Source organism: Actinokineospora terrae (assembly GCF_900111175.1).
Taxonomy (GTDB): Bacteria; Actinomycetota; Actinomycetes; order Mycobacteriales; family Pseudonocardiaceae; genus Actinokineospora; species Actinokineospora terrae.
This window is the reverse complement of the sequence record NZ_FOGI01000006.1, coordinates 314,980-371,341: the sequence shown is the minus strand read 5'-3', so window position 1 is coordinate 371,341 and position 56,362 is coordinate 314,980. Positions and strand designations below refer to the sequence as shown.

General features: G+C 72.6%; 55 protein-coding genes and 2 pseudogenes (1 of these 57 cut by a window edge). 15 read left to right on the top strand and 42 right to left on the bottom strand.

The genetic code is table 11. The annotated features are described in order from the left end of the window. From ftsZ to mraZ, 15 genes are all read right to left on the bottom strand, one after another. Positions 1-47 carry the 5' end (the start) of a cell division protein FtsZ gene (ftsZ, locus tag BMY07_RS15735; protein WP_092778841.1) on the bottom strand. Its footprint begins 1,357 nt before the window's first position, so 47 of the gene's 1,404 nt are visible here — the first part of the coding sequence; it begins with the start codon at positions 45-47; its stop codon lies off the left edge, out of view. A gap of 190 nt (positions 48-237) precedes the next feature. Next, a complete protein-coding gene (locus tag BMY07_RS15730) occupies positions 238-747 on the bottom strand; it encodes a DinB family protein (RefSeq protein ID WP_092778840.1) in 510 nt (169 codons plus the stop codon). A gap of 61 nt (positions 748-808) precedes the next feature. Then, positions 809-1,540 carry a cell division protein FtsQ/DivIB gene (locus tag BMY07_RS15725; RefSeq protein ID WP_092778839.1) on the bottom strand — a complete coding sequence of 244 codons (732 nt, stop codon included), beginning with the start codon at positions 1,538-1,540 and terminating at the stop codon, positions 809-811. After that, positions 1,537-2,886: a UDP-N-acetylmuramate--L-alanine ligase gene (gene murC / locus BMY07_RS15720; protein ID WP_245782432.1), complete on the bottom strand. Its 1,350-nt coding sequence runs from the start codon at positions 2,884-2,886 to the stop codon at positions 1,537-1,539. Before murC ends, BMY07_RS15725 begins: the two co-directional genes overlap by 4 nt. Positions 2,887-2,933: 47 nt before the next feature. Continuing rightward, on the bottom strand, positions 2,934-4,064 hold the full coding sequence (murG, locus tag BMY07_RS15715) for an undecaprenyldiphospho-muramoylpentapeptide beta-N-acetylglucosaminyltransferase (protein WP_092778837.1): 1,131 nt from the start codon (positions 4,062-4,064) through the stop codon (positions 2,934-2,936). Further along, positions 4,061-5,533 (bottom strand): putative lipid II flippase FtsW, encoded by a 1,473-nt coding sequence (gene ftsW / locus BMY07_RS15710; RefSeq protein ID WP_092778836.1) that lies wholly within the window; start codon positions 5,531-5,533, stop codon positions 4,061-4,063. The genes murG and ftsW overlap by 4 nt, the downstream gene beginning before the upstream one ends. Beyond that, a complete protein-coding gene (gene murD, locus BMY07_RS15705; RefSeq protein WP_092778835.1) occupies positions 5,533-6,969 on the bottom strand; it encodes a UDP-N-acetylmuramoyl-L-alanine--D-glutamate ligase in 1,437 nt (478 codons plus the stop codon). The genes ftsW and murD overlap by 1 nt, the downstream gene beginning before the upstream one ends. Further along, positions 6,966-8,051 carry a phospho-N-acetylmuramoyl-pentapeptide-transferase gene (gene mraY, locus BMY07_RS15700; RefSeq protein ID WP_092778830.1) on the bottom strand — a complete coding sequence of 362 codons (1,086 nt, stop codon included), beginning with the start codon at positions 8,049-8,051 and terminating at the stop codon, positions 6,966-6,968. Before mraY ends, murD begins: the two co-directional genes overlap by 4 nt. After that, positions 8,048-9,511, bottom strand: a complete 1,464-nt coding sequence (locus BMY07_RS15695) for a UDP-N-acetylmuramoyl-tripeptide--D-alanyl-D-alanine ligase (RefSeq protein WP_092778829.1) — start codon at positions 9,509-9,511, stop codon at positions 8,048-8,050. The genes mraY and BMY07_RS15695 overlap by 4 nt, the downstream gene beginning before the upstream one ends. Further along, positions 9,508-11,076, bottom strand: a complete 1,569-nt coding sequence (locus BMY07_RS15690) for a UDP-N-acetylmuramoyl-L-alanyl-D-glutamate--2,6-diaminopimelate ligase (RefSeq protein ID WP_483860462.1) — start codon at positions 11,074-11,076, stop codon at positions 9,508-9,510. Before BMY07_RS15690 ends, BMY07_RS15695 begins: the two co-directional genes overlap by 4 nt. A 295-nt stretch (positions 11,077-11,371) precedes the next feature. Further along, positions 11,372-13,228: a peptidoglycan D,D-transpeptidase FtsI family protein gene (locus tag BMY07_RS15685; protein WP_245782409.1), complete on the bottom strand. Its 1,857-nt coding sequence runs from the start codon at positions 13,226-13,228 to the stop codon at positions 11,372-11,374. Positions 13,229-13,503: 275 nt separating this feature from the next. Then, entirely contained in the window at positions 13,504-13,650 is a 147-nt protein-coding gene (locus BMY07_RS34355) for a hypothetical protein (protein ID WP_177215596.1), read from the bottom strand. 1,073 nt (positions 13,651-14,723) lie between these two features. Then, positions 14,724-15,311: a cell division protein FtsL gene (ftsL, locus tag BMY07_RS15670; protein WP_092778823.1), complete on the bottom strand. Its 588-nt coding sequence runs from the start codon at positions 15,309-15,311 to the stop codon at positions 14,724-14,726. 779 nt (positions 15,312-16,090) lie between these two features. Then, positions 16,091-17,047, bottom strand: coding sequence for a 16S rRNA (cytosine(1402)-N(4))-methyltransferase RsmH (gene rsmH / locus BMY07_RS15665; RefSeq protein WP_092779148.1), 957 nt, complete (start codon positions 17,045-17,047; stop codon positions 16,091-16,093). Between the two features lie 247 nt (positions 17,048-17,294). Further along, positions 17,295-17,726 carry a division/cell wall cluster transcriptional repressor MraZ gene (gene mraZ, locus BMY07_RS15660; protein ID WP_092778820.1) on the bottom strand — a complete coding sequence of 144 codons (432 nt, stop codon included), beginning with the start codon at positions 17,724-17,726 and terminating at the stop codon, positions 17,295-17,297. Positions 17,727-18,486: 760 nt separating this feature from the next. Between mraZ and BMY07_RS15655 the strand changes: the two genes are divergently transcribed. The 4 genes from BMY07_RS15655 (at position 18,487) to BMY07_RS15640 (ending at position 23,884) form a co-directional block, all read left to right on the top strand. Beyond that, positions 18,487-19,623, top strand: coding sequence for an AAA family ATPase (locus BMY07_RS15655; RefSeq protein ID WP_177215595.1), 1,137 nt, complete (start codon positions 18,487-18,489; stop codon positions 19,621-19,623). 9 nt (positions 19,624-19,632) lie between these two features. Beyond that, on the top strand, positions 19,633-20,898 hold the full coding sequence (locus tag BMY07_RS15650; protein WP_092778817.1) for a DUF58 domain-containing protein: 1,266 nt from the start codon (positions 19,633-19,635) through the stop codon (positions 20,896-20,898). Next, the gene (locus BMY07_RS15645) at positions 20,895-23,288 is read left to right on the top strand and encodes a transglutaminase TgpA family protein (RefSeq protein ID WP_245782408.1); all 2,394 of its coding nucleotides are present in this window, start codon (positions 20,895-20,897) and stop codon (positions 23,286-23,288) included. The genes BMY07_RS15650 and BMY07_RS15645 overlap by 4 nt, the downstream gene beginning before the upstream one ends. Before the next feature lie 101 nt (positions 23,289-23,389). Further along, on the top strand, positions 23,390-23,884 hold the full coding sequence (locus BMY07_RS15640; protein ID WP_245782407.1) for an AAA family ATPase: 495 nt from the start codon (positions 23,390-23,392) through the stop codon (positions 23,882-23,884). Here BMY07_RS15640 and BMY07_RS15635 read toward each other — a convergent pair. Both BMY07_RS15635 and BMY07_RS15630 read right to left on the bottom strand, forming a co-directional pair. Further along, positions 23,859-24,293, bottom strand: coding sequence for a MarR family winged helix-turn-helix transcriptional regulator (locus tag BMY07_RS15635; protein ID WP_092778816.1), 435 nt, complete (start codon positions 24,291-24,293; stop codon positions 23,859-23,861). The genes BMY07_RS15640 and BMY07_RS15635 overlap by 26 nt on opposite strands. A 54-nt stretch (positions 24,294-24,347) precedes the next feature. After that, a complete protein-coding gene (locus BMY07_RS15630) occupies positions 24,348-25,358 on the bottom strand; it encodes a PHP domain-containing protein (protein WP_092778815.1) in 1,011 nt (336 codons plus the stop codon). A gap of 97 nt (positions 25,359-25,455) precedes the next feature. On the opposite strand from BMY07_RS15630, the gene BMY07_RS15625 reads away from it, so the two are divergent. Together BMY07_RS15625 and BMY07_RS15620 are read left to right on the top strand one after the other, a co-directional pair. Beyond that, positions 25,456-27,450, top strand: a complete 1,995-nt coding sequence (locus BMY07_RS15625; protein WP_092778814.1) for an acyl-CoA dehydrogenase family protein — start codon at positions 25,456-25,458, stop codon at positions 27,448-27,450. 133 nt (positions 27,451-27,583) lie between these two features. Then, on the top strand, positions 27,584-27,994 hold the full coding sequence (locus tag BMY07_RS15620) for a DUF3040 domain-containing protein (RefSeq protein ID WP_092778809.1): 411 nt from the start codon (positions 27,584-27,586) through the stop codon (positions 27,992-27,994). Between the two features lie 96 nt (positions 27,995-28,090). Here BMY07_RS15620 and BMY07_RS15615 read toward each other — a convergent pair whose 3' ends face one another. The 5 genes from BMY07_RS15615 to BMY07_RS34985 form a co-directional block, all read right to left on the bottom strand. Then, a complete protein-coding gene (locus BMY07_RS15615) occupies positions 28,091-28,441 on the bottom strand; it encodes an STAS domain-containing protein (protein WP_092778807.1) in 351 nt (116 codons plus the stop codon). Continuing rightward, positions 28,438-29,487, bottom strand: coding sequence for a cobalamin B12-binding domain-containing protein (locus BMY07_RS15610; RefSeq protein ID WP_092778806.1), 1,050 nt, complete (start codon positions 29,485-29,487; stop codon positions 28,438-28,440). Before BMY07_RS15610 ends, BMY07_RS15615 begins: the two co-directional genes overlap by 4 nt. 7 nt (positions 29,488-29,494) lie before the next feature. Further along, on the bottom strand, positions 29,495-30,841 hold the full coding sequence (locus tag BMY07_RS15605; RefSeq protein WP_092778805.1) for a PP2C family protein-serine/threonine phosphatase: 1,347 nt from the start codon (positions 30,839-30,841) through the stop codon (positions 29,495-29,497). A 46-nt stretch (positions 30,842-30,887) separates the two neighbouring features. Further along, positions 30,888-31,361, bottom strand: a complete 474-nt coding sequence (locus BMY07_RS15600; protein WP_245782406.1) for an ATP-binding protein — start codon at positions 31,359-31,361, stop codon at positions 30,888-30,890. A gap of 195 nt (positions 31,362-31,556) precedes the next feature. Then, a complete protein-coding gene (locus BMY07_RS34985) occupies positions 31,557-31,883 on the bottom strand; it encodes an STAS domain-containing protein (RefSeq protein WP_218150673.1) in 327 nt (108 codons plus the stop codon). A gap of 217 nt (positions 31,884-32,100) precedes the next feature. On the opposite strand from BMY07_RS34985, the gene BMY07_RS15590 reads away from it, so the two are divergent. Further along, on the top strand, positions 32,101-32,397 hold the full coding sequence (locus BMY07_RS15590; protein ID WP_092778800.1) for a WhiB family transcriptional regulator: 297 nt from the start codon (positions 32,101-32,103) through the stop codon (positions 32,395-32,397). A gap of 148 nt (positions 32,398-32,545) precedes the next feature. On the opposite strand, the gene BMY07_RS15585 is transcribed toward BMY07_RS15590, so the two are convergent. From BMY07_RS15585 to BMY07_RS15565, 5 genes are all read right to left on the bottom strand, one after another. After that, complete coding sequence (locus BMY07_RS15585; RefSeq protein WP_245782405.1) at positions 32,546-33,361, bottom strand: SigB/SigF/SigG family RNA polymerase sigma factor; 816 nt, start codon at positions 33,359-33,361, stop codon at positions 32,546-32,548. Further along, on the bottom strand, positions 33,358-33,795 hold the full coding sequence (locus tag BMY07_RS15580; RefSeq protein ID WP_092778798.1) for an ATP-binding protein: 438 nt from the start codon (positions 33,793-33,795) through the stop codon (positions 33,358-33,360). Before BMY07_RS15580 ends, BMY07_RS15585 begins: the two co-directional genes overlap by 4 nt. Before the next feature lie 182 nt (positions 33,796-33,977). Continuing rightward, entirely contained in the window at positions 33,978-34,943 is a 966-nt protein-coding gene (locus BMY07_RS15575; protein ID WP_092778797.1) for a hypothetical protein, read from the bottom strand. Between the two features lie 169 nt (positions 34,944-35,112). Then, positions 35,113-36,387: a DNA polymerase IV gene (locus BMY07_RS15570; protein ID WP_092778795.1), complete on the bottom strand. Its 1,275-nt coding sequence runs from the start codon at positions 36,385-36,387 to the stop codon at positions 35,113-35,115. A 120-nt stretch (positions 36,388-36,507) separates the two neighbouring features. Further along, positions 36,508-37,233, bottom strand: a complete 726-nt coding sequence (locus BMY07_RS15565; protein WP_092778794.1) for a class I SAM-dependent methyltransferase — start codon at positions 37,231-37,233, stop codon at positions 36,508-36,510. Positions 37,234-37,267: 34 nt separating this feature from the next. Here BMY07_RS15565 and BMY07_RS15560 point away from each other — a divergent pair, with 34 nt between their 5' ends. From BMY07_RS15560 to BMY07_RS33730, 3 genes are read left to right on the top strand one after another with little or no spacing between them, the layout of a single operon-like run. Beyond that, complete coding sequence (locus BMY07_RS15560) at positions 37,268-38,107, top strand: ParA family protein (protein ID WP_092778793.1); 840 nt, start codon at positions 37,268-37,270, stop codon at positions 38,105-38,107. Positions 38,108-38,111: 4 nt separating this feature from the next. Then, a complete protein-coding gene (locus BMY07_RS15555) occupies positions 38,112-38,909 on the top strand; it encodes a DNA-formamidopyrimidine glycosylase family protein (RefSeq protein WP_143073506.1) in 798 nt (265 codons plus the stop codon). A gap of 33 nt (positions 38,910-38,942) precedes the next feature. Beyond that, the gene (locus BMY07_RS33730; protein WP_143073505.1) at positions 38,943-39,257 is read left to right on the top strand and encodes a hypothetical protein; all 315 of its coding nucleotides are present in this window, start codon (positions 38,943-38,945) and stop codon (positions 39,255-39,257) included. Positions 39,258-39,702: 445 nt separating this feature from the next. Here the strand turns inward: BMY07_RS33730 and BMY07_RS15550 are convergent, their stop codons facing one another. After that, entirely contained in the window at positions 39,703-40,482 is a 780-nt protein-coding gene (locus BMY07_RS15550; protein ID WP_092778792.1) for a hypothetical protein, read from the bottom strand. A 98-nt stretch (positions 40,483-40,580) separates the two neighbouring features. Here BMY07_RS15550 and BMY07_RS15545 point away from each other — a divergent pair, with 98 nt between their 5' ends. Further along, positions 40,581-41,624: a quinone-dependent dihydroorotate dehydrogenase gene (locus BMY07_RS15545; RefSeq protein ID WP_092778791.1), complete on the top strand. Its 1,044-nt coding sequence runs from the start codon at positions 40,581-40,583 to the stop codon at positions 41,622-41,624. On the opposite strand, the gene BMY07_RS15540 is transcribed toward BMY07_RS15545, so the two are convergent. From BMY07_RS15540 to rimO, 8 genes are all read right to left on the bottom strand, one after another. Further along, positions 41,599-42,930: a uracil-xanthine permease family protein gene (locus BMY07_RS15540; RefSeq protein WP_177215594.1), complete on the bottom strand. Its 1,332-nt coding sequence runs from the start codon at positions 42,928-42,930 to the stop codon at positions 41,599-41,601. The two genes, BMY07_RS15545 and BMY07_RS15540, sit on opposite strands and share 26 nt — an antisense overlap. Positions 42,931-43,038: 108 nt before the next feature. Further along, positions 43,039-43,248, bottom strand: a complete 210-nt coding sequence (locus BMY07_RS15535; RefSeq protein WP_092778780.1) for a hypothetical protein — start codon at positions 43,246-43,248, stop codon at positions 43,039-43,041. A gap of 193 nt (positions 43,249-43,441) precedes the next feature. Continuing rightward, positions 43,442-44,218 (bottom strand): phage shock envelope stress response protein PspM, encoded by a 777-nt coding sequence (gene pspM, locus BMY07_RS34350; RefSeq protein WP_092778779.1) that lies wholly within the window; start codon positions 44,216-44,218, stop codon positions 43,442-43,444. Positions 44,219-44,231: 13 nt separating this feature from the next. After that, a complete protein-coding gene (locus BMY07_RS15525; protein ID WP_092778778.1) occupies positions 44,232-45,074 on the bottom strand; it encodes a PspA/IM30 family protein in 843 nt (280 codons plus the stop codon). A 317-nt stretch (positions 45,075-45,391) separates the two neighbouring features. Then, positions 45,392-45,862, bottom strand: a complete 471-nt coding sequence (locus BMY07_RS15520) for a helix-turn-helix domain-containing protein (RefSeq protein ID WP_092778777.1) — start codon at positions 45,860-45,862, stop codon at positions 45,392-45,394. 233 nt (positions 45,863-46,095) lie between these two features. After that, positions 46,096-46,569 carry a CinA family protein gene (locus tag BMY07_RS15515; protein ID WP_092778776.1) on the bottom strand — a complete coding sequence of 158 codons (474 nt, stop codon included), beginning with the start codon at positions 46,567-46,569 and terminating at the stop codon, positions 46,096-46,098. Next, on the bottom strand, positions 46,566-47,222 hold the full coding sequence (gene pgsA / locus BMY07_RS15510) for a CDP-diacylglycerol--glycerol-3-phosphate 3-phosphatidyltransferase (protein ID WP_092779138.1): 657 nt from the start codon (positions 47,220-47,222) through the stop codon (positions 46,566-46,568). Before pgsA ends, BMY07_RS15515 begins: the two co-directional genes overlap by 4 nt. Positions 47,223-47,275: 53 nt before the next feature. Continuing rightward, positions 47,276-48,679: a 30S ribosomal protein S12 methylthiotransferase RimO gene (gene rimO / locus BMY07_RS15505; RefSeq protein ID WP_177215606.1), complete on the bottom strand. Its 1,404-nt coding sequence runs from the start codon at positions 48,677-48,679 to the stop codon at positions 47,276-47,278. A gap of 94 nt (positions 48,680-48,773) precedes the next feature. Here rimO and BMY07_RS15500 point away from each other — a divergent pair, with 94 nt between their 5' ends. Continuing rightward, positions 48,774-49,115, top strand: a complete 342-nt coding sequence (locus tag BMY07_RS15500; protein ID WP_092778773.1) for an MmcQ/YjbR family DNA-binding protein — start codon at positions 48,774-48,776, stop codon at positions 49,113-49,115. 39 nt (positions 49,116-49,154) lie between these two features. On the opposite strand, the gene BMY07_RS15495 is transcribed toward BMY07_RS15500, so the two are convergent. Further along, entirely contained in the window at positions 49,155-50,339 is a 1,185-nt protein-coding gene (locus tag BMY07_RS15495) for an acetyl-CoA C-acetyltransferase (RefSeq protein WP_092778765.1), read from the bottom strand. A 91-nt stretch (positions 50,340-50,430) separates the two neighbouring features. Between BMY07_RS15495 and BMY07_RS15490 the strand changes: the two genes are divergently transcribed. The 3 genes from BMY07_RS15490 (at position 50,431) to BMY07_RS15480 (ending at position 52,525) form a co-directional block, all read left to right on the top strand. After that, positions 50,431-50,925 (top strand): amino-acid N-acetyltransferase, encoded by a 495-nt coding sequence (locus BMY07_RS15490; RefSeq protein WP_092778764.1) that lies wholly within the window; start codon positions 50,431-50,433, stop codon positions 50,923-50,925. Between the two features lie 64 nt (positions 50,926-50,989). Beyond that, positions 50,990-51,874: a MerR family transcriptional regulator gene (locus BMY07_RS15485; RefSeq protein WP_092778763.1), complete on the top strand. Its 885-nt coding sequence runs from the start codon at positions 50,990-50,992 to the stop codon at positions 51,872-51,874. A gap of 192 nt (positions 51,875-52,066) precedes the next feature. After that, a complete protein-coding gene (locus BMY07_RS15480) occupies positions 52,067-52,525 on the top strand; it encodes a phospholipase (protein WP_245782404.1) in 459 nt (152 codons plus the stop codon). A gap of 32 nt (positions 52,526-52,557) precedes the next feature. Here the strand turns inward: BMY07_RS15480 and BMY07_RS15475 are convergent, their stop codons facing one another. The 5 genes and pseudogenes from BMY07_RS15475 to BMY07_RS36210 form a co-directional block, all read right to left on the bottom strand. After that, positions 52,558-52,992, bottom strand: coding sequence for a hypothetical protein (locus BMY07_RS15475; RefSeq protein WP_092778762.1), 435 nt, complete (start codon positions 52,990-52,992; stop codon positions 52,558-52,560). A 65-nt stretch (positions 52,993-53,057) separates the two neighbouring features. Beyond that, positions 53,058-53,669 carry a DUF5684 domain-containing protein gene (locus tag BMY07_RS34980; protein ID WP_218150672.1) on the bottom strand — a complete coding sequence of 204 codons (612 nt, stop codon included), beginning with the start codon at positions 53,667-53,669 and terminating at the stop codon, positions 53,058-53,060. A gap of 139 nt (positions 53,670-53,808) precedes the next feature. Then, positions 53,809-54,234 (bottom strand): DNA translocase FtsK, encoded by a 426-nt coding sequence (locus BMY07_RS36220; protein ID WP_425426306.1) that lies wholly within the window; start codon positions 54,232-54,234, stop codon positions 53,809-53,811. 153 nt (positions 54,235-54,387) lie between these two features. After that, a pseudogene (locus BMY07_RS36215) lies at positions 54,388-55,236 on the bottom strand (DNA translocase FtsK); the annotation flags it as partial. Between the two features lie 375 nt (positions 55,237-55,611). Beyond that, a pseudogene (locus tag BMY07_RS36210) lies at positions 55,612-56,247 on the bottom strand (DNA translocase FtsK 4TM domain-containing protein); the annotation flags it as partial. Positions 56,248-56,362: the final 115 nt, after the last annotated feature.

Here is a 56,362-nt window from a genome sequence, read left to right as displayed (position 1 = left end):
ATGCCGACGACCTTTATCACGGCGAGGTAGTTGTGCGGGGGCGTCATCGAAGCCGCCTTCCTTGTCGTCATCAGTGGTGCGGGTACCCGATCCGGGGAACCCTCGACCTCAACCAGAGAGTGAGGGTGATGTCAACCCCGGACCTGGCAAGGAAGGTATGCACAGGACTGGTCTCGATCCAGCCGCCACGCCGTGCGCGGCCCCGGTTGTTGGTCACCGACCGTGCGGGCGCCCCGTTCACTCCCCCGTGGTGCCGTCGAGCAGCTCGCGGATCACGTCGAGGTGCCCGGCGTGCCGCCCGGTCTCCTCGATCATGTGCATGAGCACCCAGCGCGGGGTCAGCAGCTTGTCGCCGCGGAAGGTGACGATGTCGTCGAGGCCCATCGCCGCGATGACCTCGCGGCTGTGCGCGCACTGCTCGGCGTAGTCGGCGAGCAACCGCTCGAGTGACAGGTCGGCGGCGATCTCGAACTCGCCGTCGGGGCGTTCGGCGCTGTAAGGGGCGCGGTTGGGCTGACCGCGCAGCGCGACGTCGAACCAGTAGGCCTCTACCCAGCGCAAGTGGGACAAGAGCCCGGCGACGGTCATCAGCGGCGAGGGCAGGACGGAGCGGTGGGCGTCCGCTTCGGACAGGCCCGCGGACTTGTGCGCGATGGTGCCGCGCAGGAAGTCGAGGAACGCGGCGAGCAGCAGGCGCTCGTCACCCTGGTACGGCGGCTCGACCCTGGGGTCGTGGATCTCGGTCATGGGGGAAGTGTGTCCGAGAGCGGCGCGGACGCGCAGCGGATTTCCGTCCCCTGTGGACAACTCAGGAGATCGTGGGGAAGTCCGGCGCGGCCACGTCGAACGTCTTGCCCTCCTGGGTGAGCAGGGCACCGAGCACGGCGGCCTTGCGGGTCACGTTCTTCGCGTCGCCCCACTTGACCACCCGCTGGTCGGCGAGGCCCAGCCGGATGTCGGTCGGGGTGCGCGCGGTCACCGAGACGACCACCTTGGCCAGCTGCGGCGGGATGCCCGCGAGGACGGCGGTGGCCGCCCTGGTGGCGTTGTCGCCGCTGGCGTCGAGCACGGGCAGGCCGGGCGGTGCTGCCTTGATGGTCCCGTAGTCGACGCCCGCCGCGTCCAGCAGGTGCGCGCCGTCGTCGCGTACCGCGACCGCGACCGGGGTGCGCTCGGTGACCGCCAGCTCCACCGTCGCCGGGAAGGACCGGCTCACGTCGACCGACCCCACCCGGGGCAGCTGACGGATCCTGGCGGCGATCTCGTCGGTGTCCAGCGTGGCCAACGGCGTACCCGGTTCGATGGCGGCGGCCGCGCGGACCTCGTCCGCGGTGAGGTCCTTGATGCCGGTGACCTCGACGGTGTTGGCACCGAGGACCGGGGTGAAGAACACGAGCACGACCAGGCCGGTCACGGCCAGGAGCGAGCCGAGCACCGTCCACCGGCGGACGAGGTAGCGGCGTGCCGTGCGCCTGCGCGCGGGCCGCTGTGCGCCACGCGGCCTGCGCCGGGTACGCCTACCGGGGACGGTGCTGGTCACGCCTCGCGCTCCAACTCGGCGAGCACCTCGGGGCCGAGCATGGTCACGTCACCAGCGCCCATGGTCAGCACCAGGTCGCCGTTCTGGACCAGACCCGCGACCAACGCGGGTACGCGCTCGAACGAGGGCTCGTAGTGCACGCGCTCGGCCGGGAGGGGCACCGCGTCGGCGACAAGAGCGCCGCTGACACCGGGCTTGGGTTCCTCGCGCGCGCCGAACACGTCGAGGACCACGACCTCGTCGGCCAAGCCCAACGCGGTGCCGAACTCGGTCGCGAAGGTCTCGGTGCGGGAGTACATGTGCGGCTGGAACACCACTACGACACGGCCACCCTGCGCGGCGGGACGTACAGCGCGCAGCTGGGCGTCGACCTCGGTGGGGTGGTGGGCGTAGTCGTCGTACACGCGAACGCCTGCGGCGGTGCCCTTGTACTCGAAACGCCTTCGCACACCACCGAAGGCGGCGATGCCCTCGCCGAGTTCGGCCAGTGGCGCACCGAGTTCGATGCCCGCCAAGAGGGCCGCGACAGCGTTGCCTGCCATGTGCTCGCCAGGTACCGCTACCCCGAGCTCGATCTCCTGGCCGCCCAGGGTGAGCCGGGCCAGGCCGCCCCCGTCCGCGGGGTGGTAGTCGAGGATGGTGGCGTCATCCGGTCCCGTGGTCAGGCGGCCGTACCTGCGCACGCGGATGCCCTTGCCCTGGGCGCGCTCGGCGAGCGCGGCCGAACCGGGGTCGTCCACGCAGGCGATGAGCACGCCACCGGGGGTGATGCGGTCGAGGAACGCGTCGAACACCGCGACGTAGGCCTCCACGGTGCCGTGGTGGTCCAGGTGGTCGGCCTCGACGTTGGTGACCACGGCGACCGACGGCGAGAACACGAGGAACGAGCCGTCGCTCTCGTCGGCCTCGGCGACGAACGCGCCCCCGGTGCCGTGGTGGGCGTTGGCACCGGACTCGTTGAGGTCACCGCCGATGGCGAACGACGGGTCGAGCCTGCAGTGCTGGAGCGCCACGGTGAGCATCGAGGTCGTCGAGGTCTTGCCGTGCGTGCCCGCGACGCAGGCGACCTGGTGGCCGACCATCAGCTCGGCCAGCGCCTGCGAGCGGTGCAGGACCGTCAGCCCGCGCCGCCGCGCCTCGACCAGCTCCGGGTTGGTGTCCTTGATCGCGGTGGACACGACGACCGCGGTAGGGCCACCGGGGAGCAGGTCCAGGTTCTCGGCGACCTGCCCGACCGCGATGCGCGCGCCCTGGGCCCGCAGGGTCAGGAACGTGCGAGTCTCCTTGGCGTCGGACCCCGACACCGCCGCGCCCCTGGCCAGCAGGATGCGGGCGATGCCGCTCATCCCCGCGCCGCCGATGCCGACCAGGTGCGCGCGCTCCAGCGGGCCGTTCACGACACGCCCTTGGCCGCGGCGTCGAGGACCATGCGGGCGAGCACGTCGGCGGCCTCGCGGTGACCGGTGCCCTGCGCCGCCGCGCTCATCGCCGACAGGCGACCGTGGTTGGTCAGCATCGGGACGACCAGTTCGGCGACCTTGGCCGGGGTCAGGTCAGCGTCATCGACGAGGACAGCGCCACCGCCGTTGACCACCGGCTGGGCGTTGAGCGCCTGCTCGCCGTTGCCGTGCGGGAGCGGCACATACACCGCGGGCAGGCCTACCGCCGAGACCTCGGCGACGGTCATCGCGCCACAACGGCACAGCGCGGCGTCCGCGGCCGCGTAGGCGAGGTCCATGCGCTCCAGGTAGGGCACGGCGACGTAAGACGGCGCCCCTGGGACTGCCTGGACCGCGAGCGTGTTCTTGGGGCCGTGCGCGTGCAGGACCCCGATACCCGCCTCGGCGAGTTCACGTGCCGCGCCGGACACCGCGGTGTTGATGGACCGGGCACCCTGGGAACCGCCGAACACCAGCAGGGTCGGAGCGTGCGGGTCGAGGCCGAAGAACGCGCGGGCCTCGGCGCGCAGCGCGGCCCGATCGAGGTTGATGATCGACTCGCGCAGCGGGATGCCGATGACCTCCGCGCCGGGCAGGCCGGAGTCGGCCACGGCCACCGCGACCCGCTCGGCAAACCGGGCACCGACCTTGTTGGCCAGACCGACCTTGGCGTTGGAGTCGTGGACCACGATCGGCACGCGGCCGCGGGCAGCCAGGTAGGCGGGGAGGGCGACGTAGCCGCCGAAGCCGACCACCACGTCAGCGCCGACGCGTTCGAGGACCTCGCGGGTGGTCTTGACCGCGGAGCGCACCTTCAGCGGCAGCTTCAACAAGTCCACATTGGGCTTACGGGGCATGGGGACGGGTGGGATCATCTCCAGCGGGTAGCCCCGCGCGGGGACGATGGTCTTCTCCAACCCGCGCTCGGTCCCCAGGGCGACGACACGGGCGTCCGGGCGCAGCCTCATGACCGCGTCGGCCAGCGCTAGCGCGGGCTCGATGTGCCCGGCAGTGCCACCCCCCGCGATCACCACGCACGGACCCGTGCGGGTGGGCTGACTGGCACCGGTGGGACCAACGGTCAACGACGTCCTCCTTTGGAGTTCCGCGGCGTACCGCGGCTTGTCTTCTGCCGGGCGAGGGCCGCACCGCCCGCCCGTGGGTAACCCTGACGCTCCGGGGCGCGCTTGCGCGGCTCGGCCTGCGGCGTGCTCCTGCGCTGCGCGGTGCCCCTCGGCGGCGTCGTCGGCCGCGCGGGCTTGCGCTTCTTCGGCGGCTTGTACGGCTGGGGCGCGGTCAGCTTCATGATCTTGCCGAACCGGCCGGGGCCCTGCGACCGCAGCGCCGACACCGCCTCGGGCTCGTTCCTGGCGCAGTTGGCGAGGATGCCGAACACCAGCATGGTGACCACGACCGAGGTGCCGCCGGAGGAGATCAGCGGCAGCGTGATGCCGGTGACCGGCAGCATCCCGACCACGTACCCGATGTTGATCGCGGCCTGCGCGACCAGCCACACGGTCAGCGTGGCGGCGACCATCCGGATCCACGGGTCGATGTTGCGCGTGGCGATGCGCATGCCCACCACGGCCAGCATCGCGAACAGGCCGAGCACCAGGACGCAGCCGAGGAAGCCGAGTTCGTCGCCGATGAGGGCGAAGATGAAGTCGTTGTGCACGTTGGGCAGGTAGCCGGACTTCGACGGCCCCTGACCCAGCCCCCGGCCGAACAACCCGCCGTCGGCCAGGGCGAGCTTGGCTTGCAGCGCCTGGTAGCTGCTGCCCGCGAGGTCTTCCTCGGGGCTCAGGAAGCTCAGCACCCGGGCCAGCCGGTAGTCGGTACCGACCGCGAGCAGCGCGACACCCGCGAGACCGCCCAGGGCGAGCGCGCCGAACAGGCGCAGCGGGGCCCCGGCGAACCACAGCAGCGCGATGAGCACCACGCCGAGGGTGATGGTGCCACCCAGGTCCGGCTGCAACATGACCAGGGCGAACATGAGCAACGCCATCGGCACGACTGGCACGAGCAGGTGGCGGTACCGGTGCAGGACAGCCCGTTTCAACACGAGCACGTGCGCGCCCCACAGCGCCAACGCGAGCTTGCAGACCTCGACCGGTTGGAACGAGAACGGTCCGAGCCGGAACCAGCTCTGCGTGCCGTTCAGCGTCGTGCCGAGCGGGGTGAGCACGGCCATGAGCAGCAGGACGCTGATCGCGAGCGCGGCCGGGCTCAACGCCCGGATGCGCTCAAGCGGGACGCGAAGACCCAACCAGAACAGGACAGCCCCGATGAGCACATAGAGGAGCTGCTTCTTGAAGACGGTGTAGAGACCCGCGCCCGTCTTGAGCGAGGCCACCGACGACGCCGACAGCACCATCACCAGACCGAGCGCGGTGAGCAAGGCGAACACGGCCAGGACTAGGTGGAACGAGGCAAGAGGTCGACCCAGCCACGCGGTCAACGCCGTGCGGACCGCGAGGAACCGCCCGCCGGTGCTGGCGGCGCGGCGCGGACGGGCAGCGGTACCGACGTTCCCGGCGGTATCGTGCGCGGTCATCACCGGCCTCCGGTGGCGCCGTCGCTCGTTGCCGCGCCGCCGTCGAAGGTCGAGTTCTCCCTGGCGCGGGCGACCGCCTCGGCGAAGGCGTCGCCGCGGTGGGCGTAGTCGCGGAACATGTCCATTGAGGCGGCAGCGGGCGCGAGCAGCACGACGTCACCCGGACGTGCCATGGCGCCTGCCGCGCTGACCGCTGCGATCATGGGTTCATGGTCTCCCGGGGCCTGCCGTCGGACGGGGACATCCGGGGCGTGTCGCGCCAGCGAGGCGGCGAACGCGTCGGCGTCCGCACCCAGCAGCACGACACCGCGCAGCCGCCCGGCGACCGCCTCGACCAGCGGATCCACCGTCGCGCCCTTGAGCAGACCACCCGCGATCCACACCACGGACCCGAACGACAGCAAGGATCCTGCCGCCGCGTGCGGGTTGGTGGCCTTGGAGTCGTTGACGTAAGAGACCCCGTCCACCTCGCCGAGCGGGACAGCCCTGTGCGCGCCCGGCTCGAACGCGCGCAGCCCCTCGCGAACCGCATCGGGTGACACTCCGAAGGATCGCGCAAGCGCGGCCGCGGCCAGGGCGTTGGCGACGTTGTGCGAGCCGACGACGTTGAGGTCGGCCAGGCAGGCCAGCTCCTCGGCCTGCTCGCGCGGGTCGGCCACGAACGCCCGGTCCACCAAGAGGTCCTCGACCAGGCCCAGCTCGCCGGGCCGCGGTACGCCGAGACCGAACCCGACCTGCACGCCGTCGTGCTCGGCGGCGAGACGACCGGACCACTCGTCGGCGGTGTTGCGGACGACGACCCCGGCGCCCGCGTAGGCGCGCCCCTTCGCCTTGGCGTACTCCTCTATGGAGCCGTGCCAGTCGAGGTGGTCCTCTGCGAGATTGAGGACAACGGCGGTGTGCGCGCGCAGCGACCGCTGCCAGTGCAACTGGAAGCTGGACAGCTCCACCGCGAGCACGTCATGTCCGGCGCGGATGGCGTCGATCACGGTCAGGCCCACGTTGCCGCAAGCGATGGCGTTGCGACCGTCCGCGCGCAGGATCTCAGCGAGCATGCCAACGGTGGTGGTCTTGCCGTTGGTGCCGGTGACCACGAGCCACGTGGGCGGTTGGGGCAACCTCTCCGACATCAGCCAGGCCAACTCGACCTCGCCGATGACGTCGATGCCCGCGGCCACCGCTGACGCCAAGAGCGGGCTGCTCGGCCGCCAGCCCGGGCTGGTGACAACGAGCGAGGTGCCCGCCGGGGGCTCGCTGAGGCCAGGCACCAGCGTGGCGCCGGTGTCGGCCAGTTCCGCCAACCGCTCGGCGTTCCCATCGGTGACCGTGACCTCGGCGCCCATCTCCAGCAGCGCCACGGCCACCGACCGACCGGTCACCCCGGCACCGGCCACCAGCACCTTGCCGGTGACCAGGCCCGTGAAGGGCCCGGTCACACGCCGCCGCCCAGCGCGAGCCAGTCGGCGTAGAACAAGCCGAGGCCGAACATCGCGCAGACGCCCGCGAGCAGCCAGAACCGGATGATGACCGTGGTCTCCGCCCAGCCTGCCAGCTCGAAGTGGTGGTGGAACGGGGCCATCCGGAACAGCCGCCGCCGGGTGGTGCGGAAGATCGCGATCTGCAGCACCACGGACACCATCTCGACCACGAACAGGCCGCTGATCACGATCATCAGCAGCTCGGTGCGGGTGGTCATGGACAGGCCTGCGACCAGGCCGCCGAGCGCCAGCGAGCCGGTGTCGCCCATGAAGATCTTGGCGGGTGCCGCGTTCCACCACAGGAAGCCGATGCAGGCGCCCATCGCCGCCGCGGCCACGATCGCCAGGTCCAGCGGGTCGCGCACGTCGAAGCAGGCTGGCTCGGCCACCCGCGAGCAGTCGTGGCTGAACTGCCAGAACGAGATCACCACGTAGGTGCCCATGACCATCGCCGACGAGCCGCCCGCGAGGCCGTCGAGGCCGTCGGTGAAGTTCACCGCGTTCGACCACGCGGACACCGCCAGGTAGCAGAAGACGATGAAGCCGATGCCACCGAAGGAGATGATGGTGATGTCACGGACGAAGGACAGGTTGTCCGAGGCGGGGGTCAGCTGACGCTCGTCGGGGAAACGCAGCGCCAGGACCGCGAACACGATCGCCACGACGAGCTGGCCGACCATCTTCGCGGTCTTGTTCAGGCCCAGGTTGCGCTGCTTGCGGATCTTGATGAAGTCGTCGAGGAAGCCGACCAGGCCCAGTCCGGTGGCCAGCATCAGCACCAGCAGGCCGGAGGCGGTCGGCGAGTCGCCCCGCCCGGACCAGGCGTTGACGATGTGCGAGGTGCCGTATCCGGCCCACATGGCGATGATGATCGCCACGCCACCCATGGTGGGGGTGCCGCGCTTGCTCTTGTGGCCCTCGGGGCCCTCTTCGCGGATCTCCTGCCCGAAGCCCTGCCGGGAGAAGACCCGGATCAGGTACGGGGTGAGCAGGATCGAGATGACCATGGCGATCGCGGCGGCGATCAGGATGCTCTTCACCTGGCGTCCCCCGCCACCAGCGCCTCGGCGACCCGCCACAGGCCAGCGGCCTTGGACGCCTTCACGAGCACAACGTCACCTGGCGCCAACTCGGCGCGCAAGAGCGCCACCGCGGCATCGACGTCCGGCACCAGCACCGACTCCTCTCCCCACGAGCCTTCCAGGCTCGCCCCCTGGTGCATCGCGCGAGCGAGCTCGCCGACGACCACCAAGCGGTTGATGTCCAGTCGAACGGCGAGCCTGCCGATGTCGTCGTGCGCGCGCACCGACTCCTCGCCCAGCTCACCCATCACCCCGAGGACGGCCCAGGACCGGCGGCGGTTGCCTGACCGGGCCATCGTGGCCAAGGTCTTGAGCGCCGCGCGCATGGACTCGGGGTTCGCGTTGAACGCGTCGTTGACCACGGTGACGCCGTCGTCGCGGGTCACGACCTCCATCCGACGCGCGGAAACCCGCTGCGCGCCGGTCAGGCTGTCCGCCACCTGTTGCACCGTCGCGCCCAGTTCCAGGGCGATGGCGGCGGCGGTAAGGGCGTTGCCCACGTGGTGGGCTCCGTGCAGGCCGAGGGAGACCGGAGCGTCGCCCTGGGGGGTGCGCAGCAGGAAGCTCGCACGCGCCTGGTCGTCGAGAGTGATGTCGAGGGCGCGCACCTGGGCGGACTCGGCCTCGCCGACGAGCACGACCCTGGCCTTCGTGCGGGACGCCATCGCGGCCACCAACTGGTCGTCGGCGTTGAGGACCGCGATCCCGTCCTCGGGCAGCGACTCGACCAGCTCGCCCTTGGTGCGGGCGATGTCCGCGCGGGTACCGAATTCGCCAAGGTGGGCGGTGCCGACGTTGAGCACGGCACCGATGCGCGGCGGGGCGGTGTCGCACAGGGCGGCGATGTGGCCGGGGCCTCGCGCGGACAGCTCCAGCACGAGGTGCTTGGTCTGCCCGTCCGCTCGCAGCACGGTCCAGGGGTGGCCCAGTTCGTTGTTGAACGACCCGGGCGGCGCGATGGTCGACCCCAGCGGCGCGAGCACCTGTGCGATGAGGTCCTTCGTCGAGGTCTTACCCGAGGAGCCCGTGATACCGACAACGGTCAGGCCGTCAGCGGTGAGCCTGTCTGCGACAAACCGGGCAAGCCGTCCCAGCGCCGCGAGCACCGCCGCGCCTGATCCGTCTTTGTCGCCGGTCAGCGCCACCGAGCGCGTGTGCGCCTCGGACACCGGCGGCACGATGATCGCCGGAGCGTCCACCGCCCGCGCGGCCAGGACCGCGACCGCGCCGGACTCGACGGCCTTCGCGGCGTAGTCGTGTCCGTCGACCTTGTCGCCGGGCAGCGCGACGAAGAGTCCGCCCGCCGTGATCTCCCGGGAGTCGAACTCCACGGTGCCGGTCACCACTGCCGCCGGATCCGCTTGGTGCACCGTGCCGCCGACGATGTCAGCGACCTCTCGCAGGGTAAGGGGGATCATTCGGTCACCGTGCCCAGTCGCTCGCGGATGGCCGCGGCGAGCTCGTCGCGGTCTGAGAAGGGATGCACAACGCCCGCGACCTCTTGGCCTGTCTCGTGGCCCTTACCCGCGATGACGACCACGTCCCCATCGCGGGCGTTCGCGACCGCGGTGACGATAGCCCGCCTGCGGTCGCCGATGTCGACGACCTCGCCGCGCTCCGCGGACGGCACCTCGGTGGCCCCGGCGAGCATGGCGGCCCGGATCGCGGCCGGGTCCTCGCTGCGCGGGTTGTCGTCGGTGACCACGAGCAGGTCGCTGCGCCTGGCCGCGGCCGCGCCCATCAGCGGGCGCTTGGCGGAGTCGCGGTCGCCGCCGCAGCCGAGCACGACGATCACCCGGCCGTCGGTGCGCGCCCGCATCGCGTCGAGGGCGAGCGCGACGGCCGCCGGCTTGTGCGAGTAGTCCACGACGGCGGTGAAGTCCTGCCCCAGCGCCACCCGTTCCATCCGGCCGGGCACCCTGACCTGGGCGAACCCCTCGACGATGGCGTCGATCGGCACCCCGGCGGTGTCCAGGATCGCCGCCGCGAGCAGGGCGTTGGCGACGTTGAAGGTGCCGGGCATCGGCAGCGTCGCCTCGGCGGTCCTGCCACCGGGGGCGTGGACGCGGAAGGTCTGCTCGCCGCTGAGCGAGACGCGCAGGTCCGACGCGGTCCAGTCGGCCGCCCCGGTGGTGGACACGGTGGTGGTGTGCTCGCGCACGAGCCTGCGCCCCCACTCCTGGTCGACGCAGACGACCTCGGCGGCGGAGCGGCCGTCGAACAGCAGCGCCTTGGCCTGGAAGTAGTCCTCCATGTCGGGGTGGAAGTCCAGGTGGTCCTGCGAGAGGTTGGTGAACGCCCCCACGGCGAAGCGCGTGCCCGCGACCCGGCCCAGCCGCAGCGCGTGGCTGGAGACCTCCATCGGCACGTGCGTGACACCGCGCTCGACCATCACCGCCAGCAGCGCCTGCAGGTCGGGGGCCTCGGGTGTGGTGAACGCGCTGGCGAGCCGGTTGCCCGCGATGCGGGTCTCGACGGTGCCGATCAACCCGGTCGTCAGGCCTGCCGCGGCGAGACCCGCGTCGACGAGGTAGCTGGTGGTGGTCTTACCGGACGTGCCGGTCACACCGAGCACGCTCAGCGCCAACGACGGCTCCCCGTAGACCCACGCGGCGAGTGGGCCTAGCGCGGCACGCGGGTCCGGGTGGACGACCACCGGCAGACCCGAGTCCCGCACGGCCGGGTGCTCGGCCCCGGTGGGATCGGTGAGGACGGCGACGGCGCCGGAGGCGACCGCCTGGGCGGCGAAGTCGGCGCCGTGCGCACGGGCGCCGGGCAGCGCGGCGAACAGGTCTCCGGGAAGGACGTGCTGTGCGCGCAGCGTCGCGCCTGTGACGACCACATCGGACACCGGGTCCGCGGTGGCGTCCCCCGTGGAGAGCCGGGCGTCCGCGCGCGCGATCAGCGTGGCGAGCGGGACGGGCTGGATCCGGGTGGGGCGAGGCGGCGCTGTGACAGCCTTGCCTTCGAGCTTGGCGGGCACGTCGCGGAAGGCTACCTGCGCACGGAGGGCGACCACGCGGCCCCTCGATCGCGGGACCCCGGCGGTATGCGGTAGGTGAGCGCACAGTGATCGCCACCCGGCACCGACCCCGGTCCGGTCACACGATCGGGTGGTCATCGTTTTCGCAGGTCACAGGCCTTGCGATCGGCGTACCGTCGAACTTGTGTTCACCACGATCCAGCGCGCACGGCGCGCACCGAAGCGGGGCGGGCCCGGGTGGTCGCCGGGCCCGCCCCGGCACACCGTCCTCAGCGGACGACCCCGGCGCGATCCGCTACCTGACCAGCGGGACGACCGGCGCCGCCTCGGTGGAGAGGGGGATGGAGTAGCGCTGGGTCAGGAACGCGGCCACGTCGTGGAAGAACGGCGCGGCGGAGTGACCGTCCGGAGTGGAGTACGAGGGCGTGTCGTAGACCATGCCCACCACGAACCGGGGCGAGTCGGCGGGCAGGATCCCGGCGAAGGTGATCCAGTACTTGGAGTCGCTGTAGCGGCCCGCCGCCTGGTCGAACTGCTGCGCCGTGCCTGTCTTGCCGGAGATCTGGTACCCGGTCACCGCGGCGGCGGGTGCGGTACCGCTGTTGCCGTTGGGCGCCTTCTGCGTCACCGCGCGCAGCATGTCGCGGGTCGTGCGCGCGGTCTCGGGGCTCACCACGCGCACCGCCTCCGGGCGCGGTTCCTCCACCCTCGTCCCGTCCGGGGCGATCTTGGCCCGCACGATCCTGGGCGGCACCCTGACCCCGTCGTTGGCGATGGCCTGGTACATGCCCGCCATCTGCAGCACGGTCATCGACAGGCCCTGGCCGATGGGCAGGTTGCCGAAGGTGCTGCCGGACCACTGGTTGCGCGGCAGCAGCCTGCCCGGGCTCTCGCCGGGCAGCCCGACGCCGGTGCGCTTGCCGATGCCCAGCTTGTCCAGCAGCGCGGCGTAGCGGTCCTGGCCGATCTGGTCGGCGAGCATCAGCGTGCCGACGTTGGAGGACTTGGCGAAGACGCCGGTGGTGGTCAGGTTGATCCGGCCGTGCGGCCAGGCGTCGCTGACGGTCCGGTCGGCCACCTGGACGGAGCCGGGCACCGAGTGCACCGCGTCCGGGGTGGTGATGCCGTACTCGATCGCGCCCATGGCGGTGACGATCTTGTTGACCGAGCCCGGCTCGTACGGGGTGGTGACCGCGGCGTCGTTGAGCAGCTTGGGGTCCAGGCCGCCCGGTGCGTTCGGGTCGAAGGTCTTGTCGTTGGCCAGGGCGTAGATCTCGCCGGTCTTGGCGTCGAGCACCACGACGCTGACGCTCTTGGCCTGGCTGCGCTTGCCGAACTCGGCGGCCTTCTGCTGCACGAAGTACTGCAGGTCGGCGTCGATGGTCAGCTCGACATCGGACCCGTTGACGGCGGGCTGCACCTTGTTGGGCGCGCCGACGATCACCACGTCGGTACCGCTCGCGGTCTCCACGACCTGCACACCCGGCGTGCCGGACAGGTCGTTGTCGCGCAGCATCTCCAGCCCGATCAGGCCGTGCAGGCTGTGCTTCTTCTGCTCCGGGTCCTCCATCCGCCAGTTCGCGTACCCGAGCACGTTGGCCGCCAGCGAGCCGCCGGGGTACTCGCGCTTGGCCCGGTCCTCGACGTTGAGCGAGCCGTGCAGCGCCACCAGCTCGCGCGCCTTGGCGGGCTCGACATCGGTGGCGAGGTAGGTGAACTTGTCCTCCGACCGCAGCTTGGTCAGCAGGTCCTGCTCGGAGACCTGCGACCCCAGCACCCTGGCCATGTCGGCGGCGATGGACGCGGTCTCCTCGTCGAAGGTCACCACGTCCTTCGCCTTGCTCTTGGCCGCCAACTCCTCCAACGCCTTGCGCTGCGCGGCGGGCCGGTAGGCCAGGGCCTTCACGTCCACGCTGAACGCCAGCTCGACCCCGTTGCGGTCCACAATGGAGCCCCGGGTCGCCGGGATGGGCAGGTTCAGCAGCCGCTGCCGCTCCGCGCGGGCCGCGAGTGCCTCCGCCTCGAACCCCTGGACCTGCACCAGCTTCAACCCGGCCGCCACCAGCGACGCGATCAACAGGAACCGCACCACGACCACCCGCACCCGGTGGTCGGTCCCGGCCGACCGCTTGGTCACCCGCCGCAACCGCATCGGCGACACACCCCGCCGCTTCGCCCCCTTGCCCTTCCCCCGAGCATGCCCCGCCTGCGCACCCCCACCTCGACCACCAGCACCGCCCCGCGGCACACCCCCAGCACCATCCCCGCGACGCACATCCCGCGCCCCACCCCGCCCCGCGCCGCCCCCATCCCCCCGACGCAATTCCCGACTGCCGTCCCGCCCACCACTCATCCCGCTACCCCGCGGCCCACCCGCGGCACCCCCATCACCACGCCGCAGCTCCCTACCACCGTCCCGCCCACCACTCACGCCACTCCCCCGCCGCACACCAGCACCGCCGCCATCCCCACCACGCGACTCCCGACCACCACCCACTCCGCCGCCGTGCCGCCCGCCCGCGGCGGCACTCCCATCACCGCTCCGCCGCCCACCAGCAGCACTCCCGTCCCCACGGCGCAGCTCCCCACCACCGTCCCGCCCACCACTCATGCCACTACCTCGCCGCACACCCGCATCTCCACCACGCGGCTCCCGACCATCGCTCACTCCCCCGCCCCGCCGCACACCTGTGCCGCTATCTCCCAGACGCGGCCCCTTGCCACTGTCACGACCGCCGCTCGCGCCGCTAGCCCGCCGAGCACCTGCATCCCCGCGGCCATCCCCACGAGACAGCGCCCGACCGCCATCCCGTCCGTCCCCCGAACCGCCACCTCGCCGCACGTCACTCACGCCGCCCTCACCCCCGCCACGCGGTTCTCCACCACTCCCGCGTCCATCGTCCGTTGGCACACCCAGTCCGCCGCGGAGCCCGCAGCACAACTCTTGGCCGCACTCCCCCGCATCACTGACGCCACGCTCTCGATGCGCTCAGCCCTCACAGCCGCCCCCCAAGGCAACTTCCGGGACTCCAGACCACCTTCCGCGTCCTCACCCCGCGGCACATCGCCGCCGCGCTTCCCCCGAGGTGCCCGATCGCCACCCTCGGTCTCGTCGCCCGCGGGATGACCACACGGCAGCTGACCCACGGGGCGCACGTCCCTGGAAAGCCCGTCCCAGATCAGGAGGCCAGAGAGCACAACCTGGACAACATCGGCGCGCGCTCCGCTCGGCTCTCCATGCGCAGCGCGGAACGACATCCGCCAACCCGTCGCTACGGGGACTCGCGCCCTGACTGCCCGCGTCCGGACTAGCCGGTGCGGCCGGCTTCCGGAGACATCCGCAGACTCAACGGGAGGTTCTGGCCTGCGGTGGCCTACCGCTCGGGTGGAGATGGCTTGGGAGTCGATCAACCCGTTGCGGGGGCCGAGGCGATCACCCTCGCGCGTACGGGCCATGGCAGCGCCAAGGGCCGAGCGGCTGGTGTCGTGGCCGGAGCCCACCGCCCGGGTGGGGGTGGGGGATTCCGGGGGGCGGGTGGTGTCGTGGTCCGGGTCCGCAGGCCGGGTGTGGGCTGAGGTCCGCCGGGGTCGGGTTACCTGGGTCCGGGGGGACCCCGGGCCGGTGGTCGCCGAGCGGCGGGGTGGCATCAGCCTGCTCCGCCCGGGGGTGGGGTGGTGTGGCCTTCGGCGGGGTCGATGCGGGGTTGGTTGGGGCTCAGGGGGGTTGCCTGGGCCACGCCCGCGGCTGGGGTGGGCTGTTCGGCTCCGGGGGCGGGTTGGCCTGCGGCGGGCTGGCCGGTGGTGGTGCCGCCGGGGGGTGCCTGGCCCGCGGGTGGGGTGGTGCCGTCCGCGGCGGGTGGGGTGGGGTCAGTGGGGGTGGGGGTGGCCGCGGGTGGGGCTGGGTCGGCTGGTGGGGTGGCGGGCTTGGCGGTGCCGACCAGTTCGACGGTGCCGTCGGGCTTGAGCCTGAGCCAGGCCGCGTCGCCCGCGGGGACCATGCCCAGGTCCTGGGCGCGCTTGGCGAGGGCGGGGGCGGCCTCCTGCTGGGTGACCTCCTGCTGCAGCAGGGCCGCCTGCTCGGCGAGCTCACCCGCCGCGCGCTTGGCGCCCTCCAGGCGGTACGAGTCCGCGATGGCCTGGGTGGTCAACCACAGCGTCGTCGCCACACCGACGGCGAGCAGCGCGATGATCAGGACCACGAACGACGCCCGGCCCGCGCTGGCCTCCTCGGCCACCCGAGCCGACGATGTGTGCGGGCGGACCCCCTCACGCTGGGCCCGCCGCGCGTAGGCGCGCTCCGCGGCGGCCGTACGCGGTCGCTGAACAGCTCGTCGCGGCTTGGGCGGCGTCTCAAGCAAGCCGACCTGGCCTGGGGTTTCCACAGTGGACTGGGCTGCCCGGCTCTTGCGGGCCGCGCGGCCAGTGGGCACCGTGCTCCGCGCACCACGAACAGACCGCCCCGAGCCATCCCCGTCAGCCCGAGCCGACCGACGACCACCGGAACCGGACCCGTCGAGATCAGCCTCGGTCGACCGACGACCGGAAGCCGCGCGCCCGGAAGTCCCAGCGTCCGACCCGGCAGACCGGCGGCGGCCGGTCGAGCCGGGGCTGTCGGGGTCCGTGCCGGGCGAGCGGCGGCGGGAGCGGCTGGGTGAGCCGGAGGTCTCCTGGTCGGCGGTCGTGGTCCGGGTCGAACGGGGGGTTCGCCTGGGGGGTGTGCCGAGGGTGCGGGCGGTCTGGGTGGGACCGTCCGCGTCCGGGGGGATGGGGTCTTGCCGTGCTTGTGCTCTACCGGTCACCGATTCACCATGTTCCGCACCGACACCCCGGTCGTCCTCGTCGGACCGGGTCGTTTCCCGCTGTTGGCCGGGTTCGCGCTGGTCGCGCACCGAGCCGCGCCGTGCCCGGGGCGACCGCCCCGCGCGGGCGGGGGCGCCGCCCTCCGGGGTGTCGTCGTCGGGGGTGGGGTGGCGGGACTGGGTGGGCAGGCGGCCGGTGCTGCTCGGTGGGGCGGTCACGGTGCCTCCCGGACGCGTTCGGCGGCGCGGAGCCGGACTGACTGCGCGCGGGGATTGGCGGCGACCTCGGTCTCGTCGGCCACCTCGGCGCCGCGGGTGAGCAGGCGCAGTTGCGGGGCGTGCTCGGGCAGTTCCACCGGCAGCCCGTGCGGCGCGGTGGACTTGGCCAACTCGGTGATGGCCCGCTTGACGATGCGGTCCTCCAGCGACTGGTAGGCCTCGACCACGATCCGGCCACCGACCGACAGCGCGGTCAGCGCGGCCGGGATGGCGCGGCGCAGCACGTCGAGTTCGGCGTTGACCTCGATGCGCAGCGCCTGGAAGGTGCGCTTGGCCGGGTGGCCGCCGGTGCGCCTGCTCGCGGCGGGGACCGCGTCGTAGAGCAGTTCGACGAGGCGGGCGCTGGTGGTGAACGGCTCGCGCTCGCGCTCGGTGACCACGGCGCGGGCGATGCGGCCTGCGAAGCGCTCCTCGCCGTACTCGCGCAGCACCCTGGCCAGGTCTCCCACCGAGTAGCCGTTGAGCACGTCGGCCGCGGTCTGCCCGGTGGTCTGGTCCATGCGCATGTCCAGCGGCGCGTCCCTGGCGTAGGCGAAGCCGCGCTCGGCCACGTCCAGCTGCATCGAGGACACGCCGAGGTCGAACAGCACGCCATCCACACGCGACAGTCCCAGGCCGACCAGGGCCTCGGGGAGTCCGTCGTAGACGGTGTGCACCAGGTGCACCCGGTCGCCGTGGCGGGCCAGGCGCTCGCCGGAGAGGGCGAGGGCGTTGGGGTCGCGGTCCAGGCCGATCAGGGTGAGCCGGGGGTGGGCCGAGAGCAGGGCGTCGGAGTGCCCGCCGAGGCCGAGGGTGGCGTCCACCAGGACGGCGGGGCGGTCGGCGATGGCCGGGTGCAGCAGTTCCAGCACCCGCCGCACCAGGACCGGCTCGTGGCTGGGTCGATCCGTCACCGGCACACCCCAGACCAGCACACCCGGGTCCCGCACATACCGGCCCCACGCACGCGACCAGCCACACCGGACGCGCGCCGCGCCGCCATGGCAACCACCCCTCTCCGCACCAGGTCACCCCGCCCGAAATGAGCACCGGGTGCCGCCAGGTCCCCGCCCGCTCGTCGGACCTGGCACCGGGGAAGGTGTGCCAGGGCCGAAGGCGAGCGGACCGAGGCCTCACGGCACCCGCGCCCCGCGCTCCGCGTCAGAACACGCCGGGCAGGACCTCCTCCCGGGCCTGGGAGTAGCTGTCCTCGTGCTCGTCCAGGTAGGTCTGCCACGCCTGCGCGTCCCAGATCTCCAACCTGGTGATCGCGCCGATGACCACGCAGTCCTTGCTGAGCCCCGCGTACTTGCGCAGCTCAGGCGCGATCGCGACCCGCCCCTGCCCGTCCGGTCGCTGCTCGTCGGTTCCGGCGAACAGGTACCGCTGGTAGGCGCGGACCGCCTCGTTCGTCAGGGGTGCCGCGGCGACCTTGCGTGCCATCTCCTCGAACTCCGCGCGTGGGAACACGTAAAGGCAGTGATCCTGACCCTTCGTGACCATCAACCCACCCGCGAGCGCTTCCCGGAACTTGGCGGGCAGCGTGAGCCGCCCTTTGTCGTCGAGCCTGGGGGTGTGCGTGCCGAGGAACATCCGCCACACCCACCTCCCACCGAACCGGTCGGATCGGTCGTGGGGCCCCCGTCTGCCCCACTTGGCGCCACAGTACCCCACTTTTCACCACAGTCAACGCGAATCGCGCGGGATTCGGACCGGCCGGTTCGGCGTTTTCGCAGCTAGAGCCGCTGGGGTGGATGTGGGGGGCGGTGGGGGCACGACCGGGTCCCACCATCGCGCCCATGCCGTTATAACGGATAAATCGGGCGCGCTATCCGGCCCGAACCGCATGTCAAAGCCCTGCGTGGGGCGTTGTGGTGGCGGTGGGAGCGCTCCGGTGGGGCGCGGTGGGGAACGCGGCCGTGCTCACCCGTTCGGGTACCGCTCGGGGTGTCGCCGACCGATCACCGACCGTCATCGCCGCCGCTGGGGCCCCGGCGGCGGCCCGGTGCGCGGGGCGGCCACCGCCGACCCGCGCACCGGTGCCGTGACAAGATCCACAACAGCACGTCGCGGGCGTGGACACGATCGTGACCGCACGGCCGCGCGGCGGCCTATCCTTGGGCGCGAGCCGGGGCGATGGCCACCCGTCGCGCGGTCACCCCAGTGGAAGGCGTTGGGTACTTCGCCCTCGTTTGACACACTCCGTGGCAGGCTGTCGCGGCCACGCCGATGTGGTGGCGAGCACGTGGGGGGCCGCGCGCCGAGCCCGACCGCGCCCGGAACACCGGTGGCGGCGGTAGGCGGTCGGCGCCGAAGAACTTCGGTCAGCCGCCGAGGAACACCAGGAGGTCGCGTGACGTCGAGCACCCCGCATGCCGCCCTGCCGGGCAACCCGTACGGAGGCCCCGGCGGCGAGCCGTACGCGGGGCACAACGGGGGGTACCCGGCCCAGCCAGGCGCCCACCCAGCGCCGCACGAGCAGGCCCAGCAGCGCCAGCCCGGCCGCTTCGACGACCTGCACGCCACCGCGCAGCGCATCGCGCAGAACGTGGAGCGGGTGCTGGTCGGCAAGCCCGAGGTGGTGCGCATCGCGCTGGTCACCCTGCTCGCCGAGGGCCACCTGCTGGTCGAGGACGTGCCGGGGGTCGGCAAGACCTCGCTGGCCAAGGCGCTGGCCCGGTCGATCGACTGCACGGTGAGCCGCATCCAGTTCACCCCGGACCTGCTGCCAAGCGATGTGACCGGGGTGTCCATCTTCAACCGGCAGACCAACGAGTTCGAGTTCCGGTCCGGGCCGGTGTTCGCCAACATCGTGGTCGGCGACGAGATCAACCGCGCCTCGCCCAAGACCCAGTCGGCGCTGCTGGAGTGCATGGAAGAGCACCAGGTCACCGTCGACGGGAACACCTACCCGCTCGACTCGCCGTTCATGGTGATCGCGACGCAGAACCCGATCGAGATGGAGGGCACCTACGCCCTGCCCGAGGCCCAGCGCGACCGGTTCACCGCGCGGGTGTCTATCGGCTACCCGGACCCGCAGGCCGAGTTGGCGATGGTCGACGAGCACGCTGCCCGCGACGTGTGGGCGACGCTGCGCCCGGTGTCCGACGCCGACCAGGTGCGCGGGCTGATCGACTCGGTGCGCTCGGTGCAGATCGCGCAGGAGGTCCGCCGCTACGCCGTGGAGCTGGTGTCGGCGACCCGGCGGCTCTCGGAGATCCGCATCGGTGCCTCGCCGCGCTCGACGCTGCACCTGGTGCGGGCGGCCCGCGCGCAGGCCGCGCTGTCCGGCCGGGACTTCGTGGTGCCCGACGACCTGCACGTGGTGGCCGTCCCGGTGCTCGCGCACCGGCTGGTGCTCACCCCGGAGGCCCAGGCCTCGCGCCGCTCCCCCGCCGACCTGATCCGGGGTCTGCTGCAGCGGGTCCCGGTGCCGCAGGCCACGCCGGACGCCGGTGGCGCGCCGTGGACCGGACCGCGCGGGCGCTAGGGGGATCGGATGCCCGGAGCCCTGTCGGGACTGACCACCCGAGGACGGTGCCTGATCGCGGCCGGGCTCGCTGCCGCGGTGTGCTCGGTCGTGCTCAACGAGCGCGACCTGATGCGCGTGTCGGTGTTCGTGGTCGCGCTACCGCTGTTGGTGTGCGTGGTGACTGCCGTGTCCCGGGTGGGCTTACGGGCGCAGCGACACATCTCCCCTGTCCGGGTCCCAGTGGGGGGTCGGGCGGAGGTGGCGCTGTCTGTGCAGAGCACCGGCAGGCTGCCCACGGTCGGTTTGCTTGTCTCCGACGGGGTGCCGTACGCGCTGGGCGGCAAGCCCCGGTTCCTCATCGAACACCTGCCCCGCCACACGGGGACGCAGCTGCGATACACGCTGCAACCGATGTTGCGCGGTATCCAGCAGATCGGCCCGTTGAAGGCGACCGTCACCGACCCGTTCGGGCTCGCGGAGTTCGAGCGCGAGCTGGCGGGCACGTCCCGGATGGTGGTCGTGCCCAGGGTGGTGCGGCTGGCCGGGGTGCCGGGCGGGTCCGGGCTCGGCTCCGGTGACGACGGGTCCGTGCGGCTCAACGCGGGCCAGGGCGAGGACGACGCGGTGGTCCGGCCGTACCGGCAGGGCGACGACCTGCGCAAGGTGCACTGGCGCTCGACCGCCAAGCGCGACGAGATGATGGTGCGGGTCGAGGAGAGCCCGTGGCGCGGCGGCACCACCGTGCTGCTCGACCGCAGGGTCGCCGGGCACCGCGGCGCGGGCGCCGGGTCGAGCCTGGAGTGGGCGGTGTCCTTCGCCGCGAGCGTGTGCGTGCACCTGCACCGCCACGGCCACCAGATCCGGCTGGTCACCGAGACCGGCGGGGTGCTGGTCAGCGACGCGGGCGACGGCGCGCACAGCGACACCGCGGTGCTCGACGCGCTGGCCGCGCTGCAGCCGGTGCACCAGCGCGACATCTCGTGCCCGGCCGATCCCGGGCACGGCCAGGAGCTGATCGCGGTGCTCGGCGCGGCGACGCCGGAGTCGGTCAGCCAGCTGATCCGCTACCGCACCCGGGGCACGCGCAGCCTCGCGGTGCTGCTCGACACCCCGGCGTGGGGCACCGGCGACGGCCCGGACGTGGACCCGACGGCGGCGGCGAGCCTGCTCGCGGGTGCCGGGTGGGGGGTCACGATCGCGCGGCCGGACGTGCCGATGACCCAGGTGTGGGCCGGGGTCTGCCGCACCGGCAACCGGCGCGGCGACACGATGATCGCGGGAGCCGGGACATGAGTGAGCAGCCGCCGCCCGCCGTGCGGGCGCAATGGTCGACCACGGTCACCCCGGTGGTGGCGGCGGTGACCACGCTGTGCGCGTCGACGGCGCTGTCGGGGGTCATCTCCGGCGCGAGGTGGCTGGGTCACGCCGGTGTCGCGGTGATCGTGGTGACCGCGATCGGCCTGGGGCTGCGGGCGATGCGGGTCCCGACGCTGCTGGTCGGGGTGGCGCAGCTGGTGGGATTGCTGTTCCTGCTGGTCGCGTTGTTCACCGACAGCGGGGTGCTGGGGATCTTCCCCGGCCCGGACGCGCTCGACGACCTCGGGTCCGTGCTCAGCGACTCGGTGGAGGCGGTGCGCACGGGGGTGCCGCCGGTGGCCGAGACGAGACCGGTGCTGTGCCTGGTAGTGATCGCGATCGGGCTGGTCGCGGTGCTGGTCGACACCCTGGCGGTGGCCGCGGGCGCCCCGGCGGCGTGCGGCCTGGTGCTGCTGTGCGTGTACGCGGTGCCCGCCTCGCTGGCCGACGAGCTGCTGCCCTGGTGGTCGTTCGTGCTCGGCGCGAGTTCGTTCGCGGCGCTGCTCGCGGTCGACGGGACGCACCGGCACCGGTTGTGGCGCAACCGGCCCGCGCTGCCCACCACGGGCACGGGCGTGGGGTCGCCGGTCGCGATGGTCTCGTCCGCGCTGGTGCTCGGTCTGCTCGCGGGCACGCTGATCACCTGGATCGGGACCGTCGGCAGCCTGCCCGGTGGCGGCAACGGCGGCGGTAGCGGCGGCGGGTTGGCGTTGAAGCCGTTCACGAAGCTGCGCGGCATGCTCGACCAGGGCAGCAACGTGGAGCTGCTGCGGGTGCGCGGTCTGGGCAACGACAGCCGCTACCTGCGCGCGATCACCCTGCCCCGCTACGAGCGCGACGGTGGCTGGGTGGCCGCGGACGCGCTGCCCAACAACGTCCCCGCCGGGCTCGCCCTGCCGCTCGCGCCGGGCGACGACGGCCAGGGCGAGGTCACCAGGATCGAGATCGAGCCGGTCAACTACGAGGACCTGTGGGCGCCGGTCTACGGCACCCCCCGCAACCTGCGCGACCTGCCGGAGGGCATGTTCTACGACCAGGCGGGCGGCATGGTGTTCTCGCACAGCATGCGCAAGCTCGACCGGTACGTCGAGGACGCCGACCTGACCCAGCCGAGCGCCGACCAGTTGCGCCTGACGAGCACCGACTACGACGAGATCGACCCGGTGTACCTGTCCGCGGACGGGATCGACGCCGAGGTGGTGACGCTGGCCAAGCTGCTCACCAACAACCAGCAGTCGGTGTTCGACAAGACGATGGCGCTGCAGAAGTACTTCGCGACCACCAACGGCTTCCAGTACAAGACGCAGACCGCGCTCACCAGCGACGAGAACGCCCTCAAGGAGTTCCTGTTCAACTCCAAGGTGGGCTACTGCGAGCAGTACGCCTCCGCCATGGCCATCCTGGCCCGCGCGGCGGGCATCCCGTCCCGTGTCGCCATCGGCTACACGGCGGGCTTCCTGTCCGGCGACTACCGGTCGATCACCACGCAGGACGCCCACGCGTGGGTCGAGGTCTTCTTCCCCGGCCAAGGTTGGGTCACCTTCGACCCCACCCCCCTCGCTGACGGTCGCGCCTACGAGCCCCCTTACGTCAGCTCCGACACCAGCACCCGCCCGTCGACGAGCATCACCACGGAAACCGTCCCCACGGGCTCGGCCAGCACTACCGCCGCCCCCCGCAGTGAACGGCCCGACCCGGACCAGCAGGCGGGCAGGCTCGGCCCGGGCGGCTCGACCGACTCGGCGTGGCCGTGGCAGGCCTGGACCGGCATCGGCCTGGGCATCGTCGCGGTCCTGCTGTCGATCCTCGCGACGGCCGGGGGCAGGCCCGCGGCCAGACCGTTCGCCATCGTCGCGGTGTTGGGGGCGGGCGTGTTCCTGCTGTCCCTGCTGTCGTGGTGGCTCAGCGCCCTGTTGGTGGTCCTCGCCCTCTCCGCCATCCCCGCCACGGTCCGCGACCAGCGCCGCCGACGCCGACGCACCGCCCTGTCCAGCGAGGACGCGGCCACCGCGGCGTGGACGGAGCTGATGGCGGAGTCCTGGGACCGGGGCGCGGAGACCTCGGACACCGACACCGTCCGCACCGCCGCCCGCCGCCTGGCGAAGGAGCACAGCCTGGACGACGGCTCGAAGCAGGCCCTGCGGACGGTGGTCAACTCCGTCGAGCGGTCCTGGTACGGGGGTCACGCGGAACGCGACCCGGAACTGGGCCGCGCGTTCGACGAGGTCGTGTCCGGCATGCGCAAGTCCTCCCCCCTGGACTGGAAGGGACGCCTGCTGCCCCGGTCGGTCGTGTCCCCGCAGCGCAAGTCCAAGAAACCGGACTAGGACGAGTTGTCCACAGGCCGCCCCCGCACACACCGCGTCCTGTCGCCCCGCCTCGATAGGCTGTGCATCGGGAGCTGCTCAGAACGGGTGTGGAGATCAACGTGGCCGTGGTCCTGGTGACGGGCATGTCCGGTGTCGGCAAGTCGGCCGCGCTGGGTGGGTTGGCGCGGCTCGGGTACCGGGTGGTCGACACCGACCACGGGGGCTGGGTCGCGGATCTCCCGCTGCCGGATGGCACGAGTGAGCCGCAGTGGCGCGAGGAGCGGATCGACGCGCTGATCGCTGAGCACGAGCGGTCCGGTGAGCCGCTCGTCATCGCCGGGACGGTGCTCAACCAGGCCCGGTTCTACCCCCGGTTCGCCGAGGTCGTGCTGCTCTCCGCGCCGCTGCCGGTGATGCTCGAACGCGTCGCCGCCCGCGAGACGAACCCGTACGGCAAGACCCCCGAGGAGCGGGCCAGGATCGCCGCGGACACGGCCGAGGTCGAGCCGCTCCTGCGTGCCTCGGCGACCGTCGAGATCGACACCCGGGCGCCGCTCGACGAGGTGGTCGCCCGCCTGGCCGAGCTGGTCAGCGGCGGTGCGTCGCGGCGGTGAACTCGCGCAGGCCGTGCAGGAGCGCGGCCCGCGACTGCGGCGGCATGGCGGCGAGGACCTCGGCCAGGTCGGCTCGGCGGGCTGCGCGCAGCCGGTCGAGGAGTTCGCGGCCGGTGACGGTGAGGACGATCTCGACCTCGCGGCGGTCGGTGGTGGCGGGGCGGCGGTCGAGCAGACCCGCGGCCTGCAGGCGGTCGCACAGCCGGCTGGTGGAGGACGGGATGGTGCCCAGTTCCTCGGTCAGCCGGGTCAGGTTGACCGGTTCGAGGGACTCCACGAAGTGCAGCGCGCGCAGCTGCATCGGCGGGACCCTGGGGTAGACGTCGGTGTTCGCCCTGGTGAGGACCAGGCCGAGGGCTCGCGCGGCCACCTCGGTCTCGGCAACCTCGTCCACCTGCCGCAGCGCCATGCGCACCACTCTCGCACACGTGGGCGGGCGCGCGGCCGGTCCCCTGTTGCCGGTTTAACCGCGCGCGGCGAGGTCGGCGAGCAGGTCGTCGGCGGTCTTGGTGTTGATGACCCGCTCCGGTCCGATGCCGCACAGCTCGGCGCGCTCGCAGCCGTGCGGCAGCCAGTCGAGCTGGCCGGGGGCGTGCGCGTCGGTGTCGATCGCGAACCGGCAGCCGTGCTCGACGGCCGCGCGCAGCAGCCGCAGCGGCGGGTCGAGCCGCTCCGGGCGCGAGTTGATCTCCACCGCCACCCCGTGCTCGGCGCACGCCGTGAACACCGCGGCCGCGTCGAACTCCGACTCCGGCCTGCCCTTGCCGACCACCAGCCGCCCGGTGCAGTGCCCGAGGACGTCGACGTGCGGGTTGGCCACCGCGGTGAGCATCCGCTCGGTCATCTCGGCCCGGGGCATCCGCAGCTTGGAGTGCACGCTGGCGACCACGACGTCGAGCTGGGCCAGCAGCTCGGGCTCTTGGTCGAGCGACCCGTCGAGCAGGATGTCGACCTCGATGCCGGTGAGGATCAGGAACGGCGCCAGCTCCACGTTCAGCTCGGCCACCACCTCCAGCTGGCGGCGCAGCCGCTCGGCGCTGAGGCCGTTGGCGACGCGCAGCCGCGGCGAGTGGTCGGTGAGCGCGATCCACTCGTGGCCGAGTGCGATCGCCGCCTCCGCCATCTCCCGGATGGGGCTGCCGCCGTCGGACCAGTCGGAGTGGGTGTGGCAGTCGCCGCGCAACGCCGCGCGCAGGGCGCCACCGCCCGCCACCGGCGCGGACTGCTTCTCCATCAGGTTCAGCAGGTAGCTGGGCTCGCCGCCCATCACCGACTCGGCGATGACCAGCGCGATCGAGTTGCCGATCCCGGGCAGGTCGGTCAGCGTCCCGGCGGTGGCCCTGGCGGTGAGCTCGTCGGGATCGATCTCGGCGACCTTGGCCGCGGCCCGCCGGAACGCGCGCACCTTCTGCGTCGCCTCACCCGCGCGCTCCAGGTACAGCGCGATCTGCTTCAACGCCGCCACGGGGTCCATGCGCCCATAGGTAGCGCACCGGGCGCGTTCCCGCACAACCGGCGCGCGCGGGCGGGCCGGACTAGCGTCGGGGAACCCCACCGCACGAGGAGGCAGCATGCCCGTCCCGGCCATCGACCCCGTCGCGGCAGGCGTCCTCACCGAGGTCCTCGACGGCCGGTGGGCGCACATCCGGCGGGAGGCGCGGCTCCGCATGGCCGCGCTGCCCTCGCCCGCGACCCACGACCTCAGCACCGAGCAGCACCGCGAGCAGGTGTTGGCCGAGCTGCACGAGCTGGCCAAGTCCGGCTACCCGAGGATCGGCTTCCCCACCAGCCACGGCGGCGGGGGTGATGTCGGCGGGTCGCTGACCTCGTTCGAGATGCTCGGCTTCGGCGACCTGTCGCTGATGGTCAAGGCGGGCGTGCAGTGGGGCCTGTTCGGCGGCGCGGTCGAGGCGCTGGGCACCGGGCGCCACCTCGACCGGTACCTGCCCGAGATCATCGACCTCGGCCTGCCCGGCTGCTTCGCGATGACCGAGACCGGCCACGGCTCCGACGTCCAGCACGTGCGCACCACCGCGACCTACGACCCCGACAGCCGCGAGTTCGTCGTCAACACCCCGGACGTGTCGGCCCGCAAGGACTACATCGGCAACGCCGCGCGGGACGGCCGGATCGCGGTCGTGTTCGCGCAACTCGACGCGGGCGGGGCCGAACGCGGGGTGCACGCGCTGCTCGTGCCGCTGCGCGACGACGAGGGCAAGCCGCTGCCGGGGATCACCATCGAGGACTGCGGCCGCAAGGCCGGGCTCAACGGCGTGGACAACGGGCGCGTCTGGTTCGACCAGGTCCGCGTCCCGCGCGAGGCCCTGCTCAACCGGTACGGCGACGTCGCCGAGGACGGCACGTACTCCAGCCCGATCGAGAGCGACTCACGCCGGTTCTTCACCATGCTCGGCACCCTCATCCGCGGCCGGATCAGCGTCGCTGGGGCGGCGGGCAGCGCCACCAAGAGCGCCCTGACCATCGCCGTCCGCTACGCGCTGGACCGCCGCCAGTTCCGCGCCCCGGACGGCGGCGGCGAGGTCCTGCTCCTGGACTACCTCGCCCACCAGCGCAAACTCCTGCCCGCGCTCGCCACGACCTACGCGCTGCACTTCGCCCAGGCCGAGTTGGTCGCCACGCTGCACGACGGCGACATCGACGAGCGGGGACAGCGCGAACTCGAGTCGCGGGCCGCCGGGATCAAGGCCGCCGCGACCTGGCACGCCACCCGCGCCATCCAGACCTGCCGCGAGGCGTGCGGCGGCGCCGGGTACCTCGCGGAGAACCGGCTCCCGCAGCTCAAGGCCGACACCGACGTGTTCACCACGTTCGAGGGCGACAACACCGTCCTCTACCAACTGGTCGCCAAGGGCCTGCTCACCGGCTACCAGCAGGACCTGCACGAGCTGGGCAGCGTCGGCATGGCCAGGTTCATCGCCGACCAGTTCGTCGGCACCGTCATCGAGCGCACCGCGGCCCGCTCCCTCATCGAACGCCTCGTCAGCGCCGTCACCCGCGACGAGGACGCCGACCTGCTCGACCGCGGGTGGCACCTGCGGCTGTTCGAGGACCGGGAGAAGCACGTCCTGGACACCCTGGCGCGCAGGCTGCGGCGCGCGGGCGAGCCGGGCGAGTCGGCGTTCGAGGTGTTCAACGCCGCGCAGGACCACGTGCTGCGGGCGGCCAGGGTGCACGTGGAGCGGATCGTGCTGGAGGCGTTCGTCGCCGCCATCGACCGCTGCGCCGACCCGGGCGCCGCCGCGCTGCTCGGTCGCGTGTGCGACCTGCACGTGCTGAGCTCGGTGGAGTCCGACCTGGACTGGTTCCTCGGCCACGGCCGGATCAGCACCAGCCGGGCCAAGGCCGTCACCGGGGCGGTCAACGACCTCTGCCGCGATCTCCGCCCGCACGCGGGGATCCTGGTCGAGGCGTTCGCCATCCCGGACGCGGTGATCGCGGCGCCGATCGCACTGGGCGCCGAGCGTGATCGACAGGACCCGCGGCGCGAACGCCACCAGGCAGGACTACCCCGGAAGGAGGACTCCGACTCAGCGACCGCGTCGTGATCCGGGATCGGGTAGTCGCGGGGGGAAACGCCCCGTATCCTGGAGGCGACACCTCCACCGAGGGGTGCCCGCCGGGTCCGGCGGCAACCGTGATCGCCCGGCGCCCGCGACCGCTGTGCCGGAGGAGGAACGCATGCCACTCTCCGAGCACGAGCAGCGACTGCTCGACCAGATCGAGCGCGCGCTCTACGCCGAGGATCCCAAGTTCGCCTCCACCGTCCGAGGTGCCCGCCTGCGCAAGCCATCCCGGCGGCGCAGGCTGCAAGGCATCGCCCTGTTCGTCCTGGGCGTCGCCCTCCTCGTGCTCGGTGTGATGCTGCCGTTCAAACCGGCTGGTATCCCCGTGGTGAGCCTGCTCGGCTTCCTGGTGATGTTCGTCGGCGCCCTGTTGACGCTGACCGCGCTGCGCCAGGGCGGCTCCGAACCGGAGCCAGGTCAGGAGTCCTCCCACGGCGGGGGCGGCGCGACCGCCCACCACCGCAGGAGCTCGTTCTCACAACGCATGGAGGAGCGCTTCAAGAAGCGCTTCGACGAAGAGCACTAACCCCCATCCCCACCAAGGCACAAGCGCCGACGCCCGCTCCAGGGAGTCGGCGCTGAGCCGTTTTGCGGGGACGGTGCCTGCGAGCACCGCTGTCGGTTACTCGGCGGCCGACCGCTCGGCGAACGGGAGGTCGGTGTCGCCGATGACGTGGATGATCTCGGCGAGGCCGGTGACGGCGAGGATGCGGGACAGGAAGCCGGGGACCTTGTCCAGCAGCACCTTGTTCCCCCGCACCAGGGTGCGCTTGTGCGCGGCGATGAACGCGCTCAGCCCGCTGGAGTCGATGAACTCCAGGCCGGACAGGTCGACGACCACCTCGTCGTAGCTGTCGGCCAGGGCGAGCAGGGCACGCTTGAACTCGACCGAGGTGTGGGTGTCGAGTTCCCCGGTGACGGTGATGGTGGCGCGGTCCTGGTCGGTGGCGGTGGTGTGGGCGAACTCGGTCATCGGGGTCCAGTCGTGATGGGGTCTGTCCAGTGCTGCTGGACCAGGGAGCGGGCGATGGGGTAGTCGCGCAGGTCCTTGATCAGCAGCCTGCCCAGCTCGCCGACCAGGGCGGGGTCGACGGCGCGGGCGGCGAGCAGGTCGGCCACCCAGGCGGCCGTGTCGGAGATGGTGCGCGGGTCGTCGGTGAGCAGGGCGGCGCTGACCGCGTGGTAGGCCTGGTTGACCACGTCGGCGGCCACCGAGTGGACGCTGTCGAGCGGCAGCCGCTCGGTGGTGACGATCTGCGCGGCCAGCGACCAGCCCTCGCGCAGCCCGGTGACCAGCCGCCGGTGGTTGAGCTCCAGCGTCGCCTGCTCGACGGCCGAGGGCCTGGACAGCGGCGTGACCGCGGCGACCACGGTGGGCAGGGCGCGCACCGCGGCGACGGCCTCGCGGGCACCGGAGGCCCAGGCGGTGGCGCCGAGGGCGACCGCGCGCCGGTCGTCGCCGCCGAACGCGGACCCGCCGACCACGACCGGGATGCCCGCGTCGGTGCTGGCCTCGATGAACCGGCGGGTGGTGGGCAGCGCGCCGAGCACCGAGCAGCTCACGGCGGTGGCGTCGGGCCCGAGGTCGTGCAGGTACTGGCTCAGCCGCGCGGGCGGGGTGGAGGCGCCGAGCAGGGTGATGTCCCAGCCCTCGGCGCGCAGCGCGGTGCCGACGATCATCGCGGGCAGGGCGTGCCACTCGCGTTCGGCGCAGGCGACCACGACCCGGCCGCGGGTGGCCGGGATGCGGCGGACCCAGCGGGCGACCGCCTCGGTCGCCGACACCGACACCGCGGTGGCCGCGTGCTCCTCGGCGACGCTCCACTCGCCGCGCTGCCAGCGCTCGCCGACGGTGCGCTGCGCGGAGGCGATCACGTCCACCAGCACGGTGATCGGGTCGACGCCCGCGGCGACGAGCTCCTCCACCACGTCGACGGCGGCGTCGACGTCCACCGAGGCGAGCGCGCCGTCGAACCGGGCAAGACCGTCGACGACCGGGTCGAGAACTCCGCCTGTCACCGGCGGGCTACCTTCCGCACGAGACCGCGAACAGGGCCATGTCGTCGTGCGACCGGCCTGCCAGGTACTCGACCACGTCCTGCTCCACGGCCTCGCAGACCGCCTCCGGCCCGGCGCCCGCGTAGGCGGGCAGCAGCGCGACGAGGCGGTCCATCCCGTAGAAGCCATCGGCGCCGCGGGCCTCGTAGATGCCGTCGGTGAACATCAGCATCGTGTCGCCGGAGGCCAGGTGGATGGTGTTCTCCAGGTAGCCGACCTCGGGCAGCACGCCCGCGACGGTCCCGCCGACCATGACCTGCTCGACCGTGCCGTCCGCGCGCAGCACCAGCGGCGCCGGGTGGCCCGCCGCGGCGAGGTCGACCCGCGCGGAGCGGCCGTCCTCGGCGGGGCGGACCCTGGCGCACACGGCGGTGACGAACTTGTCGGACTCCTCGTCGTAGAGGACGGCGTTGAGCGCGGCGAGCACGCTGTGCGGGCTGCGGTCGAAGTGCGCGGCGGTCCGGATGCTCTGTCTGGCCCGGCCGGTGAGCACGGCGGCCTCGACGCCCTTGCCGCAGACGTCGCCGGTGACCAGCACCCAGTCGCGGCCGGAGCCGTGCACGTCGTAGAAGTCGCCGCCGATGTCGAGGTGCTCCGCCGCGGCGCGGAACCGGGCGGCCAGCCGCAGCCCCGCCGCCCTGGGCAGCGTCGGCGGGCGCAGACCCGCCTGGAGCACGGAGGCGACCCTGGTGCGGTCCTCGTAGAGCCGGGCGGAGTCCAGGGCCATCGCGGCCCGCCCGGCGATCTGCTCGGCCAGCGCGACGTCGTCCTCGGGGAAGCCTCGACCCGCGCCGCGCACGATCACCAACACGCCGACGGTGGTGCCGCGCGCGGTCAGCGCCAGGCCGAGCACGTCGGCGGGGCGCAGCGACGTGGCCTCGTGGCGCAGCTTGTCGTGCGGGATCATGCTGTCGAGGCCGTCCGCGTAGTCCTCGTCCAGCGCGACGTGCAGCAGCTCGCTGCGGCCCGAGCGCAGCACCCGGCCGACGCCGAGGTCCTCGACGACCGAGCGGTCGACGCTGGTGGCGAAGGTGTGCTCCGCGCCGCCGTAGATGGCGAGCCGGTCGCTGCGGTGGTCGGCCATGGCGAGCATCGCCCAGTCGGCCAGGTCCGGGGTGATCAGCGCGAACAGCCGCAGGATGGTGCGGCGCAGGTTCAGGGACCCGGCCAGCTGCGTGGTGATCTCCCCCGCGAGCGCGGCCCGCTGCCGGGCCTGCGCGAGCAGCTGCTGCTCGGTCGGCTCGTGCGCGGTGTGCGCGCCGAGCGGAGGTGTTCCCGCCGCGGTCGGCTCAGCGGCCTGCTTCGGTCCGGACATGGATCACGCCACGCTTCCGTTCTGGGGGTTGCGGACCCGGTCCAGTCTACTGGTTGTCCAGCGGCAACGATGCCGCCGACTCCCGGTGCGTCGCCGCGACTCCCCCGCCGACGGGCACACTGACCTCGCCGAACTCCGCCCACACCCATTTCCCGGTCCCGTCGGGTTCGTGCCCCCACGACTCGCTGAGCGCGATGACGATGGTCAGCCCGCGGCTGCGCTCGGAGAGCAGGTCGGGCGCCTTGCGCACCGGCAGGGTGTCGGCGTCGTCGCCGACCCGCAGCAGGACCCGCCCGCCGGTGAGCGACAGCTCGACCCGGATCTCGCCCGCGCTGTGCTCGATGGCGTTGGTGACCAGCTCCGATGTGGCGAGGACCACATCGGACACCAGGTCCTCGGCCACCGACCACGACCGCAGGGCGGCGCTGACGAAGTCGCGGGCCTCGCCCGCGGAGGTACTCGCCGGTGGCAGGCGGGTGGCCAGTTGGCGCACCCTACCGGTGTTCGCCGACTCGCTCACGTCACCTGCCACCACCCCTCGAGCGCGACCAGCGCGCCGTCGATACCGCGTTGCCACCGGACCCCTGGTGCCCCTGCGCACCGGTCCGACCCCGCCACTTCTCGTGCTCCCGGGGGAACCGGCCACCAAGCCTGTGACCTCTGCCTTCACGCCGGGTGAGGTACCCAGGCGGTGACCGGGTGAATCAACCGCCGATCAGGCGGTGCCCTGGCCCTGCGACCCGGCCAGGCCGAACACCTCGGCCAGCCCGGTGATCTCGATGATCCGGCGCACCCGCTCGTGCGGGGCGTCGAGCACCAGCGACCGGCCGCTGTCCTCGGCCTTGCGCAACGCGGCGACCAGCACCCGCAGGCCCGCCGAGTCCATGAACTCCACCGCGGACAGGTCGACGCGCACGCCGGTCCCGCCGTCCTGGCCGAGCGCGGCGTCGAGGGCCTGCTCCAACTGGGGCGCGGTGGCCAGGTCGACCTCGCCGGTGACCGAGACGACGACCGGGTCGGTGCCCTCGCTGTTGATCTCCACTATCGGTCCTTCCTCACCGCGGCCGTGTCGCCGCGCTCGCGCGCAGGCCGTCCACGCCGACGTCACAGTAGTTGCCAACCGGGGTGGCGCGCCGCCCACCCGGTGCTCGTTGGGGCCTGTTCCACGCCCGTCCGCACAGACCGTTTCGGCGGTCGAGGGCCGGGGTAGTTCCCGGTCGAACCCGCTGTGCGGAGCGGGCACCGAGGAGGTAAGCGTCATGGCCGAGATCACCCGCCTGCCCAAGCCCGTCTCCGACGAGTGGGCCTGGCAGCTCAACGGCTCCTGCCGCGGCGCGGACAGCATGGTGTTCTTCCACCCCGACGCCGAGCGCGGCCCGGCCAGGCACGCCCGCGAGGAGCGCGCCAAGGCCGTCTGCCGCGCCTGCCCGGTGCTGGCGCAGTGCCGGGAGCACGCGCTGGCGGTGCAGGAGCCCTACGGCATCTGGGGTGCCATGGGCGAGGGCGAGCGGCGCACGCTGATCGCGCAGCGCAGGCGGGCGCTCAGGGTTTCCTGAGCGCGGTGCGGTCCGCCGCACCACCGCTGAAGGCTCCACAGCCGGACGCACCGCAGCTGGACGCACCACCGCGAGGAACTCCACCGCGGTGGTCGACACGTCAGCGGGCGGCACCGTGGCGGTCGGCGCCACGTCGGCGGGCAGCACCTCAGCCCGCCAGGGTGTCCTCGCCGAGAGCGGCGCGCAGCCGCTCCAGCGTCTTGGCCAGCAGCCGCGAGACCTGCATCTGCGAGACCCCCACCCGGCGGGCGATGTCGGCCTGCGACAGGCCGCGGAAGAACCGCAGCACGATGATCTTCTGCTCCCGTTCGGGCAGCTCGGCGATCAGCGGGCCCAGCGCCCTGCGGTTGTCCACCTCGGCGAGCCGGTCGTCCTCGTAGCCGAACCGGTCGCCAGCGGGCTCGGCGAGCCTGGCGTCGAGCGAGGTGCCCTGCTTGGCCGCGCTGGCCACCAGAGCCTCGTACACCTGCTCCTTGGTCAGCCCTAAGTGGTCGGCCAGCTCACTGGGCTTGGGGGCCCGACCGAGTTTCTGGCTCAGCTCGTTGCGCCCCGCGGCCACGGTGACGTGCAGTTCCTTGAGCTGGCGGGGCACCCGCACGGCCCAGCCGGTGTCCCGGAAGTGCCTGCGCAGCTCGCCCATGATGGTGGGGATGGCGAAGGCGTAGAAGTTGCCGCGGTCGGCCTCGAACCGGTCGACCGCCTTGATCAGGCCGATGGTCGCGACCTGCACCAGGTCCTCGAGCTGGTCGCCGCGCCGGTCGAACTTGCGGGCCAGGTTGCGCGCGAGGTCCACGTGGTCGGCGACCAGGTCGCCGCGCAGCGCGGCGCGCTTGGGGTCGTCTGGGTCGAGTTCGGCCAGGGCTCGGAAGCGCTCGACGTTGGCGTCGGTGCCCTTCCCGCCCTTCTCGTCCTCGGCGGGGTGCTCGGCTGGCTCCGGCGCGGCCGGGCCCGGGGTCGTGCTCACCGGGGGTCCACTTCGCCCGGTCCCGGCACGGCCAGCAGCTCGACGGTGACGCGGTGGCCGCCGTCGACGGCCTCGACGGTCTCGGTGACGGTGGCGGCGAGGGCGGTGAGGATCTGCCAGCCCATCGCGTCGCCCGAGGGCGGTTCGCCGTGCTCGGCGTCCACCCGGACCCGTACCCGGATCCCGTGCTCCTCCGGTTCGAACCAGCACAGCAGCGCGCTGTCGGCGGCCGCGGCGCGCACGAGCAGCGAGCAGGCCTCGTCGACGGCCATCCGCAGGTCCTCGATGGCGTCGAGGTCGAAGTCGAGCCGCATCGCGATGTCGGCGGCGAAGGACCGCAGCAGCGGCACCTGCTCGGCGTCCGCCCAGACGCGGACCTCGACGTCACGGACCCCGTTGGTGCGGGCTACCGGGCTGGTCTCGACCTCAGACACGCTTTCCTCCTGCCGTCCTTACGCTGCGGTGGACCGTACCGCGACACGGAAAAATGTGGAGCGGGGTGGGATTCGCACCTCGGTGTCACATCGTGGTGCCGTCGCCACCCCGCCCCACAGCGAGAAGATCGCGGGGCAGGACCCTGGTGGTTGTTACCCGGTCGGGTCCGGGTTCAAACCCGTTACCGGTATGAATTCCTGGTGTACGCGGTGGCGAAGGTCCCCTTGCCCGCGAAGTACTCCGAGACCAGGTGCGCGGGGTCCGTGGCGAGGAACCCGCGGGGGATGTCGCCGCCGTCGTTGCCGTCGTCCCAGCCCCACGGCGCGTTGGCGGCGTTGTCCTTGCCGTTGTCACCGCGGAAGGTGCCGAAAGAGGCGTAGGTCTCGGCGTTGGCGCGGCGGGCCCAGAGGCCGCTACCAGCGAAGACGTCGACCAGTGTGTAGCCGACGAAGTTGTCGGTACCGCCGGCGGGGACCTCCGCGGTGCCGCTCGGGTAGTAGACGACGCCGTCGCTGTCCGGGGCGTGGTCGCCGTTCTTGGCGTAGATGCCGTGGCCCTTGGCCTCTTGGAACGTCGTGGGGTGCGCGGCGCCGTTGTAGGTCTGGAGCTGCACCGGGCCGTCCACGCTCTCGCGACCGCTGGTGTACGGGCTGCCCGCGGGGACGTAGGAGTAGAAGTCGGAGTGCGCGACGGTGACCATGGCCTCGAGCGCGCCGTAGGTGGAGCCGTCCTTGCGCACCGTCAGCAGCACGCCCTCCATGTCGTTCTCGTGCGTGAACAGGCTCAGCGGGTCGGGGAAGTCCTCCCAGTCGCGCGGGTGGTAGAAGGAGTAGGTCACGAACCAGTGGGTGCCGGTCTCGACCACCGAGAAGTAGACGGTGCCGGTGAGGCGGGCCACGGAGTCGTCCTGGGACTCCCAGTTGTTGAGCGTGTTCCACTCGCCGTCGAAGTCGACCTTGGACAGGTAGTCGGCGTCGTAGTCGCTGGAGTCGGTGTCCTGGTAGTGGATCGGCGCCCACCTGCTCGCCAGTGCCGCGTCGGACACGGCGGCGGGAGCGGCCCGAGCGGTCGGGGCCAGCGGGACGAGGGCGAGGGCGGCCAGCGCTGTCGCGGTGGCGAGTGCGGCGGTGACGAGGGAGCGGGCCATCGGCTGGGGTACCTCCGGTGATCGACAACTCGGTCATGAGTTGGACTACCGGAGCTGATCGACATGGTGGTGGCCTTGGCATCAACCGCACACGGCCGGGGCAAGAGCGAACATCGACCGCGGCCCGGACCAGCCGTTGCAGCGGCCGGGGTCGGCAGGGGTTGCCCGCTCAGCGCTCGGGGCGGGGTTCGGTGCTTCCGACCCGGGTCGGCCGCTCCCCCAGCAGCGCGGCCGGGCGGATGGCGGCCGCGCCGAACCGGGTCCGCGCCCTGTCCGCTGCCTGGTCGGCCTCGCGCCAGCCCTGCGCGGGGGCGTCGATGAGCAGTTGCTCGGCGCCGTCGCTGCCCAACTGCTCGACCCGGACGCCGATCAGGCGGACCGCGCCCGGCGGGGTCTGCTCGGCCAGCAACTGGGCCGCGGTGCGGTAGATCTCCTGGGTGACGTCGGTGGCGACCGGCAGCGTCTTGGACCGGCTGATGGTCGTGAAGTCGGCGAACCTGACCTTGATGGCGACCGTGCGCCCGCGCAGGCCGCGCTCGCGCAGGGTGGCGGCGGTGCGCTCGGAGAGCCGCAGGAGTTCGCGGCGCAGCAGGTCGCGGTCGAAGTGGTCGACCTCGAAGGTCTCCTCGGCGCCGATCGACTTCTCGGCGGTGCCCGGGACGACGGCGCGGTCGTCGTGGCCGAGGGCCAGGGCGTGCAGGTGCTCGGCCATCGCGGTGCCCAGCAGCCTGCGCAACCTCGGCAGCGGCGCGGCGGCGACGTCGGCGACCCGCTCCAGGCCGACGTCGACGAGCTTCTCGGCCGTGCGCTTGCCCACACCCCACAGCGCCGACACCGGCAGCGGGTGCAGGAAGGCGGTGACCTCGCCGCGCGGCACGACCAGCATGCCGTCCGGTTTAGCCAGGCCGGAGGCGAGCTTGGCGACGAACTTGGTCGGCCCCACCCCCACCGAGCACACCAGGCCCTGCTCGGCCAGCACCCGGCGGCGGATCTCGGCGCCGACCCCGGCCGGGGTGCTGCGCAGCCTGCGCAACGCGCCCGCCACGTCGAGGAACGCCTCGTCCAGGCTCAGCGGCTCGACCAGCGGGGTGATCTCGCGGAAGATCGCCTGCACCCCGGCCGAGACCTCCTGGTAGAGGCCGAAGGTGGGCGGCAGGTACACCGCCTGCGGGCACAGCCTGCGGGCCTGGCTGGTCGGCATGGCCGAGCGCACCCCGAAACCCCTGGCCAGGTAGTTCGCCGAGGAGACGACGCCGCGGGCGCCGACCCCGCCGACCACCACCGGCCGGTCGGCCAGCTCGGGGCGCTCCCTGATCTCGACCGAGGCGTAGAAGGCGTCCATGTCCACGTGCAGCACCGGGCAGCCGGAGTCGTCCGGCCACCCGTGCGGTCCGGCCTTGTACCGCTCGACGAGCCCCTTGGGCAGGTCCCCGCTGCGCCCCATTGCCCTAGCGAACCACAGCGCACCGACAAGCCGGGCCCACGCCCGCCTGCCCGGTGGTTTCGGTACCGGGACGGGGTCGATCGGGCAGGGTCAGTGCCCGGGCAGGGGCAGCCGGGCTGTTCAGTGCCGGGCGATGGCGTGCAGCCGGGTGGCGATGTCGCGCAGCGGCGGGGTGACGGCGGCGAGCTGCTCCAGCTCGGCCAGCGCCTCGACCGCGGCGGGCGAGGTGTCCAGGACGGCGCCGCCGACCAGGTCGGAGACCACGGACTGGCCCTGCAGCAGTTCCACGGTCAGCCCGGTGGCCGCCAGCAGCTCGCGCAGGCCCTCGGTGTCGAAGCGGCGCAGCAGCGCCTCGCCGGACTGGCCGAGCGCCCCGGTCTCGTGGTCGAGCAGGCGGCGGGCGTCGACGAGCCTGCCGGAGATCGCGCGCTGCAGCACCGTCGCGTACCGGTTGGCCACCAGCACCGACAGCGCCCCACCGGGGGCGACGGTGCCCGCCAGCACGGCGACGGTGATCGCGGGGTCGTCGACGACCTCCAGCAGCCCGTGCGCCAGCACCAGGTCGGCGGACTCGGGTCCGACCAGGTCGCCGAGCGCGTCGCTGTCGCCCTGCACGGCGGTGATGCGATCGGACACACCCGACTCGTGGGCGCGGCGGTGCAGGGTCGCCAGGGCGTTGGGACTGGGCTCGACCACGGTCACCGCGCAGCCCGCGACGGCCAGCGGAACGGCGAAGACCCCGCTGCCGCCCCCGACGTCGAGGACGCGTGGCGCCTCCCCGCCTCGGCGCTCACGCGCGGCGATCAGCTCGGCGTCGAGCACACGGCGGACAACATCGGGTCGCATGGACACGAACTGTAGAGACTCTAAGGTCTAGGTCGTGCAAACGGTGGCAGTGCTCAGCCTCAAGGGTGGCGTGGGGAAGACCACGGTGGCGCTCGGCCTGGCCTCGGCCGCGCTGCGCCGCGGCGCCCGCACGCTGGTGGTCGACCTCGACCCCCAGTGCAACGCCACCTCCACGCTGGACCCCGGCGAGACGGAGGCCACGTTGGCCGACGTGCTGGAGACCCCGCGGCCCGCGGTGCTGCGCGCCGCGATCGCGCCCAGCGCGTGGGGCGAGGAGGTCGACGTGATGGTCGGCTCGGAGGAGTTGGAGTCGCTCAACGACCCCGACCCGGGGATGCGCAGGTTGGAGAAGCTGGGCAGGGCGCTGGCGGAGCTGGGGTCACTGCTGGCCGAGGGTGAGCTGCCGTATCAGCTGGTGCTGTTGGACTGTCCACCGTCGCTGGGTCGGTTGACCCGGTCGGCGCTGGTTGCCGCTGACGGCGCGCTGCTCGTGACCGAGCCCACTATGTACGCGGTGTCGGGCGCACAGCGCGCGTTCGAGGCCGTGGAGGACACCCGGCGCGAGCAGAACCCGAATCTTGTCCCGCTCGGCGTGGTGGTCAACAAGGTGCGCACGCATTCCTACGAGCACCAGTTCCGTATCGCCGAACTGCGCGAGAGCTTCGGTTCACTGGTGATGCCGGTAGCGCTACCGGACCGGTTGGCGGTGCAGCAGGCGCAGGGCGCGTGCACGCCCATCCACCACTGGCACACGCCCGGCGCGCGCGAGGTGGCGCTGGCGTTCAACCTGCTGCTGGCCCGGGTGTTGCGCACCAGCGGCCGGGGTCGCCACCAGGCGATCGCGTGGCCGGACGACGACGACCCGGGCGAATGACCTGATGCCGGAAGGCGACACGATCTACCGCACCGCCGCGATGCTCACCACGGCGCTGGCGGGCCGGGTGCTGACCAAGGGCGAGCTGCGCCACCCTCGGCTGTCCACTGTGGAACTCCAGGGGCGGGCGGTGCTGGGTGCGCGCCCGGTGGGCAAGCACCTGTTCCTCCGGTTCTCGGAGAACCTGAGCTTCCGCAGCCACCTCGCGATGGACGGGATCTGGCAGGTCTCCCCCGTCGGCGCGCGGTGGCGGCGTCCCGAGCACCAGGCCCGCGCGGTGCTGCACACCGAGGACACCCGGGCGATCGGGTTCCTGTTGCAGGAGATGGACCTGGTCGAGACCACCGACGAGGACCGGCTCGTCGAGCACCTCGGCCCCGACCTGCTCGACCCCGGATGGGGTCCGGCGCACGCGGCCGAGGCGGTGGCCAGGCTGACCGCCGACCCGGCCCGCGAGATCGGGCTGGCACTGCTCGACCAGCGGGTGATGGCGGGGGTCGGCAACGTGTTCAAGGCCGAGATCTGCTTCGTGCTCGGGGTGTCCCCGTGGACCCCGGTGTCCGATGTGGACGCCGAGCGGGCGGTCGCGGTGAGCCGGGACCTGCTGGACCGCAACAAGATGACCCACGACCGGTGCACCACCGGGGATCCGCGGCGCGATCGGGGGCTGTGGGTGTACGGGCACCGGACCACGCCGTGCCTGGTGTGCGGCGGGAAGGTGGTCGCGACCACGCAGGGGGCGGGCACCATGGAGCGGGTCGCCTACTACTGCCCGACTTGTCAGCCGGGGCCGGTCGGCTAGCAGAAGATCAGGCCGCACGGTTCGCGTGTCGTCGTGCGGGTGGGACGCGTGGTGGTGGTCGTAGTGACCGGTGGGGCCGTCGTAGTCGACTTCGTTGTCGTAGTGGTGACTTCCGCTGTCGTCGTGGTCGAGGACGAGACCGTTGTTGTTGTCGACTCGGCGGAGGAAGCGGACGACGATGCCGACGTGGATAAGCCCGCCGACGACGACACGGGTAAGACCTCGTGCGAGGTAGGGGTTTGCGGCACGGTCTGCACAGTCCCCGACGCCGGGATCGGCTCCGGCACCGACTCCGCGGCCGGTCGCGCCTTGGGCAGGTCCACCGGCGCCGCGGCGATCCCCTCGTAGAACAGGGCGGCGGCGATGGCGCCCACCACGACCCCCGCGGCGATTCGGCCGGGCTGGTCCTCACGAGCACGCACGGCCGTCCCCTTTGCCGACAGTGAGTGATATTCACACCTCATGCCTTTGTGGTTGGCCACCCTAGCAGCACCCGATCGGGGGTCGGTGGAAAACCGATTGAAGGCCCCGGCGGCAACGCCTACGGTGGTGCTACACGAGAGAGGAGGTGGTCCACCGGTGTATTCCGACAGGACTCGTGAGGTGGCTGTCCGCTAGGACCGCCCAACCAGCAGTACTGGAGCCGGCAGGCGCCCGACGGGGCGCGGTCCGGTGAATATCAGGCAGTCACCCAGCCCTCGGGCACCCGGGACCCAGTCCGCCCCGGGCCTTCCGCGGCCTTGTCGGGAGGAGCGCGCCCGGGGGCTGTCTGCTGCCCAGGTGGTGGGACCGGTTACTCGGCCTCGACCTGTTGCAGTTTGCGCCACGCGAGGCTCGCAGTGCGTTCAGCGGCCTTCGCGTCGCGACGGGCCGATTGCAGCGCTCGGCGAGAATCCAGCTCGGCGTGCTCGGCCTCGTCCAGGGCGGCATTGAGCTGCCGGACCCGTTCCTCGGCCTTCGTCACCGCCTTCTCCGCGCTCGTCACGGCCCGATCGGCCTCGGCGCGCTGTGCCTCGGCGTCCTTCACCGCCGCCTTGGCCTCCGCGAGCGCCTCCCGCGCGGACCGGCGGGCCTGGCGGGCGGGTGCCACCGGCGCCGCGGTCGGCCCGGGGGCCAGGGTCAACCCCGGCCACGTCTGCTCCACCCGCAGGTCGCGCACCGACGCCAACCGCCCGGCCCGCAGCGTCGCGGCCGCGGTCTCGTCCGCGATGGCGGTGGTGAACATCTCTTCCAGCTCGCGGATCGTCGCCTCGCTGAGGTCCCCGCCTGCCGCGTCCACCAGATCGGCGATCAGCCCGGCCCGCCGCTTGGCCAGCTCCCGCAGCCGCGCCCCATCGGCCCCCGCGTGCGCCGCGCGCAGGTCCGACCCCAGCTCGACCAGCGCGTCCACCCGCTCGGGCTCGACGCGCACCAGGCGGTTGACCAGCCAGGCCGAGGTGGTCGGCTTCGGCAGCTTCTCCACCCGGGTGGCCGCCTCCCGGTCCCCGGCCGCGCGCAACCGCTTGGCCAGGTCACGGCGCGCGGGGACGAAGTCCTCCCGCGGCAGGCCGTACAGGTCGTCGACGTCGCTCACCCCGCCATCATGGTCCACCGCCGGGACCGGCCCGTGCCCGACGCCGCAACCCCGCGCCCTCGCCCGGCGGGCGCCGGAGCGGGTGACACGATGGGGCCGTGGCCTACAAGCACCTCGTCCGACGCGCCCTGTTCTCCCTCGGCGGGGGCGACCCCGAGATCGCCCACGAGCGGACCATGGCCGCGTTGAGCAGGCTCGGCCAGGTCCGGCCCGCGGTGCGGGGGCTGCGCGCGCTGTTCGGCGCCAAGGTCGACACGACCGTGTTCGGGGTGCGGTTCCCCGGTCTGGTGGGGCTCGCGGCGGGGATGGACAAGGACGGCCGCGCGCTGCGGGCCTGGCCCGCGATGGGCTTCGGGCACGTGGAGGTCGGCACCGTCACCCGGCACGCCCAGCCGGGCAACCCCAGGCCCCGGCTGTTCCGCCTGCGCGAGAGCGAGGCGATCATCAACCGGATGGGCTTCAACAACGCCGGGGCCGACGCCCTGGCCGCGCGGCTGGCCGCGCTGGGCCCGGTCGGGGTGCCGCTGGGCATCAGCATCGGCAAGTCGAAGGTCACCCCCGTGGAGGAGGCGGTCGAGGACTACCGCCACTCGCTGCGGGCGCTCTACCCGCACGGGGACTACTTCGCGGTCAACGTCAGCTCCCCCAACACCCCCGGCCTGCGCGGCTTGCAGGACCGGGCAGCGCTCGACGCGCTGGTCGGCGAGCTGCGCCGGGAGGCGGACCGGCTGGCGGGTGGCGAGCGGGTCAAGCCGCTGCTGGTGAAGATCGCGCCGGACCTCACCGACCACGCGATCGGCGAGGTGCTGCAGGTCTGCGCGGACCACCGGGTGGCAGGCGTGATCGCGACCAACACGACACTGGGCCGCGACGGCCTCACGCCCGCGGAGGCGCCGACCGGGGCGGAGGCGGGCGGGCTCAGCGGCAGGCCGCTGGCCGAGCGGTCCCGGCAGGTGGTGGCGCTGGTGGCCCGCGAGACCGGCGGTGCGCTGCCGATCATCGGGGTCGGCGGGGTGTTCGACACCGACGCCGCCACCAGGATGCTCGACGCCGGGGCGAGCCTGGTGCAGCTCTACACCGGGTTCGTCTTCGAGGGCCCGTCGCTGGTGCGGCGGATCAACCGCGCTGTCGAGTCCCGTTGACCTCGCCGCGGCCGCGGTTGGCCAGCCAGCGCAGCAGCGGGTAGCCGCAGACGACGGCGACCGCGCCCCAGGCGATGCCGCCGAACACCGCGTCGCCGAGGCGGACCTTCAGGTCGCCCGCGCCCGCCACGACGGCCACCGCGACCACGGTCAGGTTCACCGGGTCGGCGAAGTCGACCCGGTCGTCGAGCCAGATCCGCACGCCGACCAGCGCGATCATCCCGTAGAGCAGGATGGTGGCGCCGCCGAGGACGCCATCGGGGATGGTGTTGACCAGGGCGCCGAACTTCGGGCTCATCGACAGCAGGATGGCGGTCAGCCCGGCCACCCCGTAGGCGGCGGTCGAGTAGACCCTGGTCGCGGCCATGACGCCGATGTTCTCGGCGTAGGTTGTGGTGCCGGAGCCGCCGCCGGACCCGGCGAGGACGGTGGCCAGGCCATCGGCGATGAGCGAGTCGCCGACCGAGCCGTCCAGGTCGCGCCCGGTGACCGCGGCGACCGCCTTCACGTGGCCGACGTTCTCCGCGACCAGCACGATCACCACCGGGATGACCAGCAGGATCACCGATGGCTGGATCTGCGGGGCGGTGAACTGCGGCGGCCCGAACCAGGCCGCGTCGGCCAGCGCGTCGAGCCTGACCTTGGGCAGGCCGCCGGTGAGCGCGGCGAACACCCAGCCGACGAGCACGCCGACCAGCACCGACATCCGCGACAGCAGGCCCTTGGCGATCACCGCGCAGCCCAGGATGACGCCCAGGGTGATCACCGCGATGACCGGCTGCGCGCCGAACGACCTGGTCGCCGCGGGCGCCAGGTTCAGCCCGACCAGCACGATCACCGCGCCGGTGACCACCGGCGGCATGATCGACTCCAGCAGCCGGACGCCGAGCGCCTTGACCGCCACCCCGACGCCGACCAGCAGCAGGCCCGCCACCAGCACCCCGCCCAGCTGCGCGGCCATCCCGTGGTGCTGGGCGGCGGCGAGCGGGCCGATGAAGGCGAACGACGAGCCGAGGTAGGCCGGTACCCGGTTGCGGGTGATCAGCAGGAACAGCAGGGTGCCGACCCCGGAGAAGAGCAGGGTGGTGGTGACCGGGAAACCGGTGACGCTGGGCACCAGCACGGTCGCGCTGAACATGGCCGCCACGTGCTGCACGCCGAGCCCGACCGTCAGCGGCCAGCTGAGCCGCTCGTCCGGGGCCACGACGGCGCCGTCACGGACACGGCGGCCGTCGCCGTGCACCGACCACAACGCCAAGGCCGCCTCCGCCCCGCCGAACCCGCCCCCCGAACTCCTGCCGTGCATGGTGCCACAGCACGTAGTCGGCGAGTCGATACGACACCGTGATATTCACACTGATGCCCTAGCGGATTGCGACGACCTGGGAATTCGGTGACCGACGGTCAAGGCGGGTCAGCAGGGCATCCAGGACAGCACGAGCGCGTACGGGTCGGCCGTCCCACCCCACCCGGTCCCGATCCGGTCGACCGCCTCGTCCAGCAACCGCCCCGCGTGCCCCCGGTCCACCCCGAGCCCGTCGACGATCGCCCAGAACCCGGTCTCGTAGTCGGCCATCCTGGTGACCTCGGCGGTCACGGCCCGGCGCATCCCGGTGGTGTCCATCGATCGCTCCCTCCAGCCACGGCACAGGTTCGACGTGGGTGACACGCGCCAACCCCGCCCCCATGATGCGTCCGACCGGGTGAGGACGATCACGCATCTGGTGACCGACCGTGTCCCTCCGCGCGGGTGCGCGCCCGGGCAGAGCACCCGCCGACACGGAGCAGTGCCATCAACCACGGCCCCCCGGCCGGACTCAGCCGAGGGAGAGTTCGCGCAGGGCGCAGGCGAGGGCGGCGAGGCGGTCGGTGGCGTCGGTGAGGTCGTGGCGGGGGGTGGCCACGGAGCTGGCGGCGAGGGCTCGGGCGGCGGCGGCCACGAGGGCGCCGTAGCCGTCGAGGCCCTGGTCGAGTTGGGCGCGCAGGGCGCGGATGCTCTCGGTGAGGTGGCCGCGGTCCAGGGGCGGGGCGTGTTCGCGGGCGCGTTCGACGACCTGGACGCGGGCGGCGACCGCGCGCAGGGCGGAGGCGGCCTCGGCGCCGGTGGTCCTGGCCTCGGTGACGGCGTCCGGGGGGACGAGGGCGCCCGCGCCGAGCTGGGTGAGCAGTTCGCGCAGGGTGTCCTCGGCCTCGCCGAGCCTGGCGATCGGTTCCCTGGCCTGGGAGCCGCGCGCGGGCAGCACGACCGGGGCGGGTGGGGCATCCGGCAACGGCTGCTTGTGCAGCCGCCAGGCGCGGAACCCGGTGGACACGGCGGCGACGCCGGAGACCACGGCCGCGCCGATCAGGGCCGGGACGGCGATGCCGGGCGCGGCGGAGGCAGTCTCCACGACCACCGCGCCGGTGCCGGTGGTGAGGCCGGTGGCGGTCCACAGCCGGGCCCGGCGCACCGCCCGGCGGCGCTGGCGCAGGGCCTTGGCCCTGGGGTCGCGCCACCCGGCGATCGCCTCGCGGACCTGCTGGGGTACCGGGCCGCGCAGCTGCTCGACCAGCTCACCACCCAGCTTGATCAGCTCGTTCCGGCGCGGCCGCATGGGTCGGCGCGCGTCAGGAGCCGGCCTGCGGGTTGGCCTTCTGCTCCTGGGCCACCCGCTGCTGGATCTCGGCCTGGATGTTGGACGGCGTGGCGGCCGGGTTCGCGCCGCTGGTGACCTGGCCCGCGACCGAGCCGCCCGCCATCGAGGCGCGGATCTGCTCGAGCCGGGACTGGCCCGCCAGCTCGGTGGTGGAGACCTGGACCTCCATCATCCGGCCCTGCACCGAGTTCTGCGCCAGCTCGGCGGCACCGAGCGCGGTGGTGTAGCGCTTCTCGATCTTGTCCCGGACCTCTTCGAGGGACGGGGTGTTGCCGGGCGCGGCCAGCTCGCTCATCTGGTTGAGCGAGCGCGAGACCTGCTCCTGCATCTTGGCCTGCTCGAGCTGGCTGAGCAGCTTGGTGCGCTCGGCGAGCTTGTTCTGCAGCACCATGGCGTTGCGCTCGACGGCCTGCTTGGCCTGCCCGGCGGCCTGCAGCGCCTGGTCGTGCAGCGTCTTGAGGTCCTCGATGCCCTGCTCGGCGGTCACCAGCTGGGTGGCGAAGCCCTGGGCGGCGTTCTCGAACTGCGTCGCCTTCTGCTCGTCGCCCTTGGAGCGCGCCTCGTCGGCGAGCACCAGCGCCTGGCGGGCCGAGGCCTGCAGCTTCTCCACGTCGCCGAGCTGGCGGTTGAGCTTCATCTCCAGCTGGCGCTGGTTGCCGATCACCGCGGCCGCCTGCTGCGAGAGCGCCTGGTGCTGGCGCTGCGCCTCCTCGATGGCCTGCTGGATCTGCACCTTGGGATCGGCGTGCTCATCGATCTTCGACGAGAACGACGCCATGAGGTACTTCCAGAACTTCACGAACGGGTTGGCCATCGTCGTCCTCCGCCTGCCTTCATCCCTGCCGGACCCGCCGGTCACCCCCGCGCCGACACCGTGGCAACGGACCGGCACCGATTGTGGTTCCTCCGGCGCCACCGGAGGCGGGTCCCATCTGTGGGTTCCATCGTGTCAGGTGCGTGCGGGCGGTTCCACCGGACCCACGAGAAATCAGGGTTCACCCATAGATCTCCCCTGAGGAAGCGGACCGCCCTTCGGGGTATCCCCGGACCCCGGTCCCACCGGCGGACACGCGCGCGGGCCCGGCTCCCCCTGGGAACCGGGCCCGCGCGGTAGGTCTCAGCCGACCCGGCTCAGGCGGCGAACACCGCCCCGGCGCGGGCCTTGCTGGTCAGCGGCGGGTCGATGCGGTGGCTGAGCACCGGCTGGATCCGCAGGTCGGCGAGGTTCTCGCCGATCACCGCGGGCAGCAGCCTGCCGCCCTCCACCGCGACCCGCTGGCCGCCGTCCGGTTCCAGCGCGTCGATGGCCTCGATCTTGTCCACCGGCTCGACGCCGACCCGCTCCGGCAGGCCGCGCTCGACCGAGGTCAGCGCCCCCATGTCGGAGGCCACCTTGTGCAGCAGCTCCGAGAGCGGCAGCTCGAGCGCGTCGCAGATCGCGGCCAGCAGCTCGCTGGAGGCCTCCTTGCGCCCGCGCTCGACCTCGGAGAGGTACCCGAGGCTGACCCGCGCCGAGCGGGACACCTCGCGCAGCGTGCGCCGCTGGTTGGTGCGGGCGTGTCGGAGCCGATCACCGATCGCCTCGCGCAACAGCACGGTCATCGCGCACCTCCCTTCCTCGACGGGGCCCGGTCCGCGCACCGCACCCGCCCTGGGGCAGGAGCCGGAGCGGAACGGCGCGGGGCCGTCACACCGACAACGTTACCCACGGCGGCTGACCGAGCGCAGCGACTTCCCGGGTAGTCCGCCAAGAGCGAACGACCGCGCCGACCCCGGTGTTCCCGGTGTCCGCACGGCGGGGCGCCCGGTGGCGCGCACTGACCGTGACCCTGGGTTCACCCCGGAAGGGTACCGAGGTCCGCCCCGATCAGCGCGAGGGCGCCCGCCACCGCGGCCGCGCGGACCGCTTCCCGGTCGCCCGCGGCGGTGATCACCTCGTGCCGGGTGCCCCTCGGGCCGACCAGGGCCAGGTGGACGGTCCCCGGGGCGACGCCGTCCTGCGGGTCCGGTCCGGCCACGCCGGTGAGCCCGACGCCGATGTCCGCCCCGCAGCGCTGCCGCGCCCCGGCCGCGAGCTGCACGGCGACCTCCGGGTCGACGGCGCCGCGCTCGGCGAGCAGAACCGGGTCGACGCAGGCGAGGGTCGCCTTGAGGTCTGTGGCGTACACCACCAGCCCGCCGCGCACGACCGCGCTGGAACCGGGCACGGTGGTCAACGCCGCGGTGAGCAGGCCCGCGGTGAGCGACTCGGCGGTGGCGATGGTCTCCCCCGCGGCCCGCAGCGCGGCCACGACCCGCTCCGGGGTCACTGGGCGATCGCGCGCAGGCCCACGGCGCGCAGCCGGACGGCGCGGATGACGTAGTCGACGCCGGTGACCACGGTCAGCACGACGGCCAGGTACATCGACGCCCAGGGCACCAGGGCGAGCCAGCTGGGCAGCGGGAGCAGGAACGCGCCGAGGGCGAAGATCTGGGTGAGGGTCTTGAGCTTGCCGCCGCGGCTGGCCGGGATCACGCCGTGGCGGATCACCCAGAACCGCAGCAGCGTCACGGCGACCTCGCGGAAGGCGATGACCAGGGTGATCCACCAGGGCAGCTCGCCGAGCAGGCTGAGCCCGACCAGGGCGGCGCCGGTGAGCGCCTTGTCCGCGATCGGGTCGACGATCTTGCCGAAGTCGGTGATCAGCCCGTGCTTGCGGGCCAGCATGCCGTCCACGTGGTCGGTGATCGAGGCGAGCGCGAACACCGCGAAGGCCACCAGCCGCCACGTGGTGTCGGTGCCGTCCTCGGTGAACAGCGCCATCAGGAACACCGGGACCAGCACCAGCCTGGTCATCGTGAGCAGGTTGGCGACGTTGAGCAGCGGGACCACGGTCGGCTCCGGCAGGACCGCGACGGTCTCCGGGGTCACCGCGACCACCGGGGGGACGCCGATCACCGCCTCGGGGGTGGCGGGCAGCATCACCTCGGCGCGGTCCTCACCGTCGACGGTGTCCCCGCCGGTCGCCGCGGAGCTCATTGCGGCTCCGGGTTGGCGCGCGGGACGACCTCGATGGCCTCCACGATGAGGTCGACGCCCTCGGTGTCGACGACGCGGGCGCGCACGAGGTCGCCCGCGGTGTACTTCTCCCCGTCGAGCACGACGCACTCGCCGTCGACCTCGGGTGCCTGGTGCGCGGCGCGGCCGACGCAGTCCTCGTCGTCGGTCTCCTCGCGCTCGACCAGCACGAGCACCTCGGTGCCGATCCGGTCCTCGGCGCGCTGGGTGGTGAGCTCCTCGGCGAGCGCGGAGATCCGGGCGACCCTGGCGGCGATGGTGTCGGCGTCGAGCTTGCCGTCGAGGCCCTCGGCCTCGGTGCCGTCCTCGTCGGAGTAGCCGAACACGCCGACCGCGTCCAGCCTGGCCTCGGTGAGGAACCGGGCGAGCTCGTCGACGTCGGCCTCGGTCTCGCCGGGGAAGCCGACGATGACGTTGCTGCGGATGCCCGCCTCGGGGGCGAGCGCGCGGATCTGCTCGACCAGGCCGAGGAAGGACTCGGTGTTGCCGAAGCGGCGCATCCGGCGCAGGACGGGCTCGCTGGAGTGTTGGAAGGACATGTCGAAGTAGTCCGCGACGCCCTGGGTGGTGGCGATGGCGCGCACCAGGTTCGGCCGGGTCTCAGCGGGCTGCAGGTAGGACACTCGGACGCGGTCTATACCGGGTATGGCGGCGAGGCGGGTCAACACGGCCTCAAGGGCACCCTGGCCCGCGTGCTCACGGCCGAGGTCCTTGCCGTAAGAGGTGGAGTTCTCGCTGACGAGCACGACCTCGCGTACCCCCTGACGCGCCAGCCACACACCCTCGGCGACGATCTCGTCCGGCAGGCGGGAGACGAAGGACCCGCGGAAGGACGGGATCGCGCAGAACGAGCAGCGGCGGTCGCAGCCGGAGGCGATCTTGAGGGAGGCCACCGGGCCGTCGTCGAGGCGCTTGCGGGCCACCGTCGGACCCCAGGCGTGCCCGGGGACGGTGACGTCGGTGGCCTGCCGGTCGACCGGCGAGATCGGCAGCAGCGTGCGCCGGTCCACCGGCACGTGCGAGGCGATGGCGTGCCCGGCGACCACGTCGCCGAGGCGCTCGGCCAGGTCGGGGTAGTGGTCGAAGCCGAGCACCGCGGCGGCCTCGGGCAGGCTGTCGGCCAGCTCCGTGCCGTACCGCTCCGCCATGCACCCCACGGCGACGACCTTGGCCCCGGTGTCGGCGGCGGCCAGCAGCGTGTCGACCGAGTCCTTCTTCGCCGACTCGACGAACCCGCAGGTGTTCACCACGATGACGTCCGGCGTCGCCTCGGCGTCGACCAGCTCCCAGCCACCCCCGGACAGCCGCCCCGCCAGCTCCTCGGAGTCGACCTCGTTGCGGGCACAACCGAGGGTGAGCATGGCGACACGACGCGGCGTGGTGGGAGAGGACACGGGCCAAGGGTAACCGCCCGGTGTCCACGGGTTGGACCCGAGCGTGGACCAGGATGGACCCATGGTGACCGAGCACGACGTCCGCCGGTCGGCACTGGCCCTCCCGGCGACGACCGAGAAACCGTCCTACGGCACCCCGGGCTTCCGGGTGCGCGACAAGCTCTTCGCCCGCTTGCGCGACCCCGAGACCCTGGTGGTGTTCGTGGCCGACGTGTCGGAGAAGCAAGCCCTGATCGAGAGCGCCCCGGACCGCTACTTCACGACCCCGCACTACGACGGGTACGCCTCGGTCCTGGTCCACCTGTCGGAGATCGACGAGGACGAGCTCGCCGACGTCCTGCTGGAGTCCTGGCGGGTCCGAGCCCCCGCCCGCCTGGTCGCGGAGTTCGACGCCGAGCCCTGATGTTCACCCGGTCCGGGGATCGACGTGGCAGCCGGGCCGTCAGAGGCGTTCGAAGATGGCGGCCAGGCCCTGGCCGCCGCCGATGCACATGGTCTCCAGGGCGTAGGTGGCGTCCTGGCGGTGCAGTTGGTGGAGCAGGGTGGCGAGGACCCTGGCCCCGGTGGCGCCCAGGGGGTGGCCCAGGGAGATGCCGCTGCCGTTGACGTTGGTGCGGTCCCAGTCCCCGTCGGTGAAGCCCCACTCGCGGGTGACGGCGATGACCTGGGCGGCGAAGGCCTCGTTGAGCTCGATCAGGTCGATGTCGGCGAGGGTGAGGCCCGCCCGCGACAACGCCCGCGCGGTGGCGGGGACGGGGCCGAGGCCCATCCGGGTGGGGTCGACGCCCGCGCTGGACCAGGTGACGAGGCGGGCCAGGGGGCGCAGGCCGAGCTCGGCGGCCTTCTCCGGGGTGGTGACCAGGCAGGCGGCGGCGCCGTCGTTCTGGCCGCTGGCGTTGCCCGCGGTGACGGTGGCGTCGGGGTCCTGGCGGCGCAGGATGGGCTTGAGGCGGCCGAGGGAGTCCAGGCTCGCGTCCGGGCGGGGGTGTTCGTCGCGGTCGACCTCGCCGATGGGGACGATCTCGTCGGCGAAGCGGCCCGCGGCGATGGCGTCGACGGCGCGCTGGTGCGAGCGCAGCGACAGCTCGTCCTGCTCGGCGCGGCTGATGCCGTAGTCGCGGCGCAGGTTCTCCGCGGTCTCGACCATCCCCCCGGGCACGGGGTGGTTCACGCCGCCCGCGGTGACCCTGGCGCGCGCGAGCCGGTCGTGCAGCTCCACGCCGCCGCCCTTGACGCCCCAGCGCATCGCCGACGAGTAGAACTCGACCTGGCTCATGTTCTCCGCGCCGCCCGCGATCACCACGTCGTTGACGCCGGTCTGCACCCGCATCGCCGCGTCCAGCACCGCCTGCAACCCGGAGCCGCACCGCCGGTCGACCTGGGTGCCGGGCACCGACACCGGCAGCCCGGCGTCGAGGGCGGCGACCCGGCCCAGCGCGGGCGCGTCACCGTTCGGGTGGCACTGTCCGAGCACGACGTCCTCGACCAGCGCCGGGTCGATCCCGGTGCGCCGCACCAGTTCCGCGACGACCGCCGCGGCCAGCGACGCGACGCCGACCTCGGCCAGCACCCCGCCGAAGCGGCCGACCGGGGTGCGGAGGGGCTCGCAGATGACTGCCTGGCGCATGGGGCTCCTCGGGTCTCAGCGGGTGGACGGGCCGCGTGTCGATTCTGCCCGTGCCGGGGCGGGCCCGGCGCGGGGACTAGGTTGATCGGTTGTGAAACCCCTGGTTCGGCGGGCCCGGGTGACCGACGTCCGCGCCATGAAGGCCGTGATCGACACCTACGTCGGCAAGGTCCTGCTGGCCAAGCCGCTGGTGACGCTGTACGAGGACATCCAGGAGTTCTGGGTGGCCGAGGTGGACGGCGAGCTGGTCGGCTGCGGCGCGCTGCACGTGCTGTGGGAGGACATCGCCGAGATCCGCACCATCGCGGTGGCCCCGAGCGCGCGCGGCAAGGGAGTCGGGCACGTGCTGGCGCGGCAGCTCGTCGACGTGGCCAGGGACCTGGGCCTCGGCCGGATCTTCGTGCTGACCTTCGAGACCGGGTTCTTCGCCAAGCACGGGTTCGTCGCCATCGACGGCACGCCGGTGAGCCCCGAGGTGTACGCGGAGATGCGCCGGTCGATGGACGAGGGCGTCGCGGAGTTCCTGGACCTGGAGTACGTGAAGCCCAACACGTTGGGCAACACGAGGATGTTGCTCAAGCTCTGATTCTTCGAGTGTTCACTAGAACAGTCTTGACTCGCATCCCGCGGGGCCAGCATGATCGGTACTCGTGGGACGGGAAGCCGCGCTGACCGTCGAACAGCTCGCCGCCGAGGCGGGGCTGCCGACGAGCACGATCCGCATGTACCAGACCAAGGGCCTGCTGCACCCACCGCGGCGGCGGGGCCGGACGGCCCGCTACGACGGCACGCACGTCGAGCGGCTGGGGCTGGTGCACCGGTTGCAGCAGCGGGGCTTCTCGCTGCCCGCGATCGCCGAGCTCATCGCCGCGCGAGACCTGGGGGCTCGCGTCGGCGATGTGCTCGGCCTCGACGGCGCGGGCGGTCCGGACGACTGGGTCCCGGTCCGGGTGTCCGCGCTGCGCGCCGCCATCCCCCCCGGGGACCTGCGCCCCTCGCTGATGTTGCGCGCGGTCCGGCTCGACCTGGTGCGCTGGCGGCGCGGCCGCCCCTACACGCGGCGCTGGGTGATGGACGCGGGCCTGCGGATGGCCAGGCTGCGCGTCCCGTCGAGCGAGGTCCTCAGCGCGTTCGAGCGGTTGCGGTCGACGACCACGACCATCGCGGGTGACTTCACCGCGCTGTTCGAGCAGCACCTGTGGCCCGCGCTGGCCGACCAGGCCGGGCACGACGACCAGCTGGACCGGGTCAGGTCCATGCTGCTGGAGCTGACCGAGACCGCGCAGGCCGTGGTGGCCGGTGCGCTGCGGGACGCGATCAGGGACGCGGCGGACGGGTTCGCCACCCGGCACCACCTGCTGCCCGACCACGGCAGGGCGGCGTGGGTCGACCACGCGCCGCCGGTGCTCGCCGAGCGGCTGTCCGACGCGCACCGCGACGAGGTCCCCGGCGAGGACGAGATCCAGCGCTACTTCGACAGCCCGGACGGCGACGACCAGCCCGAGACGACCACAGTGGATAGTCCACAGGGGTGACGCGCGGCCGCCTCAGGGGTGCGCCGGGGTTGACGAGAACCGTTGCCGCGCAAGGAAACCGCGGGTCTGCCCGCCGGTAACCGAGAGTTCGGTCCGGATAGCCCGAACGGTGGTGCCGCCGGCGGGGGCGGTCGGTGCGTAATTGACCAACCGACCGCGCTCCCCCTGCGCGCCTTCCGCGAGGAGTTCCCCGTGAGCAGCCCGACCACGACCCTGCGCCGCGCCGCCCGCGGCGTCGTCACCACGATCGCCGTCAGCGCCGCGCTCGTCACCGGGGCGGGGGTCGCCGCCGCGGACCTGAGCCCCGCGCAACTGCGGTCGACCACCGACTCCTACCTGTTCTCGCAGAGCCTCACCCAGTTCCAGACCACACGGGCCAACCGCCCGTACGCCACCCAGCTGGACTGGTCGACCGACGGCTGCTCGAACTCCCCCGACAACCCGTTCGGCTTCAACTTCGTCAAGGCCTGCTACCGGCACGACTTCGGCTACCGCAACTACAAGAAGCAGGGCCGGTTCACCGAGACCACGCGGCTCTCGATCGACAACAACTTCAAGACCGACCTCTACACGATCTGCGCGGGCAACTGGTCGTGCAACCGGACCGCGGACGTCTACTACGCGGCGGTGCGCCAGTTCGGCAACAGCTGAGCGGCCCGACCACCGGCCGGGCCGCCCGCGCCTCACACCTTGTGCACCACGAGCGTGGCGACCACGCCGGGCACGTCGAGCTTGACGAGGCTGACCTTGTAGCCGCCCGCCTCGGCCGTCATCGGGAACTGCTTGTTGGTGTGCACCTGGACCGCCGACCCCGCCAGGGTCAGCTCCAGGGTGGCGTCACCCTCCCAGACGCAGGCCTGCCCGGGCTTGCACCGGCTGTCCTGGGAGACCTCGCGGAAGGCGACCAGCACGTCCGAGTTCGACAGCACGGTCGACTTGCCGCGCTCGATGTCGAACTCCTGGTCCAGCGGCGGACCGGTCTGCACGGTCGGCTGCGGCGTGCCGGGGCCGGGACCGCTGCCGCCGGGGGTCGCCCCGCCGTCCGCCTTGGCGCACGCGGTCATCGCGACCAGCACGCCCGCGGCTACCAGTAACTTGGTGATCACACTCATCTTCATCGCCACTCCTCACCCTCGCCCACTGGACGGTACGGGCGAGGGTGGGGGTTGCACGTGGCGGGAGATCAGCCGCCGTACGGCTGCTGCGGGTAACCGCCCTGCTGGGGGTAACCCTGCTGCTGCGGGTAACCGCCTTGCTGGGGGTAGCCGCCCTGCTGCGGGTAACCCTGCTGCTGCTGCGGGTAGCCGCCCTGCTGGGGGTAACCCTGCTGCTGGGGGTAACCGGGCTGCTGGTAGCCCTGCTGCGGGTAACCGCCGCCGTAGCCGCCACCGCGGTTGGCCATCGCCTGCGGGTCGGCGACCGGGCCGAGGTAGCGGGCGCTGCCGAAGGCGAGGATGGGCATCGCGATGAAGCTGAAGAAGAACAGCAGGGCCGCGAAGCCGCCGCTCTTGCCGAAGGCCTTGGCCAGATCGATGAACACGATGATGACGATCACGATGTTGACGATCGGGATCAGGAACAGCAGCAGCCACCAGCCGGGCCGCCCGACCACCTTGAGCAGCACGTAGGTGTTGTAGATCGGGACGATGGCCGCCCAGCCGGGCTGTCCCGCCTTGGTGAACACCTTCCACAGGGAGATGATCCCGATCAGGGCGATCGCCAGGACGACGACGAGGTACCCGACGATGAAGCCCGTCGGCACCGACGTGTCATAAGTGGTGTAGTCGTACTGCACGCTGCTGGGTCCTCCCTCGAGCGCGCCCAGGTGCGGGCGCGCGCCATCATCCCGCCGGTACCTTGGCCGACCTGGGGGTCCGCCGTGGCGCTACGCGCGGGTCGTTAGCGGTTCGAGACCAAAGGGACCTCGGTCCGAGTCATTCGTCGTCCTCGGTTCCCGAATCGGCCGCCGGGCCGCCACGGATCGTCCACAGGACGTTCTCCAGCTCGTCCGGCTTGATCAGCACGTCGCGGGCCTTCGAGCCCTCCGAGGGGCCGACCACCCCGCGCGACTCCAGCAGGTCCATTAGCCGCCCGGCCTTGGCGAAGCCGACCCGCAGCTTGCGCTGCAACATGGAGGTCGAGCCGAACTGGGAGGTGACGATCAGCTCGGTGGCCTGCACCAGCAGTTCCAGGTCGTCGCCGATGTCCGGGTCGATCTCGCGCGCCTCGCCCGCCTTGGCCGCGGTGACCCCGGCGGTGTAGTCGGGCTGCGCCTGCTCCTTGGTGAACGCCACGATGTCGGCGATCTCCTCGTCGCTGACGTAGGCGCCCTGCACCCGGACCGGCTTCGCCGCGCCCATCGGCAGGTACAGGCCGTCGCCCATGCCGATCAGCTTCTCCGCGCCCGGCTGGTCCAGGATGACCCGGGAGTCGGTCAGCGACGAGGTGGCGAACGCCAGCCGGGACGGCACGTTGGTCTTGATCAGGCCGGTCACCACGTCCACCGAGGGCCGCTGGGTGGCCAGCACCAGGTGGATGCCCGCGGCGCGCGCCTTCTGGGTGATCCGCACGATGGCGTCCTCGACGTCGCGCGGCGCGGTCATCATGAGGTCGGCGAGCTCGTCGACGATGGCCAGGATGTAGGGGTACGGCCGGTACTCGCGCTCGCTGCCCGGCGGGGCGCTGATCTCGCCGGACTTGACCTTCTTGTTGAAGTCGTCGATGTGGCGCACCCGGTTGGCCTGCATGTCCTGGTAGCGCTGCTCCATCTCCTCCACCAGCCAGGTCAGCGCGGCGGCCGCCTTCTTCGGCTGGGTGATGATGGGGGTGATCAGGTGCGGGATGCCCTCGTACGGGGTCAGCTCGACCATCTTCGGGTCGATCAGGATCATCCTGACCTCGTCCGGGGTGGCCCTGGCCAGCAGCGACACCAGCATCGAGTTGACGAAGCTGGACTTGCCGGAGCCGGTGGAGCCCGCGCACAGCAGGTGCGGCATCTTGGCCAGGTTCGCGGTGATCATGTGGCCCTCGATGTCCTTGCCGAGGCCGACCACCATGGGGTGGCTGTCCTTGAGCGCGGTCGAGGAGCGCAGCACGTCGCCGAGGCGGACCATCTCGCGGTCGCTGTTGGGCACCTCGATGCCCACCGCGGACTTGCCGGGGATCGGCGCGAGCAGCCGCACGTTGTCGGTGGCCACCGCGTAGGCGATGTTCTTGGTCAGCGCGGTGATCTTCTCGACCTTCACCCCCGGACCGAGCTCGACCTCGTAGCGGGTGACGGTCGGGCCGCGGGTGAAGCCGGTGACCTGGGCGTCGATGGAGAACTGGTCGAGCACCCCGGAGATGGCCTCGATCATCGTGTCGTTGGCCTTACTGCGCGCCTTGGGGGCGTCACCGGCGACCAGCAGGTCCGGGCGGGGCAGCGTGTAGTCGCCGTCGACGACCCTGGTGACGGTGATGGCGTCGGCGGCGGGCTTGGGCTCGGAGACCTGCGGGGTCTCCTTGACCTCGACCGGGCGCTTGCGGGGCGCCTTGGTCGGCGCGGGCTCGTCGAGCGGCAGCGGCGGCTGGTCGGCGGCGTCCTCGTCGGCCTGGGCGGCCTTGCGCCGGGGCGCCTTGCGCGGCTTGAGCGGCGGCTCGGCGGTCAGGTCGGGCTCGTCGGCGAACAGGTCGGCGGCGTCGCCGGTCTCCTCCGGGTCGCGGCCCAGGTCGCGGATGCGGGCCGGGACGTCGCGGATGCGGGTGCCGGTGAACACCAGCACGCCGAAGCCGAGCAGCAGGAACAGCACCGGCACCGCGACCCAGGCGGTGACGCCCTTGGCGAGCAGCCCGCCGGAGAGGTAGCCGAGCGCGCCACCGGCGTACATCCGGCCGTCGTTGTCGGCGGGCAGCCCCGCGAAGATGTGCAGCACGCCGAGCAGGGCGAGCACGACCAGCAGCGTGCCGACGGTGTAGCGGGGCCGCTTCTCCGGCTGCGGGTCGGTCCGCATGAGGGCGACCCCGAGCACGAACAGCGCCAGCGGCATCCCCACGGTCATCGCACCCAGCACGGTCCGGACGCCGTCCTCGAGGTACCCCCCGACCTTGCCGACCTGCCACCACACGGCGGCCCCCAGGATCACCCCGAGCGCCACCAACGCGAAACCCACACCATCCCGCCGGTGCGCGGGGTCGAGCTCCTTGGTCCGCCCGATGGCCCGGACAACCGAGCCGACCCCCTTGGCCACCAACCCCCACGCCGCCGCGAGCACACCCTTGCTGGGCGGCGGCGCCTGCTTCCGCGCCGAGGCCCGCCTGGCAGGCGCGCGCGAACCCGCGGGCTTGCGCGCCCCACCCCTGCCCCCACCCTTCGCTGTCGTCGTCCGGCTCGCCATGAGATCACACGGTAGTGGGCGAGCCGCCCCAGCCAGCGCTGCCACACCGGCCGGCTCGCCACAGATGCTCGCACCAATCAACGGGCGAACCACCCCAGCCAGCGCTGCCACACCG

Excerpts from the sequence above, each read along its gene's own strand:
- BMY07_RS15730 (WP_092778840.1), bottom strand. The coding sequence starts at position 747 with ATGACCGAGATCCACGACCCCAGGGTCGAGCCGCCGTACCAGGGTGAC.
- murC (WP_245782432.1), bottom strand. The coding sequence starts at position 2,886 with ATGAGCGGCATCGCCCGCATCCTGCTGGCCAGGGGCGCGGCGGTGTCG.
- ftsW (WP_092778836.1), bottom strand. The coding sequence starts at position 5,533 with ATGACCGCGCACGATACCGCCGGGAACGTCGGTACCGCTGCCCGTCCG.
- BMY07_RS15695 (WP_092778829.1), bottom strand. The coding sequence starts at position 9,511 with ATGATCCCCCTTACCCTGCGAGAGGTCGCTGACATCGTCGGCGGCACG.
- BMY07_RS15685 (WP_245782409.1), bottom strand. The coding sequence starts at position 13,228 with ATGCGGTTGCGGCGGGTGACCAAGCGGTCGGCCGGGACCGACCACCGG.
- mraZ (WP_092778820.1), bottom strand. The coding sequence starts at position 17,726 with ATGTTCCTCGGCACGCACACCCCCAGGCTCGACGACAAAGGGCGGCTC.
- BMY07_RS15650 (WP_092778817.1), top strand. The coding sequence starts at position 19,633 with ATGCCCGGAGCCCTGTCGGGACTGACCACCCGAGGACGGTGCCTGATC.
- BMY07_RS15645 (WP_245782408.1), top strand. The coding sequence starts at position 20,895 with ATGAGTGAGCAGCCGCCGCCCGCCGTGCGGGCGCAATGGTCGACCACG.
- BMY07_RS15635 (WP_092778816.1), bottom strand. The coding sequence starts at position 24,293 with ATGGCGCTGCGGCAGGTGGACGAGGTTGCCGAGACCGAGGTGGCCGCG.
- BMY07_RS15630 (WP_092778815.1), bottom strand. The coding sequence starts at position 25,358 with ATGGACCCCGTGGCGGCGTTGAAGCAGATCGCGCTGTACCTGGAGCGC.
- BMY07_RS15625 (WP_092778814.1), top strand. The coding sequence starts at position 25,456 with ATGCCCGTCCCGGCCATCGACCCCGTCGCGGCAGGCGTCCTCACCGAG.
- BMY07_RS15620 (WP_092778809.1), top strand. The coding sequence starts at position 27,584 with ATGCCACTCTCCGAGCACGAGCAGCGACTGCTCGACCAGATCGAGCGC.
- BMY07_RS15615 (WP_092778807.1), bottom strand. The coding sequence starts at position 28,441 with ATGACCGAGTTCGCCCACACCACCGCCACCGACCAGGACCGCGCCACC.
- BMY07_RS15605 (WP_092778805.1), bottom strand. The coding sequence starts at position 30,841 with ATGTCCGGACCGAAGCAGGCCGCTGAGCCGACCGCGGCGGGAACACCT.
- BMY07_RS15590 (WP_092778800.1), top strand. The coding sequence starts at position 32,101 with ATGGCCGAGATCACCCGCCTGCCCAAGCCCGTCTCCGACGAGTGGGCC.
- BMY07_RS15575 (WP_092778797.1), bottom strand. The coding sequence starts at position 34,943 with ATGGCCCGCTCCCTCGTCACCGCCGCACTCGCCACCGCGACAGCGCTG.
- BMY07_RS15570 (WP_092778795.1), bottom strand. The coding sequence starts at position 36,387 with ATGGGGCGCAGCGGGGACCTGCCCAAGGGGCTCGTCGAGCGGTACAAG.
- BMY07_RS15565 (WP_092778794.1), bottom strand. The coding sequence starts at position 37,233 with ATGCGACCCGATGTTGTCCGCCGTGTGCTCGACGCCGAGCTGATCGCC.
- BMY07_RS15555 (WP_143073506.1), top strand. The coding sequence starts at position 38,112 with ATGCCGGAAGGCGACACGATCTACCGCACCGCCGCGATGCTCACCACG.
- BMY07_RS15540 (WP_177215594.1), bottom strand. The coding sequence starts at position 42,930 with ATGCACGGCAGGAGTTCGGGGGGCGGGTTCGGCGGGGCGGAGGCGGCC.
- BMY07_RS15535 (WP_092778780.1), bottom strand. The coding sequence starts at position 43,248 with ATGGACACCACCGGGATGCGCCGGGCCGTGACCGCCGAGGTCACCAGG.
- pspM (WP_092778779.1), bottom strand. The coding sequence starts at position 44,218 with ATGCGGCCGCGCCGGAACGAGCTGATCAAGCTGGGTGGTGAGCTGGTC.
- BMY07_RS15525 (WP_092778778.1), bottom strand. The coding sequence starts at position 45,074 with ATGGCCAACCCGTTCGTGAAGTTCTGGAAGTACCTCATGGCGTCGTTC.
- BMY07_RS15520 (WP_092778777.1), bottom strand. The coding sequence starts at position 45,862 with ATGACCGTGCTGTTGCGCGAGGCGATCGGTGATCGGCTCCGACACGCC.
- pgsA (WP_092779138.1), bottom strand. The coding sequence starts at position 47,222 with ATGCTGCCCGCCACCCCCGAGGCGGTGATCGGCGTCCCCCCGGTGGTC.
- rimO (WP_177215606.1), bottom strand. The coding sequence starts at position 48,679 with ATGCTCACCCTCGGTTGTGCCCGCAACGAGGTCGACTCCGAGGAGCTG.
- BMY07_RS15500 (WP_092778773.1), top strand. The coding sequence starts at position 48,774 with ATGGTGACCGAGCACGACGTCCGCCGGTCGGCACTGGCCCTCCCGGCG.
- BMY07_RS15495 (WP_092778765.1), bottom strand. The coding sequence starts at position 50,339 with ATGCGCCAGGCAGTCATCTGCGAGCCCCTCCGCACCCCGGTCGGCCGC.
- BMY07_RS15475 (WP_092778762.1), bottom strand. The coding sequence starts at position 52,992 with ATGAAGATGAGTGTGATCACCAAGTTACTGGTAGCCGCGGGCGTGCTG.
- BMY07_RS36220 (WP_425426306.1), bottom strand. The coding sequence starts at position 54,234 with ATGGGCGCGGCGAAGCCGGTCCGGGTGCAGGGCGCCTACGTCAGCGAC.